This is a genomic window from Streptomyces sp. CLV115, assembly GCF_038448545.1.
GTDB lineage: Bacteria > Actinomycetota > Actinomycetes > Streptomycetales > Streptomycetaceae > Streptomyces > Streptomyces sanglieri.
This window is the reverse complement of sequence record NZ_JBCEWQ010000041.1, coordinates 1-55,464: the sequence shown is the minus strand read 5'-3', so window position 1 is coordinate 55,464 and position 55,464 is coordinate 1. Positions and strand designations below refer to the sequence as shown.

56 protein-coding genes, 1 tRNA gene and 1 pseudogene are annotated in these 55,464 nt (G+C 70.7%); 33 read left to right on the top strand and 25 right to left on the bottom strand.

Annotated features, from left to right (window positions below; all coding sequences use genetic code 11):
* Positions 1-50: 50 nt before the first annotated feature.
* Entirely contained in the window at positions 51-1,328 is a 1,278-nt protein-coding gene (locus tag AADR41_RS16865) for a M6 family metalloprotease domain-containing protein (protein ID WP_342282217.1), read from the bottom strand.
* Positions 1,329-1,624: 296 nt separating this feature from the next.
* Here AADR41_RS16865 and AADR41_RS16860 point away from each other — a divergent pair, with 296 nt between their 5' ends.
* Both AADR41_RS16860 and AADR41_RS16855 read left to right on the top strand, forming a co-directional pair.
* A complete protein-coding gene (locus tag AADR41_RS16860) occupies positions 1,625-2,287 on the top strand; it encodes a TetR/AcrR family transcriptional regulator (protein WP_342282216.1) in 663 nt (220 codons plus the stop codon).
* A 255-nt stretch (positions 2,288-2,542) separates the two neighbouring features.
* Positions 2,543-4,075 (top strand): MFS transporter, encoded by a 1,533-nt coding sequence (locus AADR41_RS16855; RefSeq protein WP_342282215.1) that lies wholly within the window; start codon positions 2,543-2,545, stop codon positions 4,073-4,075.
* 259 nt (positions 4,076-4,334) lie between these two features.
* Here the strand turns inward: AADR41_RS16855 and AADR41_RS16850 are convergent, their stop codons facing one another.
* Positions 4,335-4,847, bottom strand: coding sequence for a MarR family winged helix-turn-helix transcriptional regulator (locus tag AADR41_RS16850; protein WP_342282214.1), 513 nt, complete (start codon positions 4,845-4,847; stop codon positions 4,335-4,337).
* A 151-nt stretch (positions 4,848-4,998) separates the two neighbouring features.
* On the opposite strand from AADR41_RS16850, the gene AADR41_RS16845 reads away from it, so the two are divergent.
* A complete protein-coding gene (locus AADR41_RS16845) occupies positions 4,999-5,778 on the top strand; it encodes a dioxygenase family protein (RefSeq protein ID WP_342282213.1) in 780 nt (259 codons plus the stop codon).
* 52 nt (positions 5,779-5,830) lie between these two features.
* Here AADR41_RS16845 and AADR41_RS16840 read toward each other — a convergent pair whose 3' ends face one another.
* Positions 5,831-6,949, bottom strand: a complete 1,119-nt coding sequence (locus AADR41_RS16840; protein ID WP_342282212.1) for a questin oxidase family protein — start codon at positions 6,947-6,949, stop codon at positions 5,831-5,833.
* A gap of 72 nt (positions 6,950-7,021) precedes the next feature.
* Positions 7,022-7,561: a GNAT family N-acetyltransferase gene (locus tag AADR41_RS16835; protein WP_342282211.1), complete on the bottom strand. Its 540-nt coding sequence runs from the start codon at positions 7,559-7,561 to the stop codon at positions 7,022-7,024.
* A 147-nt stretch (positions 7,562-7,708) separates the two neighbouring features.
* On the opposite strand from AADR41_RS16835, the gene AADR41_RS16830 reads away from it, so the two are divergent.
* Positions 7,709-8,707, top strand: a complete 999-nt coding sequence (locus tag AADR41_RS16830; RefSeq protein WP_342282210.1) for a sigma-70 family RNA polymerase sigma factor — start codon at positions 7,709-7,711, stop codon at positions 8,705-8,707.
* A gap of 157 nt (positions 8,708-8,864) precedes the next feature.
* Here the strand turns inward: AADR41_RS16830 and AADR41_RS16825 are convergent, their stop codons facing one another.
* Complete coding sequence (locus AADR41_RS16825; RefSeq protein ID WP_342282209.1) at positions 8,865-9,827, bottom strand: helix-turn-helix transcriptional regulator; 963 nt, start codon at positions 9,825-9,827, stop codon at positions 8,865-8,867.
* A 141-nt stretch (positions 9,828-9,968) separates the two neighbouring features.
* Here AADR41_RS16825 and AADR41_RS16820 point away from each other — a divergent pair, with 141 nt between their 5' ends.
* Positions 9,969-11,561 carry an MFS transporter gene (locus AADR41_RS16820; RefSeq protein ID WP_342282208.1) on the top strand — a complete coding sequence of 531 codons (1,593 nt, stop codon included), beginning with the start codon at positions 9,969-9,971 and terminating at the stop codon, positions 11,559-11,561.
* On the opposite strand, the pseudogene AADR41_RS16815 reads toward AADR41_RS16820, so the two are convergent.
* The 3 genes and pseudogenes from AADR41_RS16815 to AADR41_RS16805 form a co-directional block, all read right to left on the bottom strand.
* Positions 11,482-12,171: pseudogene (locus AADR41_RS16815) on the bottom strand (DUF6227 family protein); the annotation flags it as partial. The gene AADR41_RS16820 and the pseudogene AADR41_RS16815 sit on opposite strands and share 80 nt — an antisense overlap.
* Before the next feature lie 134 nt (positions 12,172-12,305).
* Positions 12,306-13,424, bottom strand: a complete 1,119-nt coding sequence (locus tag AADR41_RS16810; RefSeq protein ID WP_342282220.1) for a P1 family peptidase — start codon at positions 13,422-13,424, stop codon at positions 12,306-12,308.
* 248 nt (positions 13,425-13,672) lie between these two features.
* Positions 13,673-14,830 (bottom strand): low temperature requirement protein A, encoded by a 1,158-nt coding sequence (locus tag AADR41_RS16805; protein ID WP_446751059.1) that lies wholly within the window; start codon positions 14,828-14,830, stop codon positions 13,673-13,675.
* Positions 14,831-14,955: 125 nt separating this feature from the next.
* On the opposite strand from AADR41_RS16805, the gene AADR41_RS16800 reads away from it, so the two are divergent.
* From AADR41_RS16800 to AADR41_RS16775, 6 genes are read left to right on the top strand one after another with little or no spacing between them, the layout of a single operon-like run.
* A complete protein-coding gene (locus tag AADR41_RS16800) occupies positions 14,956-16,167 on the top strand; it encodes an MFS transporter (protein ID WP_342282206.1) in 1,212 nt (403 codons plus the stop codon).
* Complete coding sequence (locus AADR41_RS16795) at positions 16,164-18,503, top strand: molybdopterin oxidoreductase family protein (RefSeq protein ID WP_342282205.1); 2,340 nt, start codon at positions 16,164-16,166, stop codon at positions 18,501-18,503. The genes AADR41_RS16800 and AADR41_RS16795 overlap by 4 nt, the downstream gene beginning before the upstream one ends.
* A 7-nt stretch (positions 18,504-18,510) precedes the next feature.
* A complete protein-coding gene (locus AADR41_RS16790) occupies positions 18,511-19,113 on the top strand; it encodes a 4Fe-4S dicluster domain-containing protein (protein WP_259928467.1) in 603 nt (200 codons plus the stop codon).
* Positions 19,110-19,859, top strand: coding sequence for a QcrA and Rieske domain-containing protein (locus AADR41_RS16785; RefSeq protein ID WP_342282204.1), 750 nt, complete (start codon positions 19,110-19,112; stop codon positions 19,857-19,859). Before AADR41_RS16790 ends, AADR41_RS16785 begins: the two co-directional genes overlap by 4 nt.
* Positions 19,856-20,233, top strand: a complete 378-nt coding sequence (locus AADR41_RS16780; protein WP_342282203.1) for a hypothetical protein — start codon at positions 19,856-19,858, stop codon at positions 20,231-20,233. Before AADR41_RS16785 ends, AADR41_RS16780 begins: the two co-directional genes overlap by 4 nt.
* Before the next feature lie 21 nt (positions 20,234-20,254).
* Positions 20,255-20,464: a hypothetical protein gene (locus tag AADR41_RS16775; RefSeq protein WP_342282202.1), complete on the top strand. Its 210-nt coding sequence runs from the start codon at positions 20,255-20,257 to the stop codon at positions 20,462-20,464.
* 58 nt (positions 20,465-20,522) lie between these two features.
* Here the strand turns inward: AADR41_RS16775 and AADR41_RS16770 are convergent, their stop codons facing one another.
* The 6 genes from AADR41_RS16770 to AADR41_RS16745 form a co-directional block, all read right to left on the bottom strand.
* Positions 20,523-21,029 (bottom strand): large conductance mechanosensitive channel protein MscL, encoded by a 507-nt coding sequence (locus tag AADR41_RS16770; RefSeq protein WP_342282201.1) that lies wholly within the window; start codon positions 21,027-21,029, stop codon positions 20,523-20,525.
* 123 nt (positions 21,030-21,152) lie between these two features.
* The gene (locus tag AADR41_RS16765; protein WP_342282200.1) at positions 21,153-21,758 is read right to left on the bottom strand and encodes an RcpC/CpaB family pilus assembly protein; all 606 of its coding nucleotides are present in this window, start codon (positions 21,756-21,758) and stop codon (positions 21,153-21,155) included.
* A 299-nt stretch (positions 21,759-22,057) separates the two neighbouring features.
* Entirely contained in the window at positions 22,058-22,891 is an 834-nt protein-coding gene (locus AADR41_RS16760; protein WP_342282199.1) for an S-methyl-5'-thioadenosine phosphorylase, read from the bottom strand.
* 333 nt (positions 22,892-23,224) lie between these two features.
* Positions 23,225-23,581 (bottom strand): FmdB family zinc ribbon protein, encoded by a 357-nt coding sequence (locus AADR41_RS16755; RefSeq protein WP_342282198.1) that lies wholly within the window; start codon positions 23,579-23,581, stop codon positions 23,225-23,227.
* Positions 23,582-23,647: 66 nt separating this feature from the next.
* The gene (locus tag AADR41_RS16750) at positions 23,648-24,931 is read right to left on the bottom strand and encodes an MFS transporter (protein WP_342282197.1); all 1,284 of its coding nucleotides are present in this window, start codon (positions 24,929-24,931) and stop codon (positions 23,648-23,650) included.
* 507 nt (positions 24,932-25,438) lie between these two features.
* Positions 25,439-27,010, bottom strand: a complete 1,572-nt coding sequence (locus AADR41_RS16745; protein WP_342282196.1) for a potassium/proton antiporter — start codon at positions 27,008-27,010, stop codon at positions 25,439-25,441.
* 351 nt (positions 27,011-27,361) lie between these two features.
* On the opposite strand from AADR41_RS16745, the gene AADR41_RS16740 reads away from it, so the two are divergent.
* On the top strand, positions 27,362-30,121 hold the full coding sequence (locus AADR41_RS16740; RefSeq protein ID WP_342282195.1) for a penicillin acylase family protein: 2,760 nt from the start codon (positions 27,362-27,364) through the stop codon (positions 30,119-30,121).
* 63 nt (positions 30,122-30,184) lie between these two features.
* Here the strand turns inward: AADR41_RS16740 and AADR41_RS16735 are convergent, their stop codons facing one another.
* Positions 30,185-30,766 carry a 5-formyltetrahydrofolate cyclo-ligase gene (locus AADR41_RS16735; RefSeq protein ID WP_342282194.1) on the bottom strand — a complete coding sequence of 194 codons (582 nt, stop codon included), beginning with the start codon at positions 30,764-30,766 and terminating at the stop codon, positions 30,185-30,187.
* Between the two features lie 105 nt (positions 30,767-30,871).
* Here AADR41_RS16735 and galU point away from each other — a divergent pair, with 105 nt between their 5' ends.
* The 9 genes from galU (at position 30,872) to AADR41_RS16690 (ending at position 37,404) form a co-directional block, all read left to right on the top strand.
* The gene (galU, locus tag AADR41_RS16730) at positions 30,872-31,774 is read left to right on the top strand and encodes a UTP--glucose-1-phosphate uridylyltransferase GalU (RefSeq protein ID WP_124722841.1); all 903 of its coding nucleotides are present in this window, start codon (positions 30,872-30,874) and stop codon (positions 31,772-31,774) included.
* Positions 31,775-31,778: 4 nt separating this feature from the next.
* Entirely contained in the window at positions 31,779-33,089 is a 1,311-nt protein-coding gene (glp, locus tag AADR41_RS16725; protein WP_342282193.1) for a molybdotransferase-like divisome protein Glp, read from the top strand.
* A gap of 159 nt (positions 33,090-33,248) precedes the next feature.
* A complete protein-coding gene (gene moaC / locus AADR41_RS16720) occupies positions 33,249-33,767 on the top strand; it encodes a cyclic pyranopterin monophosphate synthase MoaC (protein WP_342282192.1) in 519 nt (172 codons plus the stop codon).
* A gap of 62 nt (positions 33,768-33,829) precedes the next feature.
* Positions 33,830-34,330, top strand: coding sequence for a MogA/MoaB family molybdenum cofactor biosynthesis protein (locus tag AADR41_RS16715; RefSeq protein WP_342282219.1), 501 nt, complete (start codon positions 33,830-33,832; stop codon positions 34,328-34,330).
* 17 nt (positions 34,331-34,347) lie between these two features.
* Positions 34,348-34,959 carry a GNAT family N-acetyltransferase gene (locus tag AADR41_RS16710; protein WP_342282191.1) on the top strand — a complete coding sequence of 204 codons (612 nt, stop codon included), beginning with the start codon at positions 34,348-34,350 and terminating at the stop codon, positions 34,957-34,959.
* A gap of 158 nt (positions 34,960-35,117) precedes the next feature.
* A complete protein-coding gene (gene sepX / locus AADR41_RS16705; RefSeq protein ID WP_342282190.1) occupies positions 35,118-36,236 on the top strand; it encodes a divisome protein SepX/GlpR in 1,119 nt (372 codons plus the stop codon).
* 97 nt (positions 36,237-36,333) lie between these two features.
* A tRNA-Ala gene (locus AADR41_RS16700) sits at positions 36,334-36,407 on the top strand.
* A 275-nt stretch (positions 36,408-36,682) separates the two neighbouring features.
* On the top strand, positions 36,683-36,994 hold the full coding sequence (locus AADR41_RS16695; protein WP_342282189.1) for a hypothetical protein: 312 nt from the start codon (positions 36,683-36,685) through the stop codon (positions 36,992-36,994).
* Entirely contained in the window at positions 36,991-37,404 is a 414-nt protein-coding gene (locus AADR41_RS16690; RefSeq protein WP_342282188.1) for an adenylyl-sulfate kinase, read from the top strand. The genes AADR41_RS16695 and AADR41_RS16690 overlap by 4 nt, the downstream gene beginning before the upstream one ends.
* Positions 37,405-37,416: 12 nt before the next feature.
* On the opposite strand, the gene AADR41_RS16685 is transcribed toward AADR41_RS16690, so the two are convergent.
* On the bottom strand, positions 37,417-37,632 hold the full coding sequence (locus tag AADR41_RS16685) for a hypothetical protein (protein WP_342282187.1): 216 nt from the start codon (positions 37,630-37,632) through the stop codon (positions 37,417-37,419).
* Positions 37,629-38,339, bottom strand: a complete 711-nt coding sequence (locus tag AADR41_RS16680) for a TetR/AcrR family transcriptional regulator (RefSeq protein WP_342282186.1) — start codon at positions 38,337-38,339, stop codon at positions 37,629-37,631. Before AADR41_RS16680 ends, AADR41_RS16685 begins: the two co-directional genes overlap by 4 nt.
* Positions 38,340-38,465: 126 nt before the next feature.
* Here AADR41_RS16680 and AADR41_RS16675 point away from each other — a divergent pair, with 126 nt between their 5' ends.
* The 3 genes from AADR41_RS16675 to AADR41_RS16665 all read left to right on the top strand — a co-directional run bounded on the left by AADR41_RS16675 (position 38,466) and on the right by AADR41_RS16665 (position 42,354).
* Positions 38,466-39,944: a DHA2 family efflux MFS transporter permease subunit gene (locus AADR41_RS16675; protein WP_342282185.1), complete on the top strand. Its 1,479-nt coding sequence runs from the start codon at positions 38,466-38,468 to the stop codon at positions 39,942-39,944.
* A 349-nt stretch (positions 39,945-40,293) separates the two neighbouring features.
* Entirely contained in the window at positions 40,294-41,079 is a 786-nt protein-coding gene (locus AADR41_RS16670; protein ID WP_342282184.1) for an SAM-dependent methyltransferase, read from the top strand.
* Positions 41,080-41,193: 114 nt separating this feature from the next.
* A complete protein-coding gene (locus AADR41_RS16665; protein WP_342282183.1) occupies positions 41,194-42,354 on the top strand; it encodes a serine hydrolase domain-containing protein in 1,161 nt (386 codons plus the stop codon).
* 19 nt (positions 42,355-42,373) lie between these two features.
* Here AADR41_RS16665 and AADR41_RS16660 read toward each other — a convergent pair whose 3' ends face one another.
* The gene (locus AADR41_RS16660) at positions 42,374-42,853 is read right to left on the bottom strand and encodes a GNAT family N-acetyltransferase (RefSeq protein WP_342282182.1); all 480 of its coding nucleotides are present in this window, start codon (positions 42,851-42,853) and stop codon (positions 42,374-42,376) included.
* 50 nt (positions 42,854-42,903) lie between these two features.
* Between AADR41_RS16660 and AADR41_RS16655 the strand changes: the two genes are divergently transcribed.
* A complete protein-coding gene (locus tag AADR41_RS16655) occupies positions 42,904-43,719 on the top strand; it encodes an exodeoxyribonuclease III (protein WP_342282181.1) in 816 nt (271 codons plus the stop codon).
* Between the two features lie 106 nt (positions 43,720-43,825).
* Here AADR41_RS16655 and AADR41_RS16650 read toward each other — a convergent pair whose 3' ends face one another.
* Positions 43,826-44,479 carry a MerR family transcriptional regulator gene (locus AADR41_RS16650; protein WP_342282218.1) on the bottom strand — a complete coding sequence of 218 codons (654 nt, stop codon included), beginning with the start codon at positions 44,477-44,479 and terminating at the stop codon, positions 43,826-43,828.
* 195 nt (positions 44,480-44,674) lie between these two features.
* Between AADR41_RS16650 and AADR41_RS16645 the strand changes: the two genes are divergently transcribed.
* The 4 genes from AADR41_RS16645 to AADR41_RS16630 all read left to right on the top strand — a co-directional run bounded on the left by AADR41_RS16645 (position 44,675) and on the right by AADR41_RS16630 (position 48,374).
* On the top strand, positions 44,675-46,204 hold the full coding sequence (locus AADR41_RS16645; RefSeq protein WP_342282180.1) for a flavin-containing monooxygenase: 1,530 nt from the start codon (positions 44,675-44,677) through the stop codon (positions 46,202-46,204).
* Positions 46,201-47,181 carry an alpha/beta fold hydrolase gene (locus AADR41_RS16640; RefSeq protein ID WP_342282179.1) on the top strand — a complete coding sequence of 327 codons (981 nt, stop codon included), beginning with the start codon at positions 46,201-46,203 and terminating at the stop codon, positions 47,179-47,181. Before AADR41_RS16645 ends, AADR41_RS16640 begins: the two co-directional genes overlap by 4 nt.
* On the top strand, positions 47,178-48,071 hold the full coding sequence (locus AADR41_RS16635) for an SDR family oxidoreductase (RefSeq protein WP_342282178.1): 894 nt from the start codon (positions 47,178-47,180) through the stop codon (positions 48,069-48,071). The genes AADR41_RS16640 and AADR41_RS16635 overlap by 4 nt, the downstream gene beginning before the upstream one ends.
* A gap of 84 nt (positions 48,072-48,155) precedes the next feature.
* Complete coding sequence (locus AADR41_RS16630; protein WP_342282177.1) at positions 48,156-48,374, top strand: hypothetical protein; 219 nt, start codon at positions 48,156-48,158, stop codon at positions 48,372-48,374.
* Positions 48,375-48,591: 217 nt separating this feature from the next.
* Here the strand turns inward: AADR41_RS16630 and AADR41_RS16625 are convergent, their stop codons facing one another.
* Positions 48,592-49,602, bottom strand: a complete 1,011-nt coding sequence (locus tag AADR41_RS16625) for a threonine/serine dehydratase (protein WP_342282176.1) — start codon at positions 49,600-49,602, stop codon at positions 48,592-48,594.
* 269 nt (positions 49,603-49,871) lie between these two features.
* On the opposite strand from AADR41_RS16625, the gene AADR41_RS16620 reads away from it, so the two are divergent.
* Positions 49,872-50,312: a peptidoglycan-binding domain-containing protein gene (locus tag AADR41_RS16620; RefSeq protein WP_342282175.1), complete on the top strand. Its 441-nt coding sequence runs from the start codon at positions 49,872-49,874 to the stop codon at positions 50,310-50,312.
* 67 nt (positions 50,313-50,379) lie between these two features.
* Here the strand turns inward: AADR41_RS16620 and AADR41_RS16615 are convergent, their stop codons facing one another.
* Positions 50,380-51,174 (bottom strand): helix-turn-helix domain-containing protein, encoded by a 795-nt coding sequence (locus AADR41_RS16615; RefSeq protein ID WP_342282174.1) that lies wholly within the window; start codon positions 51,172-51,174, stop codon positions 50,380-50,382.
* Positions 51,171-51,974 (bottom strand): helix-turn-helix domain-containing protein, encoded by an 804-nt coding sequence (locus AADR41_RS16610; RefSeq protein WP_342282173.1) that lies wholly within the window; start codon positions 51,972-51,974, stop codon positions 51,171-51,173. The genes AADR41_RS16615 and AADR41_RS16610 overlap by 4 nt, the downstream gene beginning before the upstream one ends.
* A gap of 177 nt (positions 51,975-52,151) precedes the next feature.
* Between AADR41_RS16610 and AADR41_RS16605 the strand changes: the two genes are divergently transcribed.
* The gene (locus tag AADR41_RS16605) at positions 52,152-52,487 is read left to right on the top strand and encodes a DUF4333 domain-containing protein (RefSeq protein ID WP_342282172.1); all 336 of its coding nucleotides are present in this window, start codon (positions 52,152-52,154) and stop codon (positions 52,485-52,487) included.
* Here AADR41_RS16605 and AADR41_RS16600 read toward each other — a convergent pair.
* Genes AADR41_RS16600 through AADR41_RS16590 form a run of 3 tightly spaced genes read right to left on the bottom strand, consistent with a single transcriptional unit; the run spans position 52,468 to position 54,807 of the window.
* Positions 52,468-53,718 (bottom strand): NAD(P)/FAD-dependent oxidoreductase, encoded by a 1,251-nt coding sequence (locus AADR41_RS16600; RefSeq protein ID WP_342282171.1) that lies wholly within the window; start codon positions 53,716-53,718, stop codon positions 52,468-52,470. The two genes, AADR41_RS16605 and AADR41_RS16600, sit on opposite strands and share 20 nt — an antisense overlap.
* A 56-nt stretch (positions 53,719-53,774) precedes the next feature.
* Positions 53,775-53,951 (bottom strand): DUF397 domain-containing protein, encoded by a 177-nt coding sequence (locus AADR41_RS16595; protein WP_342282170.1) that lies wholly within the window; start codon positions 53,949-53,951, stop codon positions 53,775-53,777.
* Positions 53,875-54,807, bottom strand: coding sequence for a helix-turn-helix domain-containing protein (locus tag AADR41_RS16590; RefSeq protein WP_342282169.1), 933 nt, complete (start codon positions 54,805-54,807; stop codon positions 53,875-53,877). The genes AADR41_RS16595 and AADR41_RS16590 overlap by 77 nt, the downstream gene beginning before the upstream one ends.
* Before the next feature lie 116 nt (positions 54,808-54,923).
* Between AADR41_RS16590 and AADR41_RS16585 the strand changes: the two genes are divergently transcribed.
* Positions 54,924-55,145: a hypothetical protein gene (locus AADR41_RS16585; protein ID WP_342282168.1), complete on the top strand. Its 222-nt coding sequence runs from the start codon at positions 54,924-54,926 to the stop codon at positions 55,143-55,145.
* A partial coding sequence (locus AADR41_RS16580; protein ID WP_342282167.1) for an ATP-binding protein occupies positions 55,142-55,464 on the top strand: 323 nt, incomplete at its 3' end. The genes AADR41_RS16585 and AADR41_RS16580, both read left to right, overlap by 4 nt.

Genomic DNA, 55,464 nt, shown 5'->3' with positions numbered 1-55,464 from the left:
GGGGAGCGGTGTGTGGTTCGGGCTGAGGGGGGGCAGGGGCGCCAGGGGGTTCAGGGGCGCGTTATGCGGACCCGGTAGTTTCCCTTCTCGTCCTTGTCGACCACGGATATGCGTATCCCGTTGCTCCGGTCGGTGAAGGTCTCGCCGGGCCGGAACGGGGCGTCGGACAGTTCGGCGTGCACGTTGGGCAGCCGGGTGCAGCCGGCGCTGCCCTTGGTGCTGTCCGCCACGGACACCGGGCCCTGCCCGGTGTCGATGTCCGAGCTCACCTTGTAGATCAGTACGCCCGGCCGGCAGATGGCCTGGTCGTTGCCTGCCTGGGTCCGTACCTCCACCGCGTAGCCGGACTCGCCGCTCAGCGGTACGAACGCCAGCTTGGTGCCGCCCTTGGTGGCCAGCGGGTTGAGTACGTGGTCGCTGGTGCCGGAGCGTGCGGCGCAGCTGATCTGTTTGTTGTCCAGCCAGCCGAGCTTCCACTTGTGCCAGCCGAGCAGGTCGTTGTTGGCCCCCCAGTCCTCGGACATGATGTCCCAGTGCCCGACCGAGCCGCCGCCCTCCATCGTGTAGAGGTCGGGGAGGCCGAAGACGTGGCCGTTCTCGTGCGGCAGGACCCGGTAGCCGGTCTGCTTGAACGATCCCGAGCCGTCGTCCTGCCGGCTGTAGATGAAGGACGTGTTGGCGAGGGGGACGCCGTCCGCCTTCGGGGCGTCGTCGTTGCCGGAGAAGGTCACGGACAGGACGGTGTCCAGGGCCGAGGGGCCGGCGTTCGGGGCGACCAGGATGTTGACCAGGTCGTACGCGGCGAAGTCCACCTTCGGACCGGCGGCGGTGACGATGTCCTGGACGAGGTGGCGGTAGCCCGGTTCGTACGGTGAGCCGCGCTCCATCCCGTACTCCGAGAACGGCAGTGGCATCCGCAGCCAGGACTTCAGCGGGGCGTCGGGGACGTAGGTGAGGCGGCCGTACGATCCGGTCCGGAACCAGTCGGTGGTCTGCGGGAAGAATTCGGCGTACCGGTCCATCGCCTTGCCGGCACCCGGTGCGTCGGGGAAGTCGATCATCAGGTTGAGGGCGCGGACCTTGCCGGTGGAGCGGGCGTAGCCCTCCGGGGTCGGCATGCCCTCCGACATCTGTACGCCCATGGCCGCCGGTATCCGGCACGGGGCGATGCCTGCGGAGCGGGGGGTGGCCACCGGTCCGGCCGAGGCCCGGCTGGCTATCGGGAGAGTGCTGCTGGCCGTGGCCATTGCGGCTATGACCAGGGCTGTTGCGGAGGCGAGCGCGATCGGGCGGCGGTGGCTGCGTATCCGGTGGCGGGGCTTTTGCATATAGCGCCTCGGGGTCCGCGGCAGTCGGCCGGCCCTGACTGCGCTCTGCGGATCAGCCTGTTGCGGGTGGTGCGGTGCCGCTCGTTGGGTGCGCCGTTCGGCTGGTTTTCCCGCACAGGATGTGGCGCAGGTCACATCGTGATGGGGAAATAAGTGGGGAGCCGTTCCCCGTTTGAATCCGTGTCCCCCGCGAAACGGGGAGACGGTCCCCGGTTACGGGAAGCTTGCATCCTGGACAACGGTGACCGTCACGGCAGGAGTGGTGGAAGAAGCGGAAGCAGAAGGAGGCCGTCGTCGTGAAGACCGTCAGCCGAGTCGCCACCGGAGCGACGCAGCCCCGGGCGCCCCGTCCGCGGGCCGATGCGCTGCGCAACCGGGAGCGGATCGTGACGGCCGCGCGCGAGATGTTCGTCGAGTTCGGGCCCGATGTGCCGCTCGACGAGGTCGCCAGGCGCGCCGGCGTCGGCAATGCCACCCTCTACCGGAACTTCCCCGACCGGGCCGCGCTGGTGCACGAGGTCGTGCTCGCGGTCACCTCCCGGACCACCGACCGCGCCGAAGAGGCGGCGGCCGAGGAGGCCGACGCCTTCGCCGCGCTCAGCCGTTTCGTGCACGCGGCGGCCGACGAACGGGTCGGGGCGCTGTGCCCGATGCTGTCCGGCGGCTTCGACAAGGACCATCCCGAACTGCTCGCCGAGCGCCGGCGCCTCGAAGAGGCCGTCGAGGGGCTCGTGGCGCGCGCCATGTCCGCGGGGCGGCTGCGCACCGACATCGCCGTCGGTGACGTACTCGTCGCCCTCTCCCAGCTCACCCGTCCGCTGCCCGGCACCGGCTGCCTGGACATCGACCGGTTCACCCACCGCCATCTACAGCTGTTCCTGGACGGACTGCAGGCCCCGGCCCGGTCCGAACTGCCCGGAACGGCGGCGACCTTGGAGGACCTGCGGCGCCGGCCATGACATCCGCGCCGGGCTCCTGAGCCGGGGGCCGTGCGGCGCGGTTGTCACGACCGCCGCGACCGCCACGCCTTGAACATTCCTCTCACCGATCGCCCGTCCACCGTCTTCTGTTCACCGTCTGCCCGTTCGCTCTCTGTCAGTTCACCGTCCGTCCGTTCTCCGTCCGTCCTTCACCGGCGTTTCGTCCCGGTTCACGAATCTCTTCGCGCCTTCGCGTGCCTGCGTGCGCGTGCGCGTCCTTAGGTGGATACCCCCATGCCAAAAACAGCCGATATCCGACTCCCGGACCCCAGCCGCTGGAAAGCGCTGGCGTTCATCGCCCTCGCGCAGCTGATGGTCGTGCTCGACGCCACGATCGTGAACATCGCGCTGCCGCACGCCCAGACGGCGCTGGACATATCCGATGCCAACAAGCAGTGGGTCATCACGGCGTACGCCCTCGCCTTCGGCGGGCTGCTTCTCTTCGGAGGCCGGATCGCCGACCTCTGGGGCCGTAAGCGGACCTTCGTCGTCGGCCTGATCGGCTTCGCGCTGGCGTCCGCGCTCGGCGGCGCGGCGCAGAACCAGGCGATGCTCTTCGGCTCCCGCGCGCTCCAGGGCGTCTTCGGCGCGCTGCTTGCGCCCGCGGCCCTGTCGCTGCTCGCCGTGATGTTCACCGACGCCAAGGAGCGCGCCAAGGCGTTCGGCATCTACGGTGCGATCGCCGGTGGCGGCGGCGCCGTCGGGCTGATCCTCGGCGGTTTCCTGACCCAGGCGCTGAACTGGCGCTGGACGTTCTTCGTCAACATCCCGTTCGCGATCGTCGCGGCCGCGGGCGCGTACTTCGTGATCCGTGAGCCGGCCGGCAGCCGCAACCGCGCCTCGCTCGACATCCCGGGCGTGGTCCTGTCCGCGCTGGGCCTGGTCTCGCTGGTGTACGGGTTCACCCGCGCCGAGTCCGCGGGCTGGTCGGACGGGCTGACCATCGGCATGTTCGTCGCCTCCGCGGTGCTGCTGCTCTCCTTCGTCCTGACCGAGTCCAAGGTCAAGTCGCCGCTGCTGCCGCTGCGCGTCCTGCTGGACCGCAACCGCGGTGGTGTCTACCTCTCGCTGGGTCTGGCCGTCATCGCGATGTTCGGGCTGTTCCTCTTCCTGACGTACTACCTCCAGGTCGTGAAGGGCTACTCGCCGATCAGGACCGGCTTCGCCTTCCTCCCGATGATCGCGGGCATGATCACCGGCTCGACGCAGATCGGTGCCCGGCTGATGACCCGGGTTCCGGCGCGCAAGCTCATGGGCCCCGGCTTCCTGGTCGCCGCCGTCGGCATGCTGCTGCTGACGCAGCTGGAGATCGGCTCCTCCTACGTCGGTCTCATCCTGCCCGCGCAGCTGCTGCTGGGGCTGGGCATGGGTACGGCGTTCATGCCGGCCATGTCGCTGGCCACGCACGGTGTCGAGCCCCGGGACTCGGGTGTCGCGTCCGCGATGGTCAACACCTCGCAGCAGGTGGGCGGTGCGATCGGGACGGCGCTGCTGAACACCATCGCCGCGTCGGCCGCGACGGCGTACGCCACCTCGCACGCCGCGCTCGGCGCCAGGAACCCGGAGCTGCTGAAGCTCCAGTCGATGGTGCACGGCTTTACCGGTGCCATCTGGTGGGCCGTCGGCATCCTGGTGGTGGCCTCCGCGATCGCGGTGACCTTCATCAACGCCGGCCGTCCTTCGACGGGCCCGGCGACCGGAGGCTCCGGTTCGGGTGAGACCGACGGGGTCGAGGACGAGTTCAAGGTCCCGGTCGTCGCCCACTGACGGCCGCGCCCGACGTGTGACATGGCTGTGTCCCGGTCCCGCCGAAGCGGGACCGGGGCACAGCCGCGTCACGGTTCATCCGCGTCACGGTTCATCCGCGTCACGGTTCATCCGCGTCACGGTTCAGGTGCGTACGTGCACGTGCCTGCATGTATGTGCGCGTACATGCAGGCGTGCGGGCACGTGTGCGGGCGTGCATAGGAGGGTGCACGCGGGCGTACGGGCGTACGGGCGTGCAGGTGCAAAGGGCCGGCGCGGCTCAGCGCAGCCAGGGCAGGTCGGCGTCCGCGCCCTCCGGCTGCAGACCGGCGGCGACGACCTGCATGATCTCGCCCAGCGAGCGCACCTGCTCGGGAGTGAGCCGGTCGAACATCGCCTGGCGTACGGCGTCGACATGGCCCGGTGCGGACCGGCGCAGCATCTCGAAGCCGTCGTCGGTGAGGACCGCGTTCTGGCCACGCTTGTCGGACGGGCAGTCCTCGCGGCGCACCCACCCGCTCTTCTCCAGCCGCGCGACGGCGTGCGAGAGCCGCGATCGGGTGATCTTGGCGTCCTTGGCCAGTTCCGTCATCCGCTTCTGGCGGCGTGGGGCCTGGGAGAGCTGGACGAGCAGTCCGTAATAGATGTGCGGCATGCCGGCATCGCGCTGCAACTGGCGGTCGAGGTGGTCCTCCATGAGCGTGGTGGCGTGGAGGTATGCGCGCCACACGCTCTGCTCTTCGTCGGAGAGCCAGCGCGGCTCGCCGGTGGATGCCGTGGTCATGTACTCCACTGTACGACCTTTTCTTGAAAGTTGAACTAGATAGAGCTAAGGTCTCCGGAAGAAGGAAGCTTGAAGATTAAAGAACCCTTCCTTCTCAAAAAGGCGCCTGTAGAAGGCCCAGTAGAAGACTTACCCGGATCAGCAGCGGATGGGGAGTGCCATGACAGTCACCGCGGAGCGCATGCCCGCCCTCTACCTCTCCCATGGCGCCCCGCCACTGGCCGACGACCCGGTCTGGCCCGGCGAACTGGCGGCCTGGTCCGCCGGACTGCCCCGCCCGCGCGCGATCCTGATGGTCTCCGCGCACTGGGAGGAGGCCCCGCTGGCCCTCGGCGCCACGGAGACGGTCCCGCTCGTCTACGACTTCTGGGGCTTCCCCGAGCACTACTACCAGGTGCAGTACGCCCCCCCGGGCGCGCCGGAGCTGGCGGAGAACGTACGCAAGCTGCTGCGCGGCGCCGGTACGCCGGTCCAGGACATCCCGGACCGCGGGCTCGACCACGGGGCGTACGTCCCGCTCGTGGAGATGTTCCCGGGCGCCGACATTCCCGTGCTCCAGATCTCGATGCCGACGCTGGACCCGCAGAAGCTCATGGACATCGGGCGCAAGCTCGCGCCGCTGCGCGACGAGGGCGTCCTGATCGTCGGCAGCGGCTTCTTCACCCACAACCTGGCCGCCCTGCGGCACGCGGGCGGCACCCCCGGCTGGTCGGCGGAGTTCGACGACTGGGGGGACCGGGCGCTGCGGGCACAGGACATCGACGCGCTGCTCGACTTCGAGAACAAGTCCCCGGCCGGCCGGCTGGCCCACCCGCGCACCGAGCACTTCGCACCGCTCTTCGTGACGCTGGGCGCCTCGGAGGGCGAGCTGGACCGGGGGCGCAGCGTCATCGACGGGTTCTGGATGGGGCTCGCGAAGCGGTCGGTGCAGTTCGGCTGAGCCCGGCACCGGCCGCGTCCCGGGGTGGCGAGTGTTGTGGAGCCGGTGGGTTCTACAGGGCCGGTGGGTTCAGTTCGATGGAGCGGAGTGCGGCGGCGAGGGCCGTTCTGTCGCCGACGTCCAGCGCGGTGTCGGTGAACTTGATGGTGTGATCGTCGCCGTGCGCCGCCGCCCGCGCGAACAACTCGTCGGCGGAGGCGGTCACCGGTGTGCAAGGAGCGGCCTCGGCCGGGCTGTACGCGGCGGTGACCGCGGCGCTCGCCGCCCATGCGGCCCCCAGGCTCGGCACCCAGAGGGCGCGGGGGAGCGCGGGCAGGATGCGCAGTACGGCGTTGGGCGCGGTCGCGGCGTGCACCAGCATGATCGGCTCGCCGTGCCCGTGCGTGGCGAACCGGTGGGTCGCGGCCCGCACCAGCTCCGCCAGCCGGTCCCGCGCCTCGTCCGGGTCGTCGGTGAACCGCTGCGGCCACACCGGGAACGCGGTGAGCTGCGCCAGCCGGTCCCGGATGCCGCCGTCCTGCTCGGGCACCGGCGGCACGGCGTCCAGCGCTGCCGCGGCGGTGGGTGCGGGGGCGAGCGGGGCCAGTACGGGCAGCGGCTGGTGGCGGGCGGCCCAGTATCCGAGGCCGTGGGCGAGTTCGGTGATCCGGGGCGCCGTCGCCTCGCCGGCGAGCAGAGTGCGTACGGAGTGGCCGACCCGGATCACGGGGTGGGTGGCGCCCGCCGCGATGCCGGGGAGCAGCCGCGGCCACCACTCGGTGAGGACGTCCCGCCAGGGGCGCTCGGCCGTCTCCCGCTCGAAGTACTCCGTCCAGTCCGCGATCCGGCGCGGGTCGCCGAGGGCCTCGCGCCAGTTCTCCGCCGTCACCCGGGTCGCGGTGTCCGGCATGTCCTCCAGCTTGTGGCTGTAGTGGTCGAGCCAGCGGTGGACGGCCGGTGCCTGACCGTGCCGGACCAGCGCCTCGACGGCCATGGGACCGTGATTGCTCAGCCAGCCGTTGCGCTCGGGGCCGGATCCGTGGAGGCGCTCCAGCGCCTCGTCGAGCGTGCCGGTGGTGTCGTCCGCGGTGCTTCTCGTGCCGTCCGCGGTGTTCGTCGTGTCGCCTGCGGTGTTCTTCAGATCGTCCGGCGTGTTCCTCGCGTCGTCCGCGGTGTTCCTCGTGTCGTCCATACGGGAGCACGCTAGGCGCGGGGCCCGCACGGCGTAACGGACCTCGGACCCGGATCGGCACCGGCCGTGGGACTAGGGCTGCGGCCCCAGCCGCTTCTCGTACCAGGCCACGTCCCAGTACGTGCCGAACTTCCGGCCCACTTCTGCGTACGTACCGACATGGCGGAAACCGAAGCGCTCGTGCAGCCGGGCGGAGGCCTCGTTGGGCCGGGTCACGCCCGCGTACGCGCGGTGCACGTCCTCGCCGGTGAGCGCCTCGAACAGGGCCGTGTAGAGGAGCGTGCCGATGCCTCGGCCGGTGGCCCGGGGGGCGCAGTACACGCTCGCCTCGACCGAGGTCGAGTACGCCGCCTTGGGGCGGAAAGCGCTGCTGGTGGCGTATCCCAGGATCGAGGCGGGGCCGACAAGCCGGACATCCTGAGCAACCAGAAGGCGGTGCGGGCCGTCTTCAGGGTGGGAACGCAACCACGGCAACCGCTGTTGGGGAGTGAAGGGGGTCGTGTCGAATGTGACCGTGGTCTCACGCACGTAATGGTTGTAGATGTCCGTGAGTGCCACCAGATCACCCTCGATGCCCGGCCTGACCTGCACTTCTGTCCGGCTCTCCGGCATGCGCACCCCCTTGTGGCGGCACAGGGTACTGCATGATCGCGAAAATGAATGCCAGGCGTGGGAATTCTGTCCGGATTCCAGTCGTTGTTTCCATCGGATGCAGGGCACCCGGAAGGGTGTCGCGACCTACTCAGCAAGGGAGCACGCATGGCAACCCGTGCCGTCGCCCGTCGTTCGTCCACCACCGGTGGGACCAGCCGGGCAAGCAGCGTTCGCGCCGCGGGCGGGGAGATCGCCGATCGCGACCTGGTCGGCATGTACCTGGACGAGATCGCGCGTACGCCGCTGCTCGACGCCGCCAAGGAGGTCGAGCTGTCGCAGACCGTCGAGGCGGGCGTCTACGCCCGGCAGATACTCGACGGCTCGGTCGACAGCAAGGCCGGCGGAGCCACGCGTGAGGAACTGGAGGCGCTGGTCGCCGACGGCGAGCGCGCCAAGGACGTATTCATCCGTTCCAACCTCCGGCTCGTCGTTGCCGTCGCCCGCCGCTATCCGCGCGCCGGGCTGCCTCTGCTCGACCTGATCCAGGAGGGCAATGCGGGCCTGGTGCGCGCGGTCGAGAAGTTCGACTACGCCAAGGGCTTCAAGTTCTCCACGTACGCGACGTGGTGGATCCGTCAGGCCATCACCCGCTCCATAGCCGACCAGTCCCGTACGATCCGGCTCCCCGTCCACCTGGTGGAGGAGCTCGGCCGGATCCGCCGGGTGCAGCGCGAGTTCAACCGCGAACACGGCCGTGAGCCGGAGCACGCGGAGATAGCGGCCGAGCTGGACTCCACGCCGGAGCGCGTGGGCGACGTGCTGGACTGGGCGCGCGACCCGGTCAGTCTCAACATGTCCGTGGACGACGAGGGCGAGACCCAGTTCGGCGATCTGCTGGAGGACACCTCCGCGGTGTCGCCCGAGCAGTCGGTGATGACGCTGCTGCGCAGTGAGGAGCTGGAGGACCTGATCGGCAAGCTCGACAACCGCACGGCCTCCATCATCCGCATGAGGTACGGCATCGAGGACGGCCGTGAGCGGACCCTCACCGAGGTGGGCAAGCAGCATGGCCTCACCCGCGAGCGGATCCGGCAGATCGAGAAGCACGCACTGCTGGAACTGAAGCGAATGGCCCACGACACGGGTTTTGACGCTGCGGCGTGAGCCTTCGTCCAGTAACCTCCGAAATAGGTCGCTTCGCGTGACCTCCCAGAGCTGAGTCCCGGCGCCCACCCCCCCTGGCGCCGGGGCTCATTCTTTTGCCCCGGAGTCGGGAGGGGTGGCCGAGGCGGCCGAGGTCAGGGTGTTGCCGTGGGGGTCGTCAGGGTGTCGCCGCGCGGGTCAGGCGGGCGCCCAGATCGCTCAGGTACTCCGCCATCTGCGGCGGGCCGTGCACGGTGAAGTCGCAGTCCACCAGCGCCAGCCGGAGCGCCACCCACTCCAGCGAGTCCGCGAGCACCGCCCGCAGCCGGCAGGTGTTCTCGCCGGTCCGCTCCAACGGGCCGATCGCGGCAGGCAGCCGCGCGGACACGAAGTCCGCCGGGGCCGCGAAGCTCACGTCGACCTCCAGCTCCGGCTGCCGGCGGGCGATGGAGCCGGCGAGGAACTTCGCCGCGTCCCCCGTGGGCAGCGCACGCGGGGTGAACCGGGCCCCGGTGGCGAACGGCTCGCTCACCCGGTCGACCCGGAACGTACGCCAGTCCTCGCGCCCCAGGTCGTACGCGACGAGGTACCAGCGCCACCCCGTGCTCACCAGCCGGTACGGCTCGGCCTCGCGCTTCGACTCGGCGCCGTCGCCCGCCCGGTACGCGAACCGCAGCCGCTCCTGGCCGGTGACCGCGGACGCCATCACGGTCAGCGTCCGCGGGTCGATGGTCGAACCGTCGCCGCGGGTCAGCGGCATCGTCGCGTTCTGCAGCGTCGAGACCCGGTGGCGCAGCCGGGACGGCAGCACCTGCTCCAGCTTCGCCAGCGCCCGCACCGACGCCTCGTCCACCCCCTCGATGGCGTGCCCGGCCCCCGCCCGCAGGCCCACGGCGATGGCCACCGCCTCCTCGTCGTCGAGCAGCAGCGGCGGCATCGCGGTGCCTGCGACCAGCCGGTAGCCGCCGATGGAGCCGCGCGAGGCCTCGACCGGATAGCCGAGCTCGCGGAGCCGGTCGATGTCCCGGCGGATGGTGCGCGGGCTGACGTCCAGCCGCTCGGCGAGCTCGCTGCCCGGCCACTCGCGGGGTGTCTGGAGGAGCGACAGCAGATTCAGCAGTCGTGCCGGGGTGTCGGTCATGGGCTCAGCCTTCTGCCTGGGTGCCGGTCCACTGCCTGGACGTGTGGGGTGCCGGTGGGCTCGTGCGGGGTGTCGGTCGTCTCATCAGGGTGCCCATCCATTGGGTCATGACCTGACCTAATCGCTGTTTAGTTTCTTCATATGACTTCTTCCGCACCTCTGTCGTCCACGGCATCCGGGCCCACGGTGTCCTCGGACCCGTCGGACCGGCGACGCTGGTTCGCACTCGCCATCGTCATGACCGCGGCCTTCATGGACCTGGTCGACGTCACGATCGTCAACATCGCCATCCCGAGCATCCAGGAGGACACCGGCGCCTCGTTCAGCTCGATCCAGTGGATCACCGCCGGCTACGCGCTGGCCTTCGCGGCCGGGCTGATCACCGGCGGCCGGCTGGGTGACATCTACGGCCGCAAGCGGCTGTTCCTCATCGGCATCGGCGGCTTCACGCTGGCCTCCGCGCTCTGCGGCTTCGCCGTGAACCCGGAGATGCTGGTCGCCTCCCGCATCCTCCAGGGCGGCACCGCCGCGCTGATGGTCCCGCAGGTGCTGTCGATCGTGCACGCCACCTTCCCGGCCCACGAGCGCGGCAAGGTCTTCGGCCTCTTCGGTGCGATCGTCGGTCTCGGCGCCGTCTCCGGTCCGCTGCTGGGTGCGCTGCTCACCGAGTGGAACATCGCCGGTCTCGAATGGCGGCCGATCTTCCTGATCAACCTGCCCGTCGGTATCGCCGGACTGCTGCTCGGCCGGAAGTTCATCACCGAGTCCAAGGCTCCGAAGGCGCTCCGGCTCGACCTGATCGGCGTCGTCCTGGTGACGCTGGGCATGCTGATGCTGATCTACCCGCTGACCCGTGGGCGCGAGCTGGGCTGGCCGGTGTGGGGACATGTGTCGATGGGCGGCAGCCTGCTGGTGTTCCTGGCCCTGGTGGTGTTCGAGCAGTCGAAGGCGCGCAAGGACGGCTCGCCGCTGGTCGAACTGTCGCTGTTCCGGGTCAAGAGCTTCGCGGCGGGCATCGCGGTGCAGCTGACCTTCGGCATCGGGCTCGGCATCTTCTTCCTGGTCTGGACGCTCTACATGCAGATGGGCCTCGGCTGGAGCGCGCTCCGGGCCGGCACGACCGGTGTGCCGTTCTCGATCGCGGTCTCGTTCGCCGCCGGGATCTCCGTGCAGAAGCTGGTGCCCCGGTTCGGCCGCAAGGTTCTCCAGGCGGGTGCGGCGCTGATGGTCGCCGGACTGCTGATCTACATCTGGGAGTCCGACCGGTACGGCATGGGCATCACGTCCTGGCAGATGATCCTGCCGCTGGTGGTCATGGGCGTGGGCATGGGCCTGATCGTGGCGCCGCTGACGGACATGGTGCTCTCCGAGGTGCCGAAGGAGCACTCCGGTTCGGCCTCCGGGCTGATCAACACCGTGCAGCAGATGGGCAACGCGCTCGGCCTCGGGCTGGTCGCGGTCGTCTTCTTCGGCTCGATCGACGACCGGCCGGCACCGCCGCAGGTGGGCCCGGCGTTCGCAGAGGCGTTCCAGCACTCGCTGTGGTGGGTGGCCGGGGTGCTCGCGGTGATCTTCCTGGTGATGTTCGCGCTGCCGCTGCGGCCGCGCGGGCGGTGTCCTCGTCGCCGTAGACCTCGCACATGTGGCGGCCGTCCGGCGTGGCCGTGTGCTCGACCTCCCACAGGCTCGTCTCACTGCCGTCGAGAAGCAGGAAGGCGTGCTCGTACAGCGTGAATCCGGCGTCCCGTCCGTCCACCTGGCACTGCCGGCCGAAGACCTGGGTGATGTGGTGGGCGAAGGCGGCACGCAGCAGCCGGGCGGTCTCCTCTCCGGGGCTGTCGCTGTTCTCCGCGCGACGCAGTACGCGGCGGGCGTGGTCGGCGGAGTTGTCCGGGGCGTACATCCGGGGTAGCGGGGCCGGGGGAGCCGCCATCAGGACAGTGAGTATCTCCAGGTCGGCCTGCGGCCCGTCGTCCCCGAACACCGGGACCTCACCGAAACTGCCGGTCAGCCTGGCGGCGGCGACATGGGCATCGGCCTCGTCGTCGTACAGCTCGTGGTGCCTGGGATCGGGCTCCACACGGGAGTGCGGGCCGACCGCGCTCCGCTGGCCTCCGTGCACCAGCTCCCAGAGGGAGAGGGCGGTGCCGTCGGACAGCAGATACGTATGCCGGTAGGTCTCGCGGTGGAGTACGGAACTGTGGTGCGAGGAGTGCAGGGAACTGCTGTGGGCGAGCGCGGTACCGAGTCTCTCGACCGTACTGTCGGGCAGGTCGAAAGAGTTGAGTGCCCGTCGCAGGAGTCGCTCGAGGTGCTGCTCGGTTGTCTCGTACGGATCGCTCAAGGTGCTGTCTCCAGGCCGTTGCCGCGTGTTACTTGCTGCGTGCTTAACGTAGTCCCTGGGTCCGACATCGTGACCGGGGTTCAGGAAAACGTATGGCGCACGCAGATGGTTCCTGGCGGTTCGTCCGAACTTCCTTACCCCGCAGGCGAGTCGGGCCCCGGGGCGCTGCCCGCCGAGGGGCGTGGGGCGGGCGGCGGTATGTCGTAGAGATCGCCGTACGAGAGGTGGCGTCCGCCGCCGGGGCGGCCGTCGACGCCCCGAGCTGCGCGGACGGCCTTCACGATGGCGCGCGCGAGCACATCCGGGCCGGCCGCCAGCAGGTCGTTGAGCGCGATCGGATTCCGCGGATCCAGCGGCCGCTCGCCGGTGGCCAGCGCGAAAACGGTGTCCCCGTCGGTGAGCAGATGTACGGGACGGACGGCGCGCGCCAGCCCGTCGTGCGCCGTACCCGCGAGCTTCTGCGCCTGGGCCCGGGTGAGGTCGGCATCCGTCGCTACGACGGCGAGCGTGGTGTTGAGCGGGGGCCGCGCGTCGGCGTCCCGCACCTCGGCGAGCCGTTGCTCCGCCGCACGGACTGCCTCGGGCGCCGGGTACACCGGCGGTTCGGCGGCGCCGTACTCCCCGTACAGCACCCCGGTACGCGGATCGACCACCGAGCCCGCCGCGTTCACCACGACGAGCGCCGCCACCGTGATCCCGGAGGACAGCAGCAGGCTCGCCGTGCCCACGCCGCCCTTGAGCTGCCCGGCGACCGCGCCCGTACCGGCGCCCACGTTTCCCTCGGAGACCGGCGCCCCCGGCTCTGTGGCCGCCGCGTCCTCCACCGCCGCACGGCCCGTCGAGGCGTCGGGGCGGGCCCGCCAGTCGCCGCCCCGTCCCAGGTCGAAGACGCACGCGGCGGGGACCACCGGCACCACCTGCGCCGGGTCGGGGCCGACCCGCACCCCGCGCCCCTGCTCCTCCAGCCAGGCCATCACCCCGGACGCCGCGTCCAGGCCGTAGGCGCTGCCGCCCGTCAGGACGACGGCGTCGATGCGCTGCACCAGATTGCGCGGATCGAGCGCGTCCGTCTCCCGGGTGCCCGGACCGCCGCCGCGCACGTCGACGGCCGCGACCGCACCGCCCTCGGGGGCGAGGACGACGGTGGTGCCGCTCAACGCGCCCTCGCCCGGCACCTGCGCATGGCCCACGCGCAGCCCCGCGACATCGGTCAGCGCGTCGAGCGGTCCGGCGGAAGGGACTGCCGGCTTCAGGGGCTCCCGGGGCTTCCTGGGCTTCAGGGGTTCTTCCGTCACTGCTTGCTCCTCACCGAGTGCTCCTCACCACGCGCTCCGCACCGAGCGGCCACCCAGCGGGCCACCGGGTGTGCCACGTGCTGATCCGTCGCCGTCCGCCGGCCCGGCCGTCCACGGGTGCGTCCGGCCGTCCGTCGTGCTCACCCGGCCGGGGATCCGGCCGTCCTTCGCGCTTCCCCTCCCCGGGCTTCGGCCGTGCTTCGTGCTCACTCTCCCGGGGTGGGACGCCGGGAGAGCAGCACCCCCACGGCCACGGCGGCCGCGGCGACCAGACCGGCCGCGAACACCGCCCACCCGCCGGCGAACGTGCAGGCCAGGATGGCCAGCGCGGCCACCGGGAGGGCAAGTTGCTCCGCGAGGTCGCGCTTGAAGTGGCGGGCGTGCAGCGTCCACACCGTCAGCAGGAAGAGCGCGGAGGGAATGGTCACCACTGCGGCGGCCACCGTGTCCGAGACATGCGCCTTGCCCACGGCGTGCTCCACCGCCACCTCGATGCCCGCGCCGATGGCGGCCGCGGAACCGAAGATCAGGTAGTGCCCGTATCCCCAGATGAACGCTTCCCTGCTGCCGCGCAGGTAGTCATGGATCGGTACGGCGAAATAGATCCACCAGGCGGAGAAGACGATCAGCAGCCCGCCCGCGGCGATCGGCAGGAGCTCGCCGAGCGCGTCGTGCTCGTCCACCGCCTCCTGGACCGCGACCGTGGCCGCCGCGATCGTCTCGCCCAGCACGATGATCGTGAACAGTCCGTACCGCTCGCCGATGTGGTGCGGATGCCAGCTCGTCGAGCGGTCGCGCTCGGCGATCGCGGGAACGGACATCTCCGCGAGGGCGAGCACGACGAAGGCGGCGGTACGGACCGGGCCCGAGTCGGAGGGCAGGAACAGCATGGCGATCCAGCCCAGTTGCACCACCATGATCCCGACGGCGTACCGCAGCGCCACCCGCCGCTCGGCACCCTCGGTGCAACTCGCGGCGCGCAGCCACTGGCTGGTCAGCGCGAGCCGCATCACCACGTAACCAAGGACGACGACCGTCCAGTCGCCCGCGTCGAAGGCGCGCGGAACCCCGGCGGCAAGGATGAGCACACCGGTGATCTGGACGAGCGTGACGACGCGGTACAGCGGGTCGTCGGTGTCGTAGGCCGAGGCGAACCAGCTGAAGTTGACCCAGGCCCACCAGATCGCGAAGAAGACGGCCGCGTAGCTGCCTACCCCGGTGAGGGTGTGGCCTTCGGCGACGGCGTGCACCAGCCGTGCGCCCGCCTGGGCCACGGCGACCACGAAACACAGATCGAAGAAGAGTTCCAGCGGGGTCGAGGCGCGATGTTTCTCGGTGCGGCTGCGAGCCGTCATTACGGGCATGGGAGCCAGCACACCAGACGGGGAACGGCCCTGCTGAACGGGGCATGCCCCGGATGGGCGATCGGGCTCACCCGGCCGAGCCGTAAATCATGACCAACCGTCGGATACCGCCCTACGGTGACGGGGTGACCGAGCCGCCAGAACCCTCCGACGCAGCCGCGCAGCCCAACCCCGGTGCACACACCGGCTCCGCCGAGGCGTCCGGCCCAGCAGGCCCGGCCGGTCACGGCCCCGCAGGCTCTGCCGGCCCTACCGGCCTCACCGGCCTCACCAATCCCGCAGATCCCACGGGTCTCGCAGGTCCCGCCGGGGCCCGTTCCGTCACCGGTCGGGCGACCGCGGCCGGTGTCATCGTCTCCGTCCTCCTGATCCTCGCGATCGTGCTCGGCAGCCGGCTGCTGGAAAACTTCGACTCCGCCCTTCTCCCGTACGCGGTCGCCACCGTCTTCCTCGCCTTCGGCGTCGCCTACCGCTACACGGTCTGGATCTCCGCCCCCGGCGCCCGACGGCTGTTCGACCAGGGGTGGCGGAGCTTCTTCTCGGTGGCCAACTTCCGCAAGGCGCCCACCGCGCTGCCCCGGATGATCGCCACGTACCTGGGCTTCCAGAAATTCCTCGGTGCCCGCTCGCACGCCCGCTGGGCCGCCCACCAGCTGATCTTCTGGGGCTGCGTCCTCGCCGCGCTGATCACCTTCCCACTGACCTGGGGCTGGTTCACCTTCACCTCCGGCACCGGCTCGGGGCCCGGCTACGAGATGCGTATCTGGGGCTTCAAGATCATCGGATTCGACTCCCTGGACATCCTGGGCTGGCTGATGTTCCACGGCCTGGACATCGCCGCCGTGCTCGTCATCCCCGGCGCCTCGTACTTCCTGTGGCGCCGGATGAAGGACCGCGGCGCCGTCACCGGCCAGCGTTTCGCCTACGACCTGGTCCCGCTGATCGCACTCGTCGTCATCTCCGTGACCGGTCTGCTGCTCACCTTCTCGTCGATCTTCCTGCACGGCGGCGGATACGAGTTCCTGGCGGTCCTCCACATGGTGTCGGTGGTGTTCACCCTCATCTACATCCCGTTCGGGAAGTTCTTCCACATCGTCCAGCGCCCGGCCGCGGTCGGCATGCAGCTGTTCAAATACACCGCCCGGCAGGACCAGGAGGTCTTCGCCTGCCGTCGCTGCGAGGAGCCCATCGACACCGGGCCCTATGTCGAGAACCTCCGCGGCACCATGCGCGACCTCGACCTCGGCTTCGACGAGTGGGCCGAATACTGCCCGCGCTGCAAGCGGGTGCTGCGTGGCAGCGCCTATCTCTCCCAGGTGAAGAAGGGCTACAAGTGACCGCGGATCCGCGTGCGGCCGACCCCGGCAGGGCCGGTTCCCGTACGGCTGTTCCTCTCGACCCCTCCCTCGCTCCGCCCGGCACCCGCGCCTTCCGTGACGCGGGCGGGATCCCCGCCGACCGATGGCGCGCCGACCAGGGCGGCGAGACACTCGTCCCCACCCACTGCTGCTTCTGCGGGGTGCAGTGCGGGATGTATCTGCGCGTCGACCGCGGCGGCAAGGTCTTCGGCGTCGAACCCCGCAACCACGACATCAACCGGATGCGGCTGTGCCCCAAGGGGATCAACGCGTATCAGCAGGTCAACCACCCCGACCGGCTCACCGCACCGCTGATGCGCCGCTCCCGCGACGAGGACTTCCGCGAGGTCTCCTGGGACGAGGCGCTGGACTTCACCGTCGACGAGATCAGGCGCATCCAGCAGCGCCACGGGAACGACGCCTTCGGGCTGCTCGGCGGAGCCAGTCTCTTCTCGGAGAAGACCTATCTGGTCGGTAAATTCGCCCGGGTCGCCCTCAAGTCCCGGCACGTCGACTACAACGGCCGGCTCTGCATGGTCAGCGCCGCGGGTGCCAACAAACTCGCCTTCGGCATCGACCGGGCCGGCAACCCCTTCTCCGACATCCTGCTCACCGACTGCCTGCTGATCGCGGGCTCCAACGTCGGCGAGTGCTTCCCCGTGATGACCCAGTACGTGTGGGGAGCCCGGGACCGCGGCGCGAGCCTGATCGTCGTCGACCCGAGGGAGACCGCGATCGCCCGCACGGCCGACATCCACGTCGCGCTCAAGCCGGGCACCGATTCGGCCTTCTTCAACTCCGTGCTGCACGTGGTGATCGAGGAGGGCCTGACCGACGAGGCATACCTCGCCGCCCACGCCACCGGCTGGGAGGAGGTGAAGGCCAAGGTGGCCGAGTATCCGCCGTACCGGGCCGCCGAGATCTGCGGTGTCCCCGTCGAGCAGATCACCCAGGTCGCCCGGGCCTTCGCCCGCGCCCCCAGGGCCATGGCCTGGCACGCCCGAGGCATCGAGCACCACTCGCAGGGCGTCGAGAACTGCCTCAGCGTGATCAACCTCTGCACCGCCACCGGCCACATCGGCAGGCCCGGGGCCGGCTACGGCACCATCACCGGCCAGGGCAACGGGCAGGGCGGCCGTGAGCACGGGCAGAAATCCGACCTCCTGCCCGGCGGCCGCTCGATCATGAACGAGGAGCACCGCAGACAGATCTGTGAGATCTGGGGCATCGAGGAGTCCGAACTCCCGCCCGCCGGCACCTCGATGATGGAAATGGTCTGGCAGATGCAGCGCCGCGAGATCCGCGGCCTGATCGGCATCTGCAACAACCCCTTCGTCTCCCTCCCCAACTACAGGGTGGTCAAGGAGGGGTACGACGCCACGGAATTCCACGCTCAATTCGACTTCTTCCTTTCCGAGACCGCTGCCAACGCACATGTCGTCTTTCCCGTCACCACCTGGGCCGAGGACGAAGGGGTGATGGCCAACGCCGAGGCCCGGGTGGTCAAGCACAACAAGGCCCAGGACCCGCCGCCCGGTGTACGGACCGACACCTGGGTGATGTGCGAACTCGCCAGACGCCTCGGCGCGGGCGACAAATTCGCCTTCGCCGACTCCCGCGCCGTCTTCGACGAACTGCGGACCGCCTCCGCCGGCACCGTCAACGACTACTACGGCATCACCTACGAACGGCTGGAGGAGACCGGCGGCATCGCCTGGCCCTGCCCCAGCACCGACCACCCCGGCACCCCTCGGCTCTTCGAGGACGGCAGGACCTACCACCCCGACGGCAAGATCCATCTGCAGGTCGTCGAATGGCACCCGCCGATGGACCCCTACGACGACGAGCACCCCATGTCGCTCACCACCGGGCGCACCGTCGCCCACTTCCTCTCCGGCAACCAGACCCGCCGTCTGGGCGCCCTCGTGGAACAGACCCCGCGCCCCTGGGCCGAGCTCCATCCCTCCCACGGCTTCCGCGACGGCGAACCGGTCCGCGTCGTCACCCGGCGCGGCAGCGAGGTCTTCCCCGCACTGGTCACCGAGGCGATCCGCCCCGACACCGTCTTCATCCCGTACCACTGGCCCGTCCCCACCGCGGCCAACGCCCTCACCATCGACGCCCTCGACCCCCGCTCCAAGATCCCCGAGTACAAGGTGTGCGCCTGCCGCATCGAGCACGCCGAGAAGATTGACGACGTCCCCGCACCGCCTGTCGCCCCCGGCCGGGTCAGCTACCCGGAGACCCAGGTCTCCCGGACCGACCCGCTGCCGCCCACGGCCCCCCAGGGGCGTGGCACCTCGGAGAGGAACTGACCGTCCCATGATGGGCAGAACGATCTTCATCGACCCGGGGCGCTGCATCGGCTGCCAGGCCTGCGTCTCCGCCTGCCGGGAATGCGACTCGCACCGCGGCAAGTCGATGATCCACCTCGACTACACCGACGAGGGCCGGTCCGTGGCCTCCCTTCCCACTGTCTGCATGCACTGCGAGGACCCGGTCGCCCCGTGCGCCGAGGTCTGTCCCGCCGACGCGATCCTGGTGACCGCCGACGGTGTGGTGCAGCAGGCCGACACCACCCGCTGCATCGGCTGCGCCAACTGCGTCAACGCCTGCCCCTTCGGCGTCCCGAAGATCGACCTCCAGGCGAAGCTGCAGATGAAATGCAACCTCTGCTACGACCGCACCGCCTACGGCCTCGCCCCCATGTGCGCGACCGTCTGCCCGACCGGGGCGCTGTTCTACGGGACCGTCGAGGAGCTCCAGGCGGAGCGCCCCGGCGTCCAGGTCGCCGACACCTTCAGCTTCGGCCGGAGCGAGGTGCGCACCGGCGTGGCCATGGTCGTTCCCGCTGACCGGATGCAGTGGCCGGTGCCCGGCGGCCTTCCCGTCGTCGAGATCAACGGGAAGGACGTCCGCCGATGAGCGTCACCGAACAGCCGCCCTCCGGCGATCCGCGCGACGCCCTGCACGACCGGATCGCCGCCGACTCCCTGACCACCCGGCGCGACTACCTCCGGATCGTGACGACCGTCTCCGGCGGGCTCGCCGTCGGCGGTCTCGGTGTGGCGGCGGGAATCCTGCCGCGCCACGGCGACCCCGACAACGACAGGACCCCCGCGCCGAGGAGGATCGCCGCCCAGCTCCTGCCCGGTGAGTCCGTCGCCTTCCACTACCCGGACGAGGAGGACAAGGCGGTCGCCGTCCGGCTGGACGACGGCACCCTCGTCGGCTATTCCGCGATCTGCACCCATCTCGCCTGTGCCGTGCTCTGGCGCAAGGACCGGGGTTCCGAGGGCGAGCTGTACTGCCCCTGTCACGAGGGCGTCTTCGACGCCCGTACCGGAGAGGTCACCGCCGGGCCGCCGCCGCGTGCGCTGCCCAAGGTGGTGCTCATCGAACAGGCCGACGGCAGTATCTGGGCCATCGGCACGACGCGCTCGGGCGAGAGCATCGAACAAGGGCTGTGCCGCCGGTTCCGTGCCGACCGCCCGGACCTCGCCTCCCGCATCGGCTGCCCCGCCGTCGAGGGCGGCGGCGCGGAGGGACCTGCGGCCGCTGAGCCGGGGACCGCCCGGACCGGGGCCCGTACCGAGGGCGGTACAAGGGCTCGGACCGAGGCCGATACGAGGGTCCGGGCCGGAGCTGACACTTCTGGCAGGCGGACATGAGCGACGCCCCTCAGCCCTGGAACCCGGAGCCCCCGGAGTACCACCCGGGAAGTGCCCGTCCCGAACTCAACCGGCCGGTCCACGAGCGCTATCCGCAGATCCGCGCCACAAGCGGCTACGGCGACCCCCGGGTCCGCCACACCGGCCCCGGGCCGGGGGCCGGCACCGACCAGGAGCCCGAGCGGTCCTCGAAACTGACGGCCCGGCTGGCCCTCGCCATGACGGTGGTCATCGGCCAGCTCTGGGGGCTGACCGTCATCATCGACGCATGGATGGAGGGCAACACCGGCACGGCCTGGTGGGGCGCCGGCTTCCTGTGCCTGTCGTTCCTCGTCGTTCTCGGGCTGTGGCTGATCGACCCGAAGGACCGCTGACCGCCGCCGTACCCTTGACGTATGAGCACCGCCCCCGCCCCCGGCCCGCGCGATTCGAAGCCCTCCCGGCCGGACCGGCCGAAACCGAAACCGGCTCTGATCTTCGACGATCCGCTGGACCAGCAGTCCGCGGACGATACGGACCAGGGATGGGGCGAGCGGGCCCCGGCCGGTGGCGGCGCCGCCGATCTGGCGCGCTTCCTCGACGAGAAGCCGCCCCACCACATCTGATTCCCCGCCCCGTGGTGGTCCGGTGGCGTTGCCGCCGGTTCTTGCGCTGCGTGTCGTGCTACTCGTCGTGGCCCCGGCCCGGGGTCTTGCCGGTCTCGCCCGCCGGGCCGCCGCGCTGCGAGACGAGGGTGTCGCGGATCTCCTTCAGCACCTCCAGTTCGCTCACCTCCAGCGTCTCCTGCACCCCGTCCTTCGCGGCCTGCATCGCCGCCCGCTTGGCCAGGTACTTGGCCATGGGCAGGACCATGAGGAAGTACACGACGGCTGCCGTGATCAGGAAGCCGAGGGTGGCGCTGAGCACCGAACCCCACAGGATCCGGATGCCCTCGGTCGCCTCGCCCGTCTTCGGGTCCGTGACGCAGGGGCCCTTGAGGCAGGAGCTGTAGGCCTCCAGGTCCTTGGTGCCGAACGCACCGACCAGCGGGTTGATGACTCCTTTGACGATCGAATTCACGATCTGGGTGAACGCGGCACCGATGACGACGGCGACCGCCAGATCGATCACATTGCCGCGCGTCAGGAAGGCTTTGAACCCTTCCAGCAGACTGACCTTTTTCTCGCTCACAGGTGAGCCATCCTTCGCGTGCGCTGTAGGCGGAGCAAACTTCTCCGCAACTTACGGCAGTACGCGTTGAAACCACCCAATTCTCGTGTTTGTTCAGGTGACTTGGTCGATTGCCAGTACGAATCAACACAAGATCACCGCCAGTTGGGACGAGATGCCCGCACCGGCCAGTGCGGTGGCCGTTTCCCGGGGGACAGCCAGCACGATCAGCGCGCCGTCCTGCGCGGAGCCGTCGGAGCCCTGGAAGCCGGCGGAACCCTCGAAGCCCGCGGCACCGTTCGCCGTGGTGTGCGGCACCTCGGTCACCCGCGCGCCCTTCGCCAGTACCCGGGCCCCGGCGCCGGTCCCGCCTCGGGCCTCCCCGGCAGCGATCACGTCGACATGGTCGCCCGGCCGCAATAAGCGCACCGTCCCCGCATCCGCGATCCGGACCGGCGCGGACACCAGCCGGGCCGCTCGCCGGGCCCGCTCCGGCGCCGCCCCCGCCGTACCAACGGCTCCCGCCCCGTACGCGGCATCGCCGCCCGTGCCCGTACCGCCACCGCCCAGTCCGGTGGCGGCGAGTGCGGCGGCCGTCAGGGCCAGCCCGGCCGCGAGGGCGCGACGCTGCCGCCACAATGCCCGCCGCAGCCGGTGCCCACCGCCTCCGCGCACCCGCAGTGGTTCGAACGCGGGCACCCCGCAGGGCGGTGGCGCCGGCGACGGGGACGGCAGCGGCGGGAATGACATGGGGGACGCGGAAGGCGCGGAAGGCGCGGAGAGCGGGGAAGTCGCGGACGATGCGAGCATGGTCGATACCACCTGCTGTGAGGAGTGTGTGGGGAGTTCCGGACGAACACCCCTCACGATCCACCGTCCGCGAGCTTCCCGCTGAAGCCTGTGGACAGCCCCGGAGTTGTGGAAAACTCCGTCACCCGCTCCCCGCTCCCCGCTCAGGCCGCGCAGCGCCCCGTACTTCGGCTCACGCCGCACAGCGCCCTGCCCCGCGGCTCATGCCGCACAGCGCCCCGCCCCGCGGCCCCGCCCCGCTAAGGCAGCTCGATACCCGGCTTCAGCCCGTCCAGCGCGTGCGAACACGGGCAGTCCCGGTCCGCCTCCGCCGGCAGTGCGGCCACCACGTCGAAGAGGACCGAGCGCAGCCGGTCCACGTTGGCCGCGAACACCTTCAGCACGTCCCCGTGCGAGACGCCGTCGCCCGCCTCCGCGCCCGCGTCCAGGTCCGTCACCAGGGTCATCGTCGTGTAGCACAGGCCCAGCTCACGGGCGAGGACGGCCTCCGGGTGCCCGGTCATCCCGACCACCGACCAGCCCATCGCCGCATGCCAGCGCGACTCCGCCCGGGTCGAGAAGCGCGGCCCCTCGACGACCACCAGCGTCCCGCCGTCCACCGGATCCCAGTTCTCCGCGCGGGCCGCAGCCAGGGCCGCCCTGCGCCCCTCGGGGCAGTAGGGATCGGCGAAGCCCAGGTGCAGGACGTTCGGCTCCGCCCCGTCGGCCCGGATCACCCCGTCGTAGTACGTCTGCGTCCGGGCCTTGGTGCGGTCCACCATCTGGTCGGGGACGAGCAGGGTGCCCGGTCCGTACTCCGGGCGCAGACCGCCCACCGCGCACGGGCCGAGTACCTGACGTACGCCGACGGAGCGCAGCGCCCACATGTTGGCCCGGTAGTTGATGCGGTGCGGCGGCAGGTGGTGGCCGCGTCCGTGGCGGGGGAGGAAGGCGACCCGGCGGCCGCCCACCTCGCCGAGGAAGAGGGAGTCGCTCGGCGGTCCGTACGGGGTGTCCACGCGCACCTCCGTGACGTCCTCCAGGAAGGAGTACAAGCCCGAGCCGCCGATGACACCGATCTCTGCGTTCACCATGCGATCACAGTAGCGGCGTGCGAAATACACCTGGATCCCCGCCCTGATACCGGACCCGCGCCCTGCGACTGGACCCGCGCCCTGAGACCGGACGCGCGCCCTGGCGTCGGGATCCCCGCCCTGAGACCGGATCCCCGTCCTGAGACCGGACCCGCGCCCTGGCATCGGGATTCGCGCCCTGAGAACGGGGGATCCGCCGCCCTCGTACCGGCGCGCGCCCGCATCTCCCATGCCCGGAAGCGCCCGAGGCGCCGGAAGTGCCCGGAGCGGCGGAAACGCCCGGAGCCCCGCCGAACGGATCGGCGGGGCTCCCGGGTGGAAGTGCGGTTCGGCTCAGGCGGCCGATGTGCCGCTCGTCGAAGAAGCGGACGACGAGGACGACGTCGAGGAAGAAGAGGAGGCGGAGGACTTCGAGTCGGATCCCGTCGATGCCGACGACGTCGACGAGGAATCGGACGAAGCGGAACCGGAAGCCTTCGCCGAGGACGAGGCCGGCGTGCTGCTCGACGAGGAGCCACGGCTGTCGTTCCGGTAGAAACCGGAACCCTTGAAGACGATGCCGACCGCCGAGAACACCTTCTTCAGGCGTCCATCGCAGCTCGGGCACACGGTGAGGGCGTCATCGGTGAACTTCTGCACCGCCTCAAGGCCCTCGCCACATTCGGTGCACTGGTACTGATAGGTCGGCACTTGCTCCTCCTGGCACTCTGACTCAATGAGTGCTAACGACGCTCCATACTGACGTATTCCGCAGCATCAGTCCACCGTGACCGGCTTCCGGTGACCGATCCCACGTGCCACGGTCCGTCCCGGGGCGGCCGGCACGAGCCTGGAACGCAGCGAAATCAGGGTGATCAGGGCCAGTACGGTCGCCACGAGCGGCACCAGGAAACCGGTGGCGGCACCGTGGGCGTCCGCGAGCCGTCCGGCGACCGTCACGGCCGCCGCCTGGCCGAGCGCGACCGAGCCGGTCAGCCAGGTGAACGCCTCGGTCCGGGCGGACCCCGGCACCAGCGCCTCGACCAGCGTGTAGCCGCTGATCAGGGCCGGGGCGATGGAGAGTCCGACCAGAAGTCCGAGCCCGGCCAGCAACGGCACCGAGTGCACCGCCCACAGTCCGGACGCGGTCACGGTCAGGGCCGCGTACCCGACGATCAGCCGCCGTCGCGGCCCGCTCTTCCAGGCGATGGCACCGCAGGCGATCCCGGCCAGCATGTTGCCGGCCGCGAAGACGCCGTACAGCAGGCCGTTGGCTCCCGGGCGGCCGATCTCCTCGGCGAAGGCGGTCAGCGAGACCTGCATGCCGCCGAAGACCGCGCCGATCCCGAGGAAGGTCACCGCGAGCACCCGAACGCCCGGCACGGACAGGGCCGAGGCATGCCGCTGGGAGGTGCCGGAATCGGCGTTGCGCACCGCGGGCTGGGTGCGGTGCTGTGCGGCGAAGAGCAGCCCGCCGATCAGGGTCAGCGCGGCCTCCGTGATCAGACCGGCCGCCGGGTGCACGCCGGTGCACAGCGCGGTGGCGAGCACCGGGCCGATGACGAAGGTGAACTCGTCCGTCACCGATTCGAAGGCGGCCGCGGTGGACATCAGCGGCGAGGCCTCGCGGCCCGGCGCCGCACCGAGCACCGCCGCCCAGCGGGCCCGCACCATCGGTCCGACCTGCGGAATGGACGCACCCGTCGGCACGGCGGCGACGAACATCGCCCACAGGGGCGCGTCCGCCAGCGCCAGCGCCGTCAGTACCGAGACGGACGCCGCGTGCACCAGGACCCCGGGCAGCAGGACGGCACGCTGACCGAAGCGGTCGGCGAGCTTGCCGGTCTGCGGCGCGAACAGGGCCATGGAGACACCGGTCACGGCGGCGACGGCGCCCGCGCTGCCGTACGAGCCGGTGGTGTGCTGGACCAGGAGCACGATGCCGATGGTCAGCATCGCGAAGGGCTGCCGTGCGGCGAAGCCCGGAAGAAGAAATGTCCACGCACCCGGGGTGCGCAGCAACTGCCCGTATCCGGGGCGGTCGGTGACCGTGGACGCCACGGTCCATGCCTTTCTGCCGCCTGGTGGCCGAGCTCCCGCCGGACGGCCGGCACGGATGGGTGCGGGCTCGTTCGTGCGGTTGCTGCCGAGAGCTGTCCTCTTCGCGCGGAACTGCGGTAGATGCCGGGCGCTCAGCGGAGGCGGAGGACGCCACGACCGCCATACGGTCGCGCCAGCTCTGCGTCAGGCAGAGTTGGTCGTTCGGGTTGGTCGATCGGGTCGACCGGCCCCACGACGGGGGTCGATCGATCCCTTCACGATACAGGCAGGGGGCCTTGTGCACCTGTGAATGTGCGCAAGGCCTCCATCGACGCCTCGGATCGCAAGCACGTACCTCGGATCTCGGACAATCGCGAGAAGCACTCGGACACAGTCGCGAGAAGCACTCGGACACAGTCGCGAGGAGTACTCGTACGGTCACGGGAAGCACTCGTACGGTCACGGGAGGCGCTCGTACGGTGGCGGACGGCAGCCGAACAGTCATGGAAGCACCCGCGGTACGTGCTCTCAGTGGTGGGACTTCGGGCCGCCTCCGCTCGTCTTCCCCAGCCGTTTCACGGCCTTCATCGCATGTGACATGTCGTGCGCCGCATCGTGTGCCGCGTGCGGCCCCGTACGACCCACGTCCGCGGAACCGCCACTGCCTCCGCCGCCGGCCCCCAGCCAGCCCGCGAGCTTGCCGCCCTGGCCGACCGCGTGCAGCCGTTCCTCCGCCGCGTCGCGCACCGGATCGGTGGTGACCACCAGCAGTTCGTCGCCGCGCCGCAGCACGGTGGAGGGCGCGGGGACGAAGCTCTTTCCGTCGCGTACGACGAGGGTGACGGCGGCCCCGGCGGGCAGCCGCAGCTCTCCCACCTCCACGCCGTGCATCTTCGACCGGCCCGGGATCGCGACCGACAGCAGATGGCCGCGCAGCCGCTCCAGCGGCGCCGACTCGATGCCCAGGTCGGCGGTCTCGCCCGGATCGTCGGCGATCTTCAGGGCCTTGGCCAGCCAGGGCAGGGTCGGTCCCTGGATGAGGGTGTAGACGATGACCAGCACGAAGACGATGTTGAAGACCCGGGTGGAGCCCTCGACCCCGGAGACCATCGGGATGGTCGCCAGGATGATGGGCACCGCGCCGCGCAGCCCAGCCCAGGACATGAGTGCCTTCTCCTGCCAGGGCAGCCGGAACGGCGCCAGCGAGATGAAGACCTCCAGCGGACGCGCCACCACGGTCAGCACCAGCCCCACGATGACCGCGGGCCAGAAGTCGTCGAGCAGGTCGTGCGGTGTGACCAGGAGACCGAGCAGTACGAACATGCCGATCTGCGCGATCCAGCCGAGTCCGTCCGCGAAGCCGCGGGTGGCGGGCCAGTGCGGCAGTTTGGCGTTGCCGAGGATCATCGCGGCCAGGTACACGGCGAGGAAGCCACTGCCGTGGACCAGGGCGCCCGCCGCGTACGCGGACACCGCGATGGCCATCACTGCGATCGGGTAGAGACCGGACGCGGGCAGCGCCACATGACGCAGCCCGTACGAGCCGAGCCAGCCGACGGCGATGCCCATGGCGGCGCCGATCGCGAGCTCCAGGGCTATCTCGCCGACCAGTACGTACCAGCTGTCCACCGGCCCCCTGGTGGAGAAGGCGACCACCAGGATCACCACAGGGGCGTCGTTGAAGCCGGACTCGGCCTCCAGTACACCGGTCACCCGGGCCGGCAGCGGCACCTTGCGCAGCACGGAGAAGACCGCGGCGGCGTCCGTCGACGAGACGACCGCGCCGATGATCAGCGACTGCCGCCAGTCCAGACCGACCAGGTAGTGCGCCCCGGCCGCCGTGACACCCACGCTGATCGCGACGCCGACCAGCGAGAGCATCACCGCGGCCGGCAGTGCCGGTTTGATCTCTTTCCACTTCGTGCCGAGGCCGCCCTCGGCGAGGATCACGACCAGTGCGGCATAGCCGATGACCTGGGTCAGTTCCGCGTTGTTGAACTTGACGTCGAAGAAGCCGTCCTGCCCTATGGCGATCCCGATGCCCAGGTACAGGAGCAGGCTGGGGAGCCCGCTGCGCGAGGAGACACGCACCGCCGCCACCGCGACGAGCAGTACGAGTGAGCAGACGAGCAGGAGTTCGTTGAGCGTGTGGACAGACAGTGGCCGTTCCTTCCCTGCGTACGCCTGCCGAGTCGAACGTGTCGATCTGATCGGACGGTTCGATCTGATCGGGCGGCCCGACCGGTTCGACCGGATCACCCCTCGGCATCGGCCGTTGGCGGCCGGTACTTCGTTACCTTACCTAATCTTTAACGTTTTCTTGATGCCTTCGAGCATTCGTACGATCGCTACGCAATTCGAATCATCCCGATACCGCGTCAGAGCCGTCCCGGCGCTGCGCCTATGGTTGCTCCTGCACTCCCAGGACCACCTGCCCCTCGAAGGACAGCGATGCCCGCCAACACAACCGCCTCTTCCGGTTCCACCGGCACCACCGGTTCCGCCGGTGCGAAGACCGGCAGGAAGAAGGGGCGACGTGCCCGCCTGATCGTGATCGTGCTGGTGCTGGCGCTCGTCGCGGGTATCGGATACGGGGCGTTCTGGTCCGTATCCACCGTGCGGGCCTCGTACCCGCAGACGACGGGGTCGACGAAGCTCGACGGCCTCGACGGGAACGTGGACGTCAAGCGTGACAGTTACGGAATCCCGCAGCTGTACGCCGACACGGACGCCGACCTCTTCCGCGCCCAGGGCTTCGTCCAGGCGCAGGACCGCTTCTGGGAGATGGACGTCCGCCGTCACATGACGGCCGGCCGGCTCTCCGAGATGTTCGGCTCGGGACAGGTCGAGACGGATTCCTTCCTGCGCACGCTGGGCTGGCGCAAGGTCGCGCAGGAGGAGTACGACAACGTCCTGTCCGAGGAGACCAAGAAGAACCTCCAGGCGTACGCGGACGGCGTGAACGCCTACCTCAAGGGGCGTGACGGCAAGGACATCTCCGTCGAGTACGCGGCCCTCGGCTTCACCAACGACTACAAGCCGACCGAGTGGACCCCGGTCGACTCGGTCGCCTGGCTCAAGGCCATGGCCTGGGACCTGCGCGGCAACATGCAGGACGAGATCGACCGTTCGCTGATGGCCAGCAGGCTCGACGCGAAGCAGATCGAGGACCTCTACCCGCCGTACCCGTACGAGAAGCACCGCCCGATCGTCGACCAGGGTGCGGTCTCCCCGGTCACCGGGAAGTTCGACCCGGACGCGACCCCGTCCGACAACATCGGCTCGGACACCGCGCAGGGCGCCACCGAGGGCCTGAACACCCAGCTCTCCTCGCTCTCCGACACCCTCGACCAGATCCCGGCGCTGCTCGGCCCGAACGGCAACGGCATCGGGTCCAACTCCTGGGTGGTCTCCGGCGACTACACGACGACCGGCAAGCCGCTGCTCGCCAACGACCCGCACCTGGCGCCGCAGCTGCCCTCGCTCTGGTACCAGATGGGCCTGCACTGCCGCGAGATCAGCGCGAAGTGCCAGTACGACACCGCGGGCTACACCTTCTCCGGCATGCCCGGCGTGATAATCGGCCACAACCAGGACATCGCCTGGGGCTTCACCAACCTCGGCGCCGACGTCACCGACCTCTTCCTGGAGAAGGTCTCCGGCGACGGCTACCTGTACGACGGCAAGGTCAAGCCCTTCACGGTCCGCGACGAGGTCATCAAGGTGGCGGGCGGCAAGGACCGGACGATCACCATCCGCGAGACCAACAACGGCCCGCTGGTCTCCGACCGCAGCAGCGAGATGGAGAAGGTCGGCCAGAAGGCCCCCGTCACCAACGCGGCCCCGGACCGGGCCGACGGCTACGCGGTCGCCCTGAAGTGGACCGCGCTGGAGCCGGGCAAGTCCATGGACGCCGTCTTCGAGCTGAACCGGGCCAAGGACTTCAAGACCTTCCGGGCGGCGGCCGAGCACTTCGAGGTTCCCTCGCAGAACCTGATCTACGCCGACACCGAGGGACACATCGGCTACCAGGCACCCGGGAAGATCCCGGTCCGCCTCAAGGGCGACGGCACGATGCCCAGCCCCGGCTGGTCCTCGAAGTACGGCTGGGAGAAGGACCCGATCCCCTTCGACGAGCTGCCCTACGAGTACGACCCGAAGCGCGGCTACATCGTCACCGCCAACCAGGCCGTCGTCGACGAGAAGAAGTACCCGCACCTGCTGACCAAGGACTGGGGCTACGGCAGCCGCAGCCAGCGGATCGACGACCTCGTCCAGTCGAAGATCAAGGGCGGCGGGAAGATCTCGACCGAAGACATGCAGAAGATGCAGATGGACAACACCAGCGAGATCGCCGCGCTGCTGGTGCCCGAGCTGATGAAGATCAACATCTCGGACAAGAGCGTCCGCGAGGCGCAGAAGCTCCTGGAGGGCTGGGACTACACCCAGGAGTCCGACTCGGCCGCGGCCGCGTACTTCAACGCGGTCTGGCGCAACATCCTCAAGCTGGCCTTCGGCAACAAGCTGCCCAAGGAGCTGCGGGTCGAGGGCGAGTGCCTCAACGTGCCCAGGGCCGGCGGTTCGGGTCCGGTGGACGAGCAGCACAGGCTGGTGCGCGAGTGCGGCCAGCGTGCCGCGGACTCCGCCCAGCCCGACGGCGGCGACCGCTGGTACCAGGTGGTCGCCGAGCTGATGGACGACCGGAACAGCGACTGGTGGAAGGCGCCGAAGAGCGGCCGGGACGAGGCGACGGACAACCGCGACCAGCTCTTCGCCCGTGCCATGGAGGACGCCCGCTGGGAGCTGACCGCCAAGCTCGGCAAGGACATCAGCACCTGGAGCTGGGGCCGGCTGCACCAGCTGACCCTGAAGAACCAGACCCTCGGCACCGAGGGCCCCGGCCTGCTCCAGCGGGCGCTCAACCGCGGCCCGTGGAACCTGGGCGGCGGCGAGGCCGCGGTGAACGCCACCGGCTGGAACGCGGCGGGCGGCTACGAGGTCGTCTGGGTTCCCTCGATGCGGATGGTGGTCAACGTGGGGGACTGGGACAAGTCCCGCTGGATCAACCTCACCGGCGCCTCCGGGCACGCGTTCAGCGCGCACTACACCGACCAGACCGACAAGTGGGTCAACGGTGAACTGCTCGACTGGTCCTTCGGCACCAACGCCGTCGGCAAGTCGACCACCGACACCCTGACCCTCAAGCCATAGGGCGAGAGCCCTGGGGCCTCTCGTCCGGATCACGCCGGGCTCGCGTAATCCGAACGAAGGACCCTAGCGGCTCGTCCGGCGGCTCGCCGCCGGTGTCACCACCACATCGACGGGGTGGTCGTGCGGTTCCTCCGGGACCTGCGCGACCACCTCGTCGTCGTACAGCAGGACGATCAGCGCCGGACGCGCGCCCGCCGCAGCGAGCCGCGCCAGCACCCGGTCGTAGCTGCCGCCGCCGCGGCCGAGCCGCATGCCCCGGGCGTCCACCGCGAGCCCCGGCAGCAGGACCGCGTCGGCCTCCAGCACGGCTTCGCGGCCCAGTGGCTCCCCGTCCGGCTCCAGCAGCCCGCGGCCGGCCCGGACGAGACGGCCGGGCCCTTCGTACGGCGCCCAGTCCAGATCGTTGTCCGCGAGGAGCACCGGCAGCAGCACCCGCACCCCGCGGGCGCGCAGCGCGTCCAGCAGCGTGCGGGTGCCGGGCTCGGTGCCCACCGAGACGTACGCGGCGACGGTACGGGCCCCGGACAACTCCGGAAGAGACAATGCGTTCCGGGACAGAACCGCATCGGCGTTCTCCACGTCTTCCCTGGTCAGAAGGCGTCGCGCGGCCAGCAGTTCACGTCGGAGCAGCGCTTTTCGGGACATCTCTGTGCTCACTGGGCACCCCAGATCTCTCACATGTGCGTATAGGCGTACAAAGTTAACCGGAGCCTCATCTTCCTCACATACGCACCAGTTATGGTTCTGCGCATGACTCAGTCGCACCCCAGGATCAGCAAGGCTGTCATTCCGGCCGCGGGACTCGGTACCCGCTTCCTGCCGGCCACCAAAGCCACTCCCAAGGAGATGCTGCCTGTGGTCGACAAGCCCGCGATCCAGTACGTCGTCGAGGAAGCGGTGACCGCCGGACTCTCCGACGTACTGATGATCACCGGCCGCAACAAGCGCCCGCTGGAAGACCACTTCGACCGCAATTACGAGCTGGAGTCCGCGCTCACCCGCAAGGGAGACGCCGAACGCCTCAAGAAGGTCCAGGAGTCGAGCGACCTGGCCACCATGCACTACGTCCGCCAGGGCGACCCGCGCGGCCTCGGCCACGCCGTGCTGTGCGCCGCACCGCACGTGGGGGACCAGCCGTTCGCGGTGCTTCTCGGCGACGACCTGATCGACCCGCGCGACCCGCTGCTGGCCCGCATGGTCGAGATCCAGGAGCGCGAGGGCGGCAGCGTGATCGCGCTGATGGAGGTCGCGCCGGAGCAGATCCACCAGTACGGCTGCGCCGCCGTCGAGCCCACCGCCGAGGGCGACGTGGTGCGCATCACCGGCCTCGTCGAGAAGCCCGACGCGGCCGAGGCGCCCAGCAACCTCGCCATCATCGGCCGATACGTACTGGACCCCGCCGTCTTCGGGATACTGCGCAGGACCGAGCCCGGCCGCGGCGGCGAGATCCAGCTCACCGACGCCCTCCAGCTCCTCGCCGAGGACGAGAAGGCGGGCGGCCCGGTGCACGGCGTCGTCTTCAAGGGCCGCCGCTATGACACCGGTGACCGTAGCGATTACCTCCGTGCCATTGTCAGACTCGCGTGCGAACGTGAAGACCTGGGCCCGGACTTCAAGACCTGGCTCCGCAGTTACGTCACTGAGGAGATGTAGCACCTTGAGCAGCACGATCTGGTCGGTGGACGAGCACCTGGACGACATTCTCGGCGCGGTGCGACCGCTCGAACCCATCGAGCTGCAACTGCACGACGCCCAGGGCTGCGTCCTGGTCGAGGACGTCGTGGTGGAGATCGCCCTGCCGCCCTTCGACAACAGCTCGATGGACGGGTACGCGGTCCGGGTCGCCGATGTCGAGGGCGCCGACGAGGAGTTCCCCGCGGTGCTCACCGTCATCGGTGACGTCGCGGCGGGCAGCGACGGACTGGCCGGCGACCGGAGCCTCGGCCCCGGCGAGGCCGCCCGGATCATGACCGGTGCACCGCTGCCGGCCGGTGCGGAGGCCGTGGTCCCGGTCGAGTGGACCGACGGCGGTACGGGCGGCGGCCCCGCCGACACCATGCGCTCCCTGCGGGAGGACCCGGAAGGGGCGGGCGGCGAGGTCCGGGTGCACCGCCCGGTCGAGGCCCGCGCCCATGTCAGGGCCCGCGGCAGCGACGTGAAGCCGGGTGATCTGGCGCTGCGCGCGGGGTCGGTGATCGGTCCGCCGCAGATCGGCCTGCTCGCCGCGATCGGCCGCTCGACGGTGAAGGTGCGGCCCCGGCCGCGCGTCGTCGTCATCTCCACCGGCAGCGAGCTGGTCCAGCCCGGCGAGGAGCTGACCGGCGGCCGGATCTACGACTCGAACAGCTTCGCGCTCACGGCCGCGGCCAAGGACGCCGGAGCGATCGCCTACCGGGTCGGCGCCGTCACCGACGACGCCGACACGCTCCGCGCCACCATCGAGGACCAGCTGATCCGGGCCGACATCGTGGTCACCACCGGAGGCGTCAGCGTCGGCGCGTACGACGTCGTCAAGGAGGCGCTGTCCTCGGTGGGCGACGAGGACGAGCCGGGCAGCGGCATCGACTTCCGCAAGCTCGCCATGCAGCCGGGCAAGCCGCAGGGCTTCGGCTCGATCGGCCCCGACCACACCCCGCTGCTGGCGCTGCCGGGCAACCCCGTCTCGTCGTACATCTCCTTCGAGCTGTTCGTACGGCCCGCGATCCGCGCCCTGATGGGCCTCAAGGAAGTGAACCGCCCCACCGTCCGGGCCGTGCTCGAAGCCGACAAGGCGCTTTCCTCGCCGTCCGGCAGGCGCCAGTTCCTGCGCGGTACGTACGACGCGGAGGCCGGCACGGTCACCCCCGTCGGCGGTTCCGGATCACATCTGATCGCCGCCCTCGCCCAGTCGGACGCGCTCATCGTGCTGCCCGAGGACGTCACCTCCGCCGAGCCCGGCACGGACACCGAGGTGATCCTGCTCCGCTGATCCGGGGGCGGTGGCGGTACGGTGTCTGGCGCTGTGCCTTCCCGGGGACATCCCCGGGCCCCCGGCCCGCACCCCGGTGCGGGCCCAGTGCCTGTCCGACCCCGATCCGGCGGACAGGCCCTGGCGGGCAACCGGCGCCCTACCGCGAGGCGGAGTTAGTTGAGTACGCAGAACAGGCTGACGCACATCGACGAGGCGGGCGCGGCCCGCATGGTCGACGTCTCGGAGAAGGACGTCACCGCGCGGGTGGCCCACGCGAGCGGCCGGGTCCTCGTCTCGCCGCGCGTCGTCGAGCTGCTGCGCGGCGAGGGCGTCCCCAAGGGCGACGCCCTCGCGACCGCCAGGATCGCCGGGATCATGGGCGCCAAGCGCACCCCCGATCTGATCCCGCTCTGCCACCCGCTGGCCGTCTCCGGCGTCACGGTCGACCTGGGTGTCGCCGACGACGCGGTGGAGATCACGGCCACCGTGAAGACCACGGACCGCACCGGCGTCGAGATGGAGGCCCTGACCGCCGTCTCGGTCGCCGCGCTCACCGTGATCGACATGATCAAGGCGGTCGACAAGTCGGCGGTCATCACGGACGTACGGGTCGAGTCGAAGTCCGGCGGCAAATCCGGCGACTACCGGCGCGCCGAGGACCTCCTGCGCACCGAGGCGGACGGAGCGGGCACGTGAGCGCGCCAGGGACGGGGCAGCCGGACGACGCCCGGCCGTCCGGCGCCCCGCTCGGCGGCGCGTTGACCACCCCCTACGCCGCCCTCGTCGTCACCGCCTCCAACCGCGCCTCGGCCGGCGTCTACGCCGACAAGGGCGGCCCCCTGATCTCCGAGGAGCTCACCCGGCTCGGCTTCGCCGTCGACGGACCGCAGGTCGTGCCCGACGGCGACCCGGTCGAACAGGCCCTGCGGGCGGGAGTGGCCGCGGGATACGACGTCATCGTCACGACCGGGGGCACGGGCATCTCGCCCACCGACCGCACCCCCGAGGCCACCCGGCGCGTCCTGGACCACGAGATCCCCGGCATCCCCGAGGCGATCCGTGCCGAGGGCCGCGAGAAGGTCCCCACCGCCGCGCTCTCCAGGGGCCTGGCGGGCGTCGCGGGCGGCACCCTCATCGTGAACCTGCCGGGCTCCACCGGCGGGGTGCGCGACGGACTCGCCGTCCTCACCCGTCTTTTGGTGCACGCCGTCGACCAGTTGCGCGGCGGCGATCACCCCCGACCGGGGAGCCCGAGCTGAACGTCTCGACCTGGCCGGTGGTCCTCAGCGACGGCGCGATCGTGCTCCGCCCGATCAAACTGCGCGACCAGCGCATGTGGCGCGAGGTCAACCGGCGCAACCGCGACTGGCTGCGCCCCTGGGAGGCGACGGTGCCGCCGCCCGCCCCGGGCGGTCCGGTGGCCCAGCGTCCCACGTACCGTCAGATGATCCGCCACCTGCGCGCCGAGGCCAACGCGGGCCGGATGCTGCCGTTCGCCATCGAGTACGAGGGCCGGCTGGTCGGTCAGCTGACGGTCGCCGGGATCACCTGGGGCTCGATGTGCTCGGGCCATGTCGGCTACTGGGTCGACCAGGACGTGGCCGGCCGGGGCGTGATGCCGACCGCGGTCGCCCTCGCCGTCGACCACTGCTTCCGCACCGTCGGACTGCACCGGATCGAGGTGTGCATTCGGCCGGAGAACGGGCCCAGCAGAAGAGTCGTGGAGAAACTGGGATTCCGCGAGGAGGGCCTGCGCCCGCGCTATCTCCACATCGACGGCGCCTGGCGCGATCACCTCATCTACGCGCTCACCGCGGAGGAAGTGCCCGACGGGATGTTGCGGCGCTGGCACCGGTCGCGACCTGGAACGCCACGGGAAATAAAATAAGTGTTCGATATTGATCGGCGGTTGACCGATGAAGGACGCACAAACAGCCACGGTTGACCCGAACAATCGCAAAAAAAGTCCGTGATATCAGCCGGATCGTGCGACACACCGGGCCAATTGGCGGATGCCCCCGTGCAAACCCCTCTACGGTGTGAGACGTGAGCAGCAGCGGCCTCATCTACGCAGTCATCGTCGGGGCCTGGGCCGCCTACCTGGTGCCGATGTGGCTCCGCAGGCAGGACGAGCTCAACGAAGCCCGTCCGACGGAACGCTTCAGCACCGCCATCCGGCTGCTGTCCGGACGGGCGGCGATGGAGCGCCGGTACGCCAAGGAGCTGCGGGAGCGCACCGCCGAGGAGGCGGAGCCCGACGCCGACCCGGACGTCGCCACGGACCGAATGGTCCCCGTGGACGTCCGGGCCTTCGCCGCGCCCGACGCACAGACCGAAGCCCGGGTGCACGATCCGGCGCGCGCCGCCGAGGAGCGCCCCGAACCGGCACCGGCCCCCGCCCGGCGGGCCCGTCCGCGCCCCGGCGCGACGGACGCCGAGCGTGCTCGGCGCGCCAAGCGCCTCCAGGTCCTCGCGCGCCGGCGGCGCACCACCGTGATCCTCTTCCTGGCCTTCACCCTCGGCGCGGTCGTCGCGGCCGTCGGCGGCCTGCACTTCCTCTGGGCGCCCGCGGTTCCGGCGGTGCTGCTGAGCACGTACATCGTGCATCTGCGGGCCCAGGAGCGGCGCCGGTTCGCCTTCACCATGGACCGCCGTCGGGCCGAGGTGGCGGCGCAGCACCTGCGCGAGAACCGCCCCCGCAGGCACCAGCCGGACACGGCGGCCCCCGCCGAGCCCGACGAGGAGCCCGAAGCGCGCAGCCCCGAACCGGAGCCCACGCCCGCGGTCTCCCCGCAGGAAGCCGGCCGCCGCGCCCTGGTCGAGCAGACGGACCACGCGGAATGGGTCGACCAGCAGCGCGAACGCGGCCGGACCCAGGGCGACAGCTGGGAGCCGGTCCCGGTCCCGCTGCCGACCTACGTCACGGCCCCGGTCGCCCCGCGCGCCACCGGCGGCGTCGAGGTCGGCAACCCGGAGACCTGGAGCGCGGCCCGCTCCAGCGCCGCCGAGCCCACCCAGACGGGCACCTCGCACCCCGCGGCACCCCCGGTCGACCCGGCGCCGCGCCAGCGCACCAACCATTCCCGCCGGACCCGCGACCGGGGCCGGACCCCGCTCTTCGACCAGTACGAGGAGGGGGACCGCCCCCGGGCGGCCAACGAGTGAGCCGGTTCCGGACCCGCTGTACCGCCGCCACGGCTGACCAGCACGGACCGGATTTCCGAGCACCCCGTCGGGGGTGCTAGAGTTTCACTCGTTGCAAGGGCCTGTGGCGCAGTCTGGTAGCGCACCTCGTTCGCATCGAGGGGGTCTGGGGTTCAAATCCCCACAGGTCCACCGCACACACGAGATCCCGTCCGATCGAAAGATCGGGCGGGATCTTCGTCGTTTCCGGGGTTGACTGCGAGACGTCCCACCACGAACAGCCGCCTCCGGGTCTGAGCGCGGGTAACGGGGACCGAGGCGGTCGCCGGGGCCGTACCAGGTCGGCCCATCGGCGCCCACTGGTCGTGCGGCGGCCGGGGGCGGCAGGCACGGAGCTGGTGGGAGGCCTCCGGGTCCGGCGTGACGGACCAGCAAAAGCGGTTGGTCAAGCAGCCGGTGAAGGGGCTGTGGGCGATCTTCGCGAGAAGGAGTGCATCCACGTGGTCGGAGGCATGGGACGCCGCACCCCGCCGAGAGATCTTTCCAGCGACCCGGATGCCCGGCCCCACAGCGACCTCGCCGATCCCGGCGCCGCAGCCGTCCGGCACATCACCCGCGTACTCGCCGAGCTCCTCGCCGACCGGGTGGTCACCTTGCGGACGGCCACCGGGAGGGGTGTCCGTGGATACGTCCTGCTCGGAGGCGTCGAGCCGGCCGTGGCCTGGTTCGCACTCGCTCTCAAGGCAAACCGGCCGAGGTTTTCGTGGATCGGCAGTTGAGCGGACAGCCCGACGAGCCGCGCCTTGAAACACGATTGCCGACTGCCGGGCGCGCTGACACGATCGCAGGCGTGATCGCTTCTGAGGCATCGGACTGCCTGATTGTGACGGGGATGCCGGGGGCCGGGAAGTCGACGGTGACCAGGCTCGTTGCCGAGCGCCTGACACGCTCCGCCCGGCTCGACGGCGACTTCGTCAGCAGACTGATCGTCAGCGGTCGTGTCGGGGCCCTCGGCAAGCCGGCCGATGAGGCGGCGCGCCAAGTGGAGCTGTGCAACCGCAATCTGTGCACGCTGGCGAACAACTTCTCCGACGCCGGCTGGTGGTTCGACACCGCTGCGCTCACTCCCGAGGAGACCGCCGACCGCGTCATCCGGGAAGTGCGCCGTCGGGCCGTGGTGAACCGATGACCAGCCCTCTGTTCAGATGTCGGCGATCTGCTCGGTTCCGGCCCGGTACTGGGTGAAGCGGTAGGAGGCGTACTCGTGGCCGGTTGCCTGCGAACACAGGAACAGGAAGAAGGGGCCTCGGTCGACGGAGCGGCGGCTCGTCGACGACTCGCCGGACCGGCCGAACCAGGCGCCCGGCGCCCGTCTGAAGCACTGTCGGCTCCTGACCCGCTCCCGCTGCCCGGTCACGTCCTTCCGTAGGCCCGGATGAACATGCTGATGCCGCGCTCGACGATCGCGTCGATCGCGGCATCGTCCAAGTCCACCCGGCCCAGCATCGAGGCCAGTTGGGCCTCGCCGATCAACAGGGCGCGCAGCTGCCGGGCCGCCGCGTCGGGGTCGTCCACCGACAGGTGCCCGCCTTCGTGAAGGACTGCGAGCCGGGCGGCGACGTCCCGGATGCCCGCCTCCTGGTCGATGCCCCGCAGAGCTGTGTGCAGCGACTCCTCAAGCGGCGCGTCGGCCAGCACCCGCCAGCGCAGGGCGGCCGTCTCGTCGCAGAGCATCAGGCGCACCCAGCGACGCCCGAAGTCGATGAACTGCGCCCGGAGGTTCGTGCCTCCGTGTGCCGCGATGGTCTCCTCCAGCACGGTCTGGAACTGTGCGGCCAGGGGATCCATGGCGAGCTCCACGACACAGCCGATCAGGGTGTCCCGGTCGCCGAAGTGGTTGTAGAGCGTCTGCTTCGCCACGTTCGCCTCGGCTGCGATCGTGTCGACGCTGCCCCGGGCGAACCCGTCGCGCAGGAAGACCCGGGCGGCCGCCTCCAGGATCTGCGCCCTGCGGTCCCTGCCGCCGTGCTGTCTGCGCCGACGCGGGCCCGGTGCCTCTGCCGTGCCCGGTGCGTCTGCCGGGCCCGGTTTCTCCGTGGGCTCGCTGCCCGTCACTGACGCCATCCCCTCTCGGTCACCGAGTTGACTTCTGGACGGCCCAGTCTAACATTCGTAAACCTAGACGGGCCGGTCTATGTTTTATGGCTGTGCGCGTCCTGAATCCGCCCCGTACGGAAGGGAAATCCAGTCATGCCCCCACGCACCCCGAAGCCGTCCGGAGCGACACGGACCGATGGGATCGACGCCGGGCTCTGGTGGCTGTGCGGTGTTCTCGTCCTGGGCGCCGTGACCACGCTGCTCGACGGAACCATCGTCAATGTGTCGATCGACGCGTTGTCCCAGGAATTCGACGCGTCGCTCGGCACGATCCAGTGGACGGTCACCGGCTACCTCCTGGCGCTGTCCCTCGTGGTGCCGCTCTCCGGCTGGGCCATGGAGCGATTCGGCGCGCGGCGGATGTGGCTGACCGCGCAGGCACTGTTCCTGCTCGGCTCGGTGCTTTCCGGCGTCGCCTGGTCCATCGAGAGCCTGGTCGTCTTCCGAGTGGTCCAGGGGCTCGGTGGCGGCATGGTGATGCCCATGGCCCAGGCCATGCTGGCCCGTGCGGCCGGCCCTTCGCGCATGGGCCGGGTCATGGCAGTGGTCTCCGTGCCGGCGATGCTCGCCCCGGTCATCGGGCCGGTCATCGGCGGCGTCTTCGTCGACCGGCTGAGCTGGCGATGGATCTTCTTCGTCAACATCCCCATCGGCCTGGCCGCCATCGCCCTCGCCTGGATGAAACTCCCGGCCGACCGGCCGACCGGGCGTCCGCGACTCGACGTGGCAGGCATGCTGATGCTCTCTCCCGGTCTGGCCTTCCTGCTCTACGGCATGGCCCGGAGCGGCACCGAGGGTTTCACCGGCAGCGGGAGCCTGCCGTGGACCGCGACCGGCGCCGTCCTCGTCGCGGGCTTCGCCGCGCACGCCCTGCGCACCCGTCACGTGCCGCTGATCGATCTGCGGCTGCTCGCCGACCGCGGCTACTCGGCCGCCGTCCTCACGCAGTTCACTCTGAACGCGGCCGTCTTCGGCGCGATGTTCCTGCTGCCGCTCTACTTCCAGCTGGACCGCGGCGACAGTGTCCTGAAGGCGGGGCTGATGCTGGCCCCGCAGGGTGTCGGCTACGTCATCGCGATGGTCGTCGCGGGCCGGGCGACCGACCGGCTGAGTCCCGGGTCGCTCGCACTGGTGGGCGTGGTCCTCACGCTGATCGGCACCGTCCCGTTCGTGATGCTGGACAGCGGTTCCGGCTGGCTGCTGCCGGCCGCCGCGATGACGGTGCGCGGCATCGGGGTGGGGGTGGTCACCCTGCCCAGCCTGGCCGCCGCCTACCGTTCGCTGCCCCCGGCGGCGATGCCGCGTGCTTCGAGCGCGATGAACATCTTCCAGCGTCTCGGCGGCTCGATCGGCACTGCTGTCGTCGCGACCGTACTGCAGCAGGGCCTCACGGGCGGGCGACCGCACGGTGCTTCGGTCAACGACGCCTTCCGCCAGTCCTTCTGGTGGGCGGTCGCCTTCACCGCGGTGACTCTGGTCCCGGTCCTTCTGCTGCCCCGCAAGCCTCCCGCCCTCGCCCCTGCGCACCGGCCCCCGGTCGCCGGGCGCGAAGCGGCCTCCGCCGGCCGGTGACACCGACCACCGTCGCGGTTCGGCCTGTTCCCGGCGTGGGGAAGCCCTGGCCGGCCGGCGGAGGCGGCTTGCTCGGTTCGAGCCTTGAGGCAGTGCGGAGCAAGCCGCTGCGGTTCGTATCCCGTACCGCGGCCGCGCCGCCGCTCTGACGGGTGGTGCCATGCTTCATGGCTGTCCTCTCCGGATCCGGCCGCCGTCGTTCCGCGGCCGCGGAAACGGAGCGTGGATGTTGAAGTGCGCTTCGAAGCAAGGGGGTTCCGGTCGGCGTTCCGTGGTGCGCGTCGCCTACGCTGAACGCGTTACCCGCTCGCGAATTCTTCCGAATTCTCCGCACCGAGAGGAGCGCCCAGTGACGGTCGACAAGCCCGGGCTCCGGATCGACACCAGCAAGCCCCACCCCGCGCGCGTCTACGACTGGCTCCTGGGCGGCAAGGACAACTATCCGGTCGATCAGCAGGTGGCGGAGCGGCTGCCCGCTCAGGCGCGGGGCAACGCGGCGCGGAACCGGGCCTTCATGCACCGGGCCTCCGCCTGGCTGGCGGGCAACGGGGTCGATCAGTTCCTCGACATCGGCACCGGCATCCCGACCGAGCCCAATCTGCACCAGGTGGTCCAGGACATCACACCGTCCGCCCGGATCGTCTACGCGGACAACGACCCGATCGTCCTGCGGCACGCGGAGGCGCTGCTGATCAGCAGGCCGGAGGGGGCCACCGACTACATCCACGCGGATGTGCGGCAGCCGGAGGCGATCGTCGAGCACGCCCGCGGGCTGCTGGACTTCGACCGGCCGGTCGCCCTGTCCCTGATCGCGCTGCTGCACTTCCTGCCGGACGACGAGGACCCGTACGGCATCACCCGCACTCTGGTCGACGCGTTGCCCTCGGGAAGCTTCCTGGTGCTCTCGCACGGCACGGCCGACCAGCACCCGGAGCTGAAGGACGAGACCGAGGCCACGTACAAGAAGGGGGCGATCCCATTGCGGATGCGCACCCGGAGCGAGGTGGAGCCCTTCTTCGAGGGCCTGGAACTCGTCGATCCCGGGCTGGTCTTCGCCACTCAGTGGTACCGCGAGGGGCCCGCGCCCGCGCAGGAGCGCAGCGGCTTCTACGTGGGTGTCGGCCGGGTGCGCTGAACCCGGGTCCGCGGGCCGCGGGCCGCGAGTCGCGGGCCGATGAGTTCCGGGCCGATGAGTTCCGGGCGGTGCGGCGGTCCTTCTTTCCGGGAGCATGAGCGGGAAGGTGGAGCGATGACCGAACTGAACGATGTCCTGAACGAGTACGTCGGCGACGGGGCGGCGCCCGGCGCCGTGGGGCTGGTGGCCCGGGGGGACCGGGTCGAGGTGGTGGCCGTCGGATCGGCCGATGCGCGGGGCACGGTCCCGATGGGCCGGGACTCGATCTTCCGCATCGCGTCGATGACCAAGCCCGTCGTCGCCGCCGCGGCCATGATGCTGGTCGAGGAGGGCCGGATCGCGCTGAACGAGCCGGTCCGGCAGTGGCTGCCGGAGCTGGCGGCACCGGTGGTGGTCCGTACGCCGTCCTCCCCGGTCGACGACGTGGTTCCGGCCGACCGGGTCATCACGGTGGAGGACCTGCTCACCTTCCGGGCCGGGTACGGCTTCCCGGCGGACTTCTCGCTGCCCGCGGTCGGGCTGCTGTTCAGCGAGCTGAAGCAGGGGTCGCTGGAGCCGCAGCTCGTCCCGGCGCCGGACGCGTGGATGGACGCGCTGTCCCGTGTCCCGCTGCTCCACCAGCCGGGGGAGAGGTGGCTGTACAACACCTGCTCCGACATCCTCGGGGTGCTGATCGCCCGGGTCTCGGACCGGTCGCTGCCCGAGTTCCTGGCGGAGCGGCTGTTCGAGCCACTGGGCATGGCCGACACCGGATTCGTCGTGCCGGCGTCGAAGGCCGGCCGGTTCACCAGTTTCTACCGGGCCGATCCGGAGGGCGGCGGGCTCCGGCTCGCCGACGGTCCGGACGGGCAGTGGAGCAGCATGCCCGCGTTCCCGTCCGGTGCCGGCGGGCTGGTCTCGACCGCCGACGACTGGTACGCCTTCGCCCGGATGCTGCTCGCCGGAGGAGAAGGGGGGAGCGGCGGCGTGCGCCGGCTGCTGTCGCGGGACTCGGTGCGGCTGATGACCACCGACCATCTGACCCGGGCGCAACGGGACAGCAGCACGCTGTTCCTGGAGGGCCAGGGCTGGGGCTACGGCGGGTCGGTGGACGTCGAGGCCGTCGACCCCTGGAACGTTCCGGGGCGCTACGGCTGGGTGGGCGGCACGGGAACGGCGGGACACCTCACACCGGCCACCGGCACCGTCTCCGTTCTGCTGACCCAGCTGGCGATGACCGGGCCGACTCCGCCCGCGTCGATGCGGGCGTTCTGGCGGTACGCCGCCGACGCCTGACGGCCCGGGCGTACGGCCGCTACCGCAGCGGCTTGGCGAAGCAGAGGCTGCTCTCGTACGTGCGGTAGTGGCCGAACTTCTCGCAGGGGACGTAGCCGCTGGACGTGTACAGCGCGATCGCCTCGGGCTGCTGGTCCCCGGTCTCCAGCACCATGCGGGACCGGCCCGCCGCCCGGGCGTCGTCCTCCAGGGCGGCCAGGATGCGGCGGGCCAGCCCGTTGCCCCGGCCCTCGGGTATCACGAACATCCGCTTGAGCTCGGCGTCGCCGTCCGAGTAGCCCTCGTCGTTGCGGTCCTGGGTGCGCCAGCCGCCGGTGGCGACGGGGCGGTCCCGCGCGTCGTAGGCGAGGAGGTACAGGCCGTTCGGCGGCTCGAACATCGTGGGGTCGAGCGGTGTGACATCGCCCTCGTCCCCGTACCGCTCGGCATATTCGAGCTGCACCTGGTCGTTGAGTCTGACGGCATCGGGGTGGTCGAAGGACCGAGGGTGGATAATCATGCGGATTATGGTACATGTATGCGTGAGCTGAATGTCGGTATCGTGCCGGGATGCTGACTGTCACCACCGTCAATGTGAACGGGCTCCGCGCCGCCGCCAAGAAGGGCTTCGTCGAGTGGCTGGCCCTGACCGAAGCCGATGTGATCTGCCTCCAGGAGGTACGGGCCGAGCCGCAGCAGCTGCCCGAAGAGGTGCGTGAGCCGGCCGGCTGGCACACCGTGCACGCGCCGGCCGCCGCCAAGGGCCGGGCCGGGGTCTCCCTCTACATGCGGCGTGCGCCGGAGCGCGTGCAGATCGGGTTCGGCGGGTTCGGGGACGCCGGGAGCGAGGAGTTCGACGCGAGCGGGCGGTACGTGGAGGTCGACCTGCCGGGCGTCACGGTCGCGAGCCTGTATCTGCCCTCCGGCGAGGTCGGGACCGAGAAGCAGGACGAGAAGGAGCGGTTCATGGCCGCGTTCCTCCCGTATCTGAAGGGTCTGAAGAAGCGGGCCGCGGCCGACGGCCGCGAAGTGGTGGTCTGCGGCGACTGGAACATCGCCCACCAGGAGGCGGACCTCAGGAACTGGAAGGGCAACAAGAAGAACTCCGGCTTCCTCCCCGAGGAGCGGGAGTGGCTGACCCGGGTCTTCGACGAGGCCGGGTACGTCGATGTCGTACGGGCGCTGCACCCCGACGAGGAGGGGCCGTACTCGTGGTGGTCCTACCGGGGGCGGGCCTTCGACAACGACACCGGCTGGCGGATCGACTACCAGGTGGCCACGCCGGGACTGGCCGGGCGTGCGGTGAAGGGCTGGGTCGAGCGGGCCGCGACGCACGGTGAGCGGTGGAGCGACCACGCACCGGTGACGGTGGTCTTCGAACAGTAGAGCGTGCGAACGAGGCGAGTGCCGGGTGGTCCGGGCCGGGAAGTATCCCGGCGTGCGATCGAGATCGAGAGGGTCCGCCCGGCAGCGGTCTTCGTGTGGCCGCCCGTCAGGAGGCGGGATCCGGCGGCGGTTCGCCGGTGCCTTCGCGGCGCAGCCGCCGGTCCAGTGCCATGGACAGCTCGGCGTCCACCACCGCGCGGGCCAGCGGCCGCAGCTGCGGCGGCTCGGCCTCGTCGCCGCCCCGGCCCTCCAGGACGCCGGTGAAGAGTTCGGCGAGCGCGTCGGCGTGCTCGCGGACCCGGCGGCCGGCCGCCAGCACGGTGGCGAGCGGCACCCCCTCGCGCACCAGCTGGGAGGACACCTCCAGCAGGCGGCGGCTGATGTGGACGATCTCGTCGCCGTCGGTGGCGAGATATCCCAGTTCGAGGGCGGCGGCCAGATTCTCCGGGGTGGTCTCGCCCTCGAAGTAGTCCGCGAGCTGCTCGGGGGTGAGGCGCACCGGGGTCTCCTCGGTCGGCTCGCCCAGGCCCAGCACCTCGGCGACGTCGCGGCCGCTCTCGAAGGTGCGGGCGAGATCGGCGATGCCGGTGAGGGTGTGGCCGCGTTCCAGCAGGCCGGTGATGGTGCGCAGCCGGGCCAGGTGGTGGTCGTCGTACCAGGCGATGCGCCCCTCGCGGCGGGGCGGCGAGATCAGTCCGCGCTCACGGTAGAAGCGCACGGTGCGCACCGGGATGCCGGCCTCCTTGGCCAGCTCCTCCATGCGGTATTCGCGGTGCTCGCGTCCTTCGGCCACCCCCGCACCCTACCGGCCCCGCCGGTGGCCCGGGCCTCTTGTTGTACCGCCGGTAACTTTCCCCTGCCGTACCCCTACCCATCGGTACGGAGCTGCTCTACCCTCCCAACAATGCCAGTGATTGCTGGCAGAGTCGTGTGACGTACCGCGGGAGGCGGCAGCATGGCCCAGCACGAGCACGTACGAGTGGCGGTGATCGGATCCGGATTCGGGGGCCTCGGGGCCGCGGTCCGGCTGCGCCGCGAGGGCATCACGGACTTCGTCGTCCTGGAGCGGGCCGATTCCGTCGGCGGCACCTGGCGCGACAACAGCTATCCGGGCTGCGCCTGCGACGTACCGTCCCACCTGTATTCGTTCTCGTTCGCACCCAACCCCGAGTGGCCGCGCACCTTCTCCGGGCAGGAGCACATCCGCGCCTACCTGGAGCATGTCGCGGACACCTTCGGGCTGCGCCCGCACCTCCGGCTGAGCCATGAAGTGACGGTCATGCGATGGGAGCGCGAGGAGCTGCACTGGGTCATCGAGACGGCGAACGGGGCCCGTTTCACGGCCGACGTCGTGGTCTCCGCGACCGGTCCGCTCTCCGACCCGAAGACGCCGGACATACCCGGCCTCGCCGACTTCCCCGGCAAGGTCTTCCACTCGGCTCGCTGGGACCACGACGCCGATCTGACCGGCAAGCGCGTCGCCGTGATCGGCACCGGCGCCTCCGCCATCCAGATCGTGCCCGCGATCCAGCCGAAGGCCGGCAGCCTGACGCTCTTCCAGCGCACCCCGCCCTGGGTCATGCCGCGCATGGACCGGAAGATCAGCGGCGCCGAGCGCTGGCTGCACCGGGCCCTGCCGGTCACCGGCACGGCCCGTCGCGGACTGCTCTGGGGCATAAGGGAGTTGCAGGTCAGCGCCTTCACCAAGCACCCGGGCGAGCTGGGCCTGGTCGAGCGGATGGCCAAGGCCAACATGGCGCGGGCGATCAAGGACCCGGAGCTGCGGGCCAAGCTGACCCCCTCGTACCGCATCGGCTGCAAGCGCATCCTGCTCTCCAGCGCCTACTACCCGGCGCTCGCGCAGCCCAACGTGGACGTGGTCGCCTCCGGCCTGGCCGAGGTGCGCGGCTCCACGCTGGTCGCGTCCGACGGTACGGAGACCGAGGCGGACGTGATCATCTTCGGCACCGGCTTCCACGTCACCGACATGCCGATCGCCGAGCGCGTGGTGGGCGCGGACGGCATCACGCTCACCGAGTCCTGGAAGGACGGCATGCAGGCGCTGCGCGGCGCCAGCGCGGCCGGCTTCCCCAACTGGATGACGATCATCGGCCCCAACACCGGGCTCGGGAACTCCTCGATGATCCTGATGATCGAGTCCCAGCTGAACTACATGGCCGACTACCTGCGCCAGCTGGACGTGCTGGGCGGGCGCGTCGCGCTCGACGCGCGGACCTCGGCCGTCGGGTCCTGGAACCGCCGTGTCCAGGAGCGGATGAAGCGCACCGTGTGGAACACCGGCGGCTGCAACAGCTGGTACCTGGACGCCAACGGGCGCAACACCACGGTCTGGCCGGGCACCACCGCCGAATTCCGCAGGGCGACGCGGTCGGTCGACCTCTCGGAGTACGAGGTCGTGCGGGTGCCGGGTAAGGCCGCCGCGAAGGGGTCCGGGAAGGCCGTCGCCGAGGAGGTCGTGGGATGAGCCGGCTGCTGCGGCGCGACGGCGTCCCGCCGGTCCCCGCGCGCGAACTCACCGTGCGTTCCGCCGACGGCGCCCGCATCCACGCCGAGGTGCACGGGCGCGACGGCGCCCCCGCCGTGGTCCTCGCGCACGGCTGGACGTGCAGCACCCGCTTCTGGGACGCGCAGATCAGGGACCTCGCGACGGACCACCGGGTCGTCGTCTACGACCAGCGCGGCCACGGCGGCTCGCCCGCGGTCGCCCCCGGGGGGTGCAGCACCGACGCCCTTGCCGACGACCTCGAAGCGGTACTGGCCGCCACCCTGGAACCGGGTGAGCGGGCCGTGCTCGGCGGGCACTCCATGGGCGGCATGACGATCATGGCCGCCGCCCGGCGGGCCGGTCTGCGCGAGCACGCGGCCGCCGTACTGCTGTGCAGCACCGGGAGTTCGCGGCTGCCGCACGAGTCGACGGTGGTACCGGTGCGGGCCGGTTCGGTGCGGACCCGGATGACCCGGGGGATCCTCGTGGCGTCGGCCCCGCTGGGACCGGTCACACCGATTACCCGGCGGGTGCTCAAGTACGCCACGATGGGAGCGGGGTCGGCCCCGGAGCGGGTGGATGCCTGCGCCCGGATCGTGCACGCCTGTCCGAGGAAGGCCCGGGCCGCCTGGGGGCGGGTCCTCGCGGACCTCGATCTCGACGCGGGCGTACGGGAGTTGCGGGTGCCCACGGCGGTGATCGCGGGTACGGCGGACCGGCTCACCCCGATCGGGCACGCACGCGCGATCGCGGCCGCGCTCCCCGACGGCCTGGGGCTCACCGAACTGACGGGCCTGGGCCACATGACGCCGGTGGAGGCGCCGGAGGCCGTCACGGCGAAGCTCCGGGAGCTGGTCGCCGCGTACCTCCCGGCGGGTGCGGACGCGGGCGCGAAGACGCAGGCGAGTGCGGGTACGGACGGCACGGGCACGGCCGAGAAGGAGGAGGTCGCATGAGCGGCAGGCGGAGTCTCGAAGGACAGGTCGTCGTCGTCACGGGCGCGGCGCGCGGGGTGGGCGAACTGCTGGCCCGCAAGCTCTCGGCACGCGGCGCGAAACTCGCGCTGGTCGGGCTGGAGCCGGACGAGCTGAAGAAGGTCTCCGAGCGGCTGCACGCGGAGAGCGACCACTGGTTCGCGGACGTCACCGACCACGAGGCGATGGCGCGGGTCGCCCAGGAGGTCAAGCAGCGGTTCGGGAAGATCGACGTCGTCGTCGCCAACGCCGGGGTCGCCGCGGGCGGACCGTTCGTCGACTCGGACCCGGACGCGTGGCGCCGGGTCATCGAGGTCAACCTGATCGGCGGCGCGGTGACCGGGCGGGCGTTCCTGCCGGTGCTGATGGAGAGCCGCGGCTACTTCCTCCAGATCGCCTCGCTCGCGGCGATGACGCCGGCGCCGATGATGACCGCGTACTGCGCGTCCAAGTCGGGTGTGGAGGCGTTCGCGCACAGCCTGCGGGCCGAGGTCGCCCACCGGGGCGTGAAGGTCGGGGTCGGCTACCTGTCCTGGACGGACACGGACATGGTGCGGGGCGCCGACCAGGACGACGTGATGCGCGAACTGCGCCAACGGCTGCCCTGGCCGGCGAACCGCACGTACCCGCTGGGCCCCGCCGTCGACCGGATCGTCGCCGGTGTCGAGCGCCGCTCCCCGCACGTGTACGCGCAGTGGTGGCTGCGCGGGATGCAGCCCGTACGGGGTTACCTGCCCTCGCTGATAGGCGTCGTCGGCCAGCGGGAGGTCCGGAAGTTCGGATCGCGGCTGGAGAGTGTCGGCAAGGGCCTGGTGGGCGCCGGGGGCGCCGCCGACCAGGACGCGAGGGCGGCGGCTACGCAGCGTAAGTGATCGACATGCGGTGGATGCCCGGTCCTGCGACGCTGAACGAGGTCCTCACGGACCGCCCCCAAGCATCCACTAGGAGTGAACAGCATGGGTATCGCAGACCAGTTCAAGGACAAGGCGCAGCAGCTCGCCGACGAGGCCAGGAAGAGGGCCGAGGAAGGCCGGAACAAGGGCCGGGAGCAGATGGGCACCGAGGGCCGGGAGCGGACGCAGAACGTGTCCGAGCGGGCCTCGAAGACGTCGCAGCAGGGCCGTGACAAGGCCCGGGGCACCGCGGACGAGCTCCGCGAGCGTCGCGAGCGCTGACGGGCCTCTGCGACACTGCGCGTTGTCCGCGAGGGGCGCGCCCGGATCTCCGGGCGCGCCCCTTCCGCGTGGCGCGGACCCGGGGCCGGCGGCCTTGGTCCCGACGCTCCCGGTCCCGACGCCCCCGGCCCAGGCGGTCCCGCGGTTTCGGTGGCCCGGGGCCCCGGCGGTCCTGGCGGCCCGGGCGGTCTCGCCCCGGCCCCGCCCGGCCCCGGTCTCAGTCCTGGTCCGCGGCCGGGTGCACCAGGTCGCTCGGGTCGGTGTTCGCTCCGCACAGCACCACGGCGATCCGCTCGCCTCCGCGCGGCCGGTAGCCGCCCGGCGCGGTGAGTGCGGTCAGGGCGGTGGCGGCGGCGTGCTCCACGGCGACGCGGCGGTGGTCCCACAGCGTCCGGCGGGCGCGGACGATCTCGCCGTCCGGCACCAGGACGGAGTGGACGTCGTTCTCGTGGGCGGCGCCCAGGGCAAGGGCGGTGGCGCGTCGGGCGCCGAGGGAGTCGACGGCGACCGAGTCGACGGGGACGTCGACCGGGCCACCGGCGTCGAGGGCGGCGTTCAGCGCACGGCAGTTCTCCGGCTCGACGGCGACCGTGCGGATGCCGTGGTGCCGGGCGGCGGTGGCGACGCCGGCGAACAGCCCGCCGCCACCGACCGAGACCACCACGGTGTCCAGGCCGGGGATCCGGGCGTGGATCTCCTCCAGCAGGGTGCCGGCCCCGGCGGCGATCAGCGGATGGTCGTAGGCGTGCCCGGCGAGCGCGCCGGACGAGACGGCGAACTCCTCGCACGCCTCCAGGGCCTCGGCGTACTCCGCGCCGACGACCCGCACGTCCGCCCCGTAGCCGCGCAGCCCGGCGATCTTCACCGCCGGGGCGACGCTCGGCAGGAACACCGTGGCCCGTACGCCCTGCTGCTGGGCGGCCCAGGCGCAGGCCAGCCCGGCGTTGCCGCCGGAGGCGATGGTCACCCCCGCGTCCGGCAGGGTGCCCGCCTCGCGGTGGGCCTGGATGAAGTTCTGCGCGCCGCGCGCCTTGAACGAGCCGGTGTGCTGCATGAACTCCAGCGCGTACCAGAGCTCGTAGGGCTCCTCGGACGCCGCGCGGAGCGTGTCCTGCGCGCCGGGTGCGACCGTGACCGGGCGGATGTGTCCTGCGGTCCGGCCGGTGGCGGCCCTGATGTCGTCGTAGGTGAGGTTGTTGCCGAACAGGTCCGTGTTCCGGGCGCCCATGTCTTCCCACTCCCGCAGTCGTCTAATCGGCCAGCTTATGCAGTGGCCGGCTCCGATGCGGTGTGGGCCCGTCCCGACGCCGCCCGCGTCCCACCGTCCCACCGTCCCGCGACGCCCTCACCATGTGCGACGTTCTCGCAGGTCACAGCGTGGGACGTCCCCCGAGCGCGTCACTTCCCCGGCGGCCCTGGCAGTCCTTCCTCCCCGCCCCGCAAGGTGGTTGCGGAGCCGGCCGACGGGGCCGGTTCGACCTAGGGGAGGGAACAGAAATGCGAACCATGACGAGGGCATTCGTCGGCCTCACCACCGCCGTCGCGATCGCCGGCGGGGGCGTGGCGGCCGCGGGTACTGGTTTCGCGGCGACCGGTGGGACGACGAACGCGGCGGCGAGCGCCACGGCCGTCACCCCGCAGGCGATCGTCAACCTCGGCCTCAACGCCACGCAGGCCAAGAAGCTCCAGCGCGACCTGAAGGCCAACTGGGGCTACAAGGGTGCCATCGACGGGCAGCTCGGCCCGGACAGCTGGAAGGCGATGCAGCGCTTCCTGAAGCAGTGGGGGTACAACGACGGCATCGACGGGATCGTCGGCCCCAACACGGTGAAGGCGATCCAGCGCTGGCTGAAGGCCAACTGGGGCTACACGGGCGGGATCGACGGCGTCGCCGGTGCGGGCACCAAGGCCGCGCTGAAGCGGTACTGCAACTCCTGAGTCCGTCGTACGTGCCGGGGGCGGGCTGTGCGGTCCCCGGCGCGTACGGTCCGTTCGTACGGGGGATTCAGTCCGTGAAGCACTCGGGGCGGCTGCCCGGAACCTTCAGGCAGATCCTGGCGCCCGCGCCGCTGTCACCGGCGGCCATCGGTGTCGCCAGGTACTGTCCGGCGTCGCGGCCCCCTTCGGCCGTGACCCGCTGGGTGTGTCCGGTCGGCAGCGACAGTTCGACCCGGTCGCCCGGCAGCAGCCCGGTGGACCGCACCCACACGGTGTGGCAGAGCTGGGCATGGCGCAGCTCCAGACGCCGCCCGCCGGACGCGGTGTGGGTGGCGAGAGTGGTGATCATCCCGGCGCCGCCGCAGCCCATTGTTACGGGGCTTTGGCCCTCGCAACCGGCTGCCCGGCAGCCGGGGTTGCGCACGAGCGGTTCCGTGGCGGCGCGGGACCGCCCGTCCGGCCCTCCGTCGAGGAGGGCGGCGGCGGCCAGGCAGACCACCACCACCCCGGCCGCGGCGACCGCCCACCACCGCACGCCCGAGCGGGAAACGGGGGCGGGCCGGCCGGTGGCGGCCCGGTCCGGTTCCTCCGGTACGGGTGCGGGCACGGGCCGGGCCCGCCCGCTCCACTCGGCGTCCGCCAGCTCCCAGAGCGCCAGCAGCCGCCCGGCCGGCGTCCCGGTCAGCTCGCACAGCGCCTCGACCGCCTGGCGCGGCGCGGGCTTCTTGCCGTTGAGATAGCGCTCCCACGACGATTTGCTGTACGGGGTACGGGCCGCCAGCGCGGCCAGGCTCAGCCCGGACCGGTCCCTGATCTCCCGCAGCTGCTCGGCCAGTTGGCCGCTCACGGCGGAGACCGTCATCGGCGCAGCTCCCGCCAGGTGTCCGGGCCGATGATGCCGTCCACGACCAGGTGGCGTGCGCCCTGGAACTTCTTGGCCGCACCCTTGGTGCGCTCGTCGTACAGCCCGTCGAAGGCGCCGGGGCTGAAGCCCTTCTCGCGCAGCAGGCACTGGGCCTCCACCACGTCGAACCCGGTGCTGTTGATGTCGAGCAGCATCTCGTTGGTGTCGCTGTGCCCCGCCCGCAGCTCGCCGCCCTTGCGCCGTACGTCGCAGGCGTAGGTCCGACCGCGCAGATACCCGGTCCCGGCCGCCACGGCACCGGCCTTCTCCGCCGGGGCGCCGTCGTCCCACGCCCCCGCGACCAGCAGCCCGCCCCCGAAGGAAACGGCGACGGCCAGCGCCACCGCCCCCAGCGTCCACTTCAGCGGCACGGTGCGCCCCGCCCGGGGCGGCTCCTGTCCCTGCTCCTGTTCCTCCTGCTGCTGCTCGTCCTGTTCCTGGTCGTCCCGGTCCTGCTCCCGCGTCGGCTGGTCGGGCCGTCCGGCGGCTTCCTCGGTGCGGGCCCGCTCGGCGACCTCGTACAGCACGACGAGCCGGGTGGGCTCCGTACCGCAGACCTGCGCCAGTTCCTCGACCGCCTTGCGCGGCACGGGCTTCTTCCCGTTCAGATACCGTTCCCACGAGGAACGGCTGTAGCTGGTCCGGGTCGAGAGCGCGGCCAGGCTCAGGCCGCTGTGGTCCTTCAACCTGCGTAAGTGCACGAGAAGTTGACGTTCGCTGCTGGGCAGCTCCGCCGGTAACTCATTCCATCGCGGCATGCGGATTCCCCCCGGTTCTTCCTGCCGTTGCCTTAAATAGTGGGGTATCCGGGCTCCACGCGCGAGGAGTTGACGCCCTCGGGCGACGCCGTCCCCGTGGCCGGGATTCGGGTGGAACCGGTGTCGATCACGGAAGTGCACTTGTCCGCGCGGCCGTGGAGCCGGTAGGAACCATGCGTGACCGATCAAGGGAAATTCGCGCGCGCTGTCATAGCCCTCTCGTCCGTCGTCGTCGCCGGGTGTGCCCTCACCGTGACGATCAAGGTGATGAACACCGATACCGAGGCGCTCTACCCGCCGCGGCTGCTGGACCAGGAAGCGGTGGAACTGCAGGTCGCCCGGGCCGCGCGAGGGCCGAAGAACCCGTCCAGGGACGGGGTGAAGTGCCCGACGGCCATGGAGGCCAAGAAGGGCAACAAGTTCGACTGCGACGTCCTGGTCGGTTACAACGACAAGACGGTCACGGTCGAGGTCCTCGACGATCAGGGCGATCTCAGTACGACCGCCTCCTGACGTTGACGGCCAGAGCCCTGCCCACTGCCACGGGGCTCAGGAACCGCAGCGGACCGATCAGCCGGGCCGCGAACATGTACATGTGCCGCGCCATCGATGCGTCGCGCGCCGCCGCCGCGAACATCAGCCGCTCCATGGCCTTGAACGGACGGGACCTGGCGTAGTCGACGGCCAGTTGCTGGTGACCGGTCAGCCGTCGCCGGTGCGTGCGCGCGTACGCCGTGAGGGCATCGTCGAGGTCTCCCCGCAGCCCGGTCGCGGCCGGGGCGACCGCCTCGGCCAGCCATTGCGCGGTCTGTAGGGCCCACCCGCATCCCACTCCCCACAGCGGGTCGCTGGTCAGGGCGGCGTCGCCGATGAGCGCGACGCCCGGCGCGGTCGGCCTGCGGGTGTGGAGCGGGTAGTCGATCGTGCCGATGAACTTCGATACGCGCTCGGCGGAGTCGATGGGCGGTGCCTCGGGCAGGGCGCGGACGAATTCGAGGAAGCTGCCCTCCAGGTCTTCCCGGAAGGCGGGCAGCCGCTTCTTGTCCGGGAGCACCGCGAGGACCGTCACCCCGTCGTCGTTCGGGAACGCGTACGCCATGTCGGGTTCGAGGAACCAGGCCTGACCGACCCCGTCGACCAGCGGCAGGTCGCGGAAGTGCGCAAGATAGCCGAACCGCCCGTTCTCGTAACTCTTGGTGGGCACCTCGGCGAACTTCGCCACGGCGGAGTCCTTGCCATCGGCGCCGACCACCAGCCGGGCCCGGATCTCGCGCTCGCCCTGCGGCGTCGACGCCCGCACGCCCACGGTTCGCCCGGCTTCCCGGATCAGCCCGGCCACGCGGTGGCCGAGCAGCAGATCGACGCCGGGGGTCTCGGCGGCAAGGGACCTGATCAGCGGATCGAGGGTGCTGCGCCGCACGTTGTACCCGTGCGGCAGCTCGGGACCCTCCGGTGCGGCCTTCGGCTCGATCCATCCCCAACGGGTGTGCCAGCGGGCGTCGTTACGGACCGCCCCCGCCTCCTCAAGAGTGGGTACGAGGCCGAGCTCGTCCAGCACCGGGTAGGCGTTGGCGGTGATGGAGTGGGTGCAGAGCACCTTGTACGCCTCGGGGTCCGAGCGGCGCTCCAGCAGTGCGACGCGGACGCCGCGTCGAGCGAGCAGGGTCGCGGCGGCGCTGCCGGCGAGGCCCGATCCGCTGATGACGACGTCGTAGTCGGGTCCGGCGCTCTCAAGGATTGTCATGCGCCGATCATTCCGTAATTCCGGCTGGTTACCCGGCTTTTGGTCCGGGGAGTGCGTCAAGCCACCTTGACGGCCTCGACGAACGGCGTCCAGGCGGACGCGGGGATGAGGAGCACGGGTCCTTCGGGGCGCTTGGAGTCGCGGACGGGGGCGAGGTCAGGGTGTCCGTCTGCGACTTCGAGGCAGTTGCCGCCGGAGACGTGACTGCTCCTGTACCCGATCGCAGTATTCAAGTCCGGTGACGTGAATGCCATTTCGGTATTCCTCTGCCGCTTTCTCGATCATGGCGAGGGAATTCTCCGGCGGTAAGGCGGTGGCCATCAGAAGGTCGTACGACCTCCGATACTGCTTCACGAGGCTTGGATCGTCGACCGCGACTCCGTGGTACTGGCCCTCCGTGTAGGCGAGCGGGGGAGCATCCGGAAAGTTCAGAACCAAGGCGTTGCCATGCATGAGGGGGTGCGTTCCCGCGTTCCACGGAATGATCTGTGTAAAGATCCTGCCGCGCCTGGTGAGTTCGGCGATGTGGTCGAGCTGCTCGGCCATCTGCTGCGACGGCAGGATCGGCAGGCGCAGCAGCGACTCGCTCAGGATGTTCCAGTACCGCGGGGTCCGGTGACTCTGCTCGAAGAGCTCCGCTCGCTCCAGCCGCGCGTTGACCTTCTCTTCGATCTCCTCCCGAAGCTCCGGAAGTCGCTCGGCGCAGATCAGGGCCTCCGCGTACGCCCTCGTCTGGAGCAGGCCAGGAAAGACGCTCGGCGACCACTGCTCGATGGTCTCTGCGTGCTTCTCCGCGACCAGCACGCGTTCGAAGTACTCCGCGTGCCCCTTGCGCCGGGCCCTTCGCACGTCCTCGCACCGCCGACCGAAGAACCCGTCCGTGCTCAGCACCCGGTCCACGTGCTGGGCCAGATCCTCTGGCATCCGGCGGTGGCCGTGCTCGATCTCGCTCAGGTACGTGACGCCGTAGAAGCTGCCGTCCACCAGCTTCTTCAGGGTCAGGCCCGCTTCCTCCCGTTTGAAGCGGAGTTCCTTGCCGTAGAACTGCGGGACGCTCGCCGAGCCATCGATCTCCTTGCGTGTGGCCACTGTTGACCGCCTTTCGCGCTGTGCGTTGTGGAGTGGAAGCCCCTTTGACGGTAGAGGCTCATGCGGCAGCGTGTGAGTGGTTCATTACAGACGGCAATGAAGGGTGGACTTCCCGCATGGGCGACACGCACGATCTCACCGGCCACGACATCGGCCCGGACATCGACGAGCTCCGAGCCGCGCTCGCCGCGCACGGCATCACCCTTCCGTCACTCGGTGTCGATCCGCTGACCTTCGCCGCGCGGTCGACCCGGCCGCCGCTGGTCTCGCTCGGGAACTGCAATGTGGCGACCGCGCGCCGGATGGCCGAGGTGCTGCGTGCGGCGGCCGGGGGATGAGCCCGTTGCCGATCGCGGTGGACCTGCTCGCCGTGCCGAAGGCCGTACCGGAAGTGCGGCGCACCCTGCGGGAGCGGTGCGGGGGTGTGGACTCGCCCGATCTGCTGCTCTGCGTCAGCGAGTTGCTGACCAATGTGATCGTGCATCTCGGGGAGGGGACGCCGGTCACGCTCAGGGTCAGCGGTACGCGCACCGGCCGGGTCAGGGTCGAGCTGAGCGACCCCGAGCCGTGCGCCTGGCCGGCGCTGCGCAGCGCTGCCGGTGGTGACGAGTCGGGGCGGGGGCTGGTGCTCGTGGACCCGTTGGCGCTGGGGTGGGG

Bases quoted from the DNA above. Each gene is read 5' to 3' on its own strand.
- AADR41_RS16855 (WP_342282215.1), top strand. From the start codon at position 2,543: ATGCCAAAAACAGCCGATATCCGACTCCCGGACCCCAGCCGCTGGAAA.
- AADR41_RS16845 (WP_342282213.1), top strand. From the start codon at position 4,999: ATGACAGTCACCGCGGAGCGCATGCCCGCCCTCTACCTCTCCCATGGC.
- AADR41_RS16840 (WP_342282212.1), bottom strand. From the start codon at position 6,949: ATGGACGACACGAGGAACACCGCGGACGACGCGAGGAACACGCCGGAC.
- AADR41_RS16655 (WP_342282181.1), top strand. From the start codon at position 42,904: ATGCTGACTGTCACCACCGTCAATGTGAACGGGCTCCGCGCCGCCGCC.
- AADR41_RS16790 (WP_259928467.1), top strand. From the start codon at position 18,511: ATGATGGGCAGAACGATCTTCATCGACCCGGGGCGCTGCATCGGCTGC.
- AADR41_RS16760 (WP_342282199.1), bottom strand. From the start codon at position 22,891: ATGGTGAACGCAGAGATCGGTGTCATCGGCGGCTCGGGCTTGTACTCC.
- AADR41_RS16630 (WP_342282177.1), top strand. From the start codon at position 48,156: ATGGGTATCGCAGACCAGTTCAAGGACAAGGCGCAGCAGCTCGCCGAC.
- AADR41_RS16835 (WP_342282211.1), bottom strand. From the start codon at position 7,561: ATGCCGGAGAGCCGGACAGAAGTGCAGGTCAGGCCGGGCATCGAGGGT.
- AADR41_RS16665 (WP_342282183.1), top strand. From the start codon at position 41,194: ATGACCGAACTGAACGATGTCCTGAACGAGTACGTCGGCGACGGGGCG.
- AADR41_RS16615 (WP_342282174.1), bottom strand. From the start codon at position 51,174: ATGACGGTCTCCGCCGTGAGCGGCCAACTGGCCGAGCAGCTGCGGGAG.
- AADR41_RS16675 (WP_342282185.1), top strand. From the start codon at position 38,466: ATGCCCCCACGCACCCCGAAGCCGTCCGGAGCGACACGGACCGATGGG.
- AADR41_RS16820 (WP_342282208.1), top strand. From the start codon at position 9,969: ATGACTTCTTCCGCACCTCTGTCGTCCACGGCATCCGGGCCCACGGTG.
- AADR41_RS16600 (WP_342282171.1), bottom strand. From the start codon at position 53,718: ATGACAATCCTTGAGAGCGCCGGACCCGACTACGACGTCGTCATCAGC.
- AADR41_RS16765 (WP_342282200.1), bottom strand. From the start codon at position 21,758: ATGTCATTCCCGCCGCTGCCGTCCCCGTCGCCGGCGCCACCGCCCTGC.
- AADR41_RS16620 (WP_342282175.1), top strand. From the start codon at position 49,872: ATGCGAACCATGACGAGGGCATTCGTCGGCCTCACCACCGCCGTCGCG.
- AADR41_RS16640 (WP_342282179.1), top strand. From the start codon at position 46,201: ATGAGCCGGCTGCTGCGGCGCGACGGCGTCCCGCCGGTCCCCGCGCGC.
- AADR41_RS16680 (WP_342282186.1), bottom strand. From the start codon at position 38,339: ATGGCGTCAGTGACGGGCAGCGAGCCCACGGAGAAACCGGGCCCGGCA.
- AADR41_RS16610 (WP_342282173.1), bottom strand. From the start codon at position 51,974: ATGCCGCGATGGAATGAGTTACCGGCGGAGCTGCCCAGCAGCGAACGT.
- AADR41_RS16635 (WP_342282178.1), top strand. From the start codon at position 47,178: ATGAGCGGCAGGCGGAGTCTCGAAGGACAGGTCGTCGTCGTCACGGGC.
- AADR41_RS16645 (WP_342282180.1), top strand. From the start codon at position 44,675: ATGGCCCAGCACGAGCACGTACGAGTGGCGGTGATCGGATCCGGATTC.
- AADR41_RS16865 (WP_342282217.1), bottom strand. From the start codon at position 1,328: ATGCAAAAGCCCCGCCACCGGATACGCAGCCACCGCCGCCCGATCGCG.
- galU (WP_124722841.1), top strand. From the start codon at position 30,872: ATGACTCAGTCGCACCCCAGGATCAGCAAGGCTGTCATTCCGGCCGCG.
- AADR41_RS16780 (WP_342282203.1), top strand. From the start codon at position 19,856: ATGAGCGACGCCCCTCAGCCCTGGAACCCGGAGCCCCCGGAGTACCAC.
- AADR41_RS16825 (WP_342282209.1), bottom strand. From the start codon at position 9,827: ATGACCGACACCCCGGCACGACTGCTGAATCTGCTGTCGCTCCTCCAG.
- AADR41_RS16625 (WP_342282176.1), bottom strand. From the start codon at position 49,602: ATGGGCGCCCGGAACACGGACCTGTTCGGCAACAACCTCACCTACGAC.
- AADR41_RS16660 (WP_342282182.1), bottom strand. From the start codon at position 42,853: ATGATTATCCACCCTCGGTCCTTCGACCACCCCGATGCCGTCAGACTC.
- AADR41_RS16735 (WP_342282194.1), bottom strand. From the start codon at position 30,766: ATGTCCCGAAAAGCGCTGCTCCGACGTGAACTGCTGGCCGCGCGACGC.
- AADR41_RS16650 (WP_342282218.1), bottom strand. From the start codon at position 44,479: ATGGAGGAGCTGGCCAAGGAGGCCGGCATCCCGGTGCGCACCGTGCGC.
- AADR41_RS16805 (WP_446751059.1), bottom strand. From the start codon at position 14,830: ATGCCCGTAATGACGGCTCGCAGCCGCACCGAGAAACATCGCGCCTCG.
- AADR41_RS16775 (WP_342282202.1), top strand. From the start codon at position 20,255: ATGAGCACCGCCCCCGCCCCCGGCCCGCGCGATTCGAAGCCCTCCCGG.
- AADR41_RS16785 (WP_342282204.1), top strand. From the start codon at position 19,110: ATGAGCGTCACCGAACAGCCGCCCTCCGGCGATCCGCGCGACGCCCTG.
- AADR41_RS16830 (WP_342282210.1), top strand. From the start codon at position 7,709: ATGGCAACCCGTGCCGTCGCCCGTCGTTCGTCCACCACCGGTGGGACC.
- AADR41_RS16740 (WP_342282195.1), top strand. From the start codon at position 27,362: ATGCCCGCCAACACAACCGCCTCTTCCGGTTCCACCGGCACCACCGGT.
- AADR41_RS16585 (WP_342282168.1), top strand. From the start codon at position 54,924: ATGGGCGACACGCACGATCTCACCGGCCACGACATCGGCCCGGACATC.